Below are 54811 nucleotides of genomic sequence, written 5' to 3'. Positions count from 1 at the left end.
GCCTACCGGCACACCTCGAAGACGAGCATCAAGTACGGGATGCAGTCCGCGCAGCTCAAGGGCATCCGGGCTTTCGACCCGGAGCGTCAGGGCCGTTGGTCGTTCAGCTCGCAGCAGGCCACCTTGCGCCGGCTCGACAAGGCATTCCAGGCGTTCTTCCGGCGCATCAAGTCCGGCGACACCCCGGGCTACCCGCGCTTTCGCGGCGTGAACTGGTTCGACACCGTGGACTTCCCCAAGGACGGGGACGGCTGCCGGTGGGACAGTACGCCGCACGATCCGGTGACCCGCGTCCGCTTCCAGGGCGTCGGGCACGTCAAGGTCAACCGGCACCGTGCGGTGGTCGGCAAGGTCAAGACCGTCAGCGTCAAGCGTGAGGGCCGCAAGTGGTTCGTCGTGCTCACCACCGAGCAGGACCGGCCCGAGCCGCTTCCCGCGACGGGCAGTGTGGCCGGGATCGACCTGGGCATCGCCTCGTTCCTCACCACGTCCAACGGCGAGCACATCCCAAACCCGCGCCACGCCCGCAAGGCCGCCAAGAGGCTCGAAGCGGCACAGCAGGCGCTCAGCCGGTTCCCCCGCCGCAAGGCCAAGGATCGCACCCGTAATCATCAGCGCGCTGTGGAGAAGGTCGCGGCCCTGCACGGCAAGGTCCGCCGCCAGCGGCTCGACCACGCGCACAAGACCGCCCTTGACCTCGTGCGCGACCACGACTTCATCGCGCACGAAGACCTCAAGATCCGCAACATGGGCCAGGCCCCCAGGCCGAAGCCCGACCCCGACACACCGGGCGGCTTCCTGCCCAACGGGGCCTCGTCCAAGGCCGGGCTGAACCGCTCGATCGCTGATGCCGGTTGGGGGGTGTTCCTCGCGATCCTGAACGCAAAGGCTGAGAGCGCCGGGCGGGAAGTGATGGCCGTGGACCCCCGCAACACCTCCCGGCGGTGCCCCGAATGCGGGCACACCGCCAAGGAGAACCGGCCCACACAGGAGAAGTTCCACTGCGTCTCGTGCGGCCACATCGCGCACGCCGACACGGTGGGCGCTCTGAACGTTCTACGGGCCGGGCTGGTCCGTCGCGACGCCAACCAGGCATAGCGAGAAGCCCCCTCGTTCACGAGGGGGAGGAGTCACGAGTTCGGGTAGTCGATGAACACCGTGAGCGCCCCGCAACGCGGGCACTGCGCGCTCTCCGGCTCCATGTCGCCCTGACCGCCCGCATGGTGGTGCCGGCCCGTGATGACCGCGAGCGGGCCCGGTTCCCAGTCTGTGTGCTGCACCGCCCGCTCCCACCGGGCGGCCGGTACGGAGGCACGCGATGACCGAGACGACCGCCCGTCAGCAGGAGCGCAGGCACAGCTACCCGGAAGCTGTCCGGAGTGACCTGGCCCGGGTCGCACTGCACCAGGCCCGGGAGGTCGCCAAGGCCTGCGGCGAGGGCGGCACGCAGAAGGCCCATCGGCGTACCCGCATCGTGGCCGGGCCCGCGACGGCCGGGTTCGTCGCCGGGGCCTGATAGCAGAAGGCCGTCGCCGACTGCTTCCTGGACCATTTTCGACCGGCCCGACGCCCGGTCCGCACGTGCGACGGCCCCGACCGGACACTTCTGGTCGGGGCCGTCGCACGTCCGGGCTCAGTTTCCGGCGAGCAGGTGTTCCTGCCGGGCCTGGACACGCGCCATGCGGAGCGGACCTCGTCGTGGATGGGCGCAGCGTCGTCTTGCTCTTCAAGGGCCGTACCCCGGGGGGCCTCCGGGCAGTCGACGGCGTGGACGACGTCTCGGCCGGGCCCGCGGCTGCCGCCTCATTCGCAAGAACGGCATGAGGAGTGAGGCGACAGCAGGGATCGCCGGCAGGGAAGGGCACACCGTGGCCAACATCGTCTGGCACGCAAAGCTCAAGATGCTTCTTGATCTCAAGCAGGAAAACCTTGGGCAGGACACGATCGCTGACCTGTGGGACTTCCTCTACAAGACGGATCGGGTCCTGGCCCAGCGCAACGTCCCCGTCTCCGAGCGGGAACAGCTGTGCGGGGGAGCCTGCAGGGACGCCGGCGTGGTCGCGTGGATGTACTTGCGACAGCAGGCCAACGGCCGCCGCGAAGCCGTCCATGAGCGCAAGGAAGACGAGGAGCGCCACAAGGCGCCGATGAGCGACGAGCACAAGGCCTATCAGGAACGGATCCTGCGTGCGGCCCGCCGTGATCGCGCAGGGCCTGGGTGTGGGCGGCGTAGTACGCGGTCGCGGTCGCGGACATGGGCATGGGCGGGTCTCCTTCGGCATGCCGTGGACCCGGCTGCCTGACCGGCATCGGCGCCTTCGCCCCGTGAACGGGCCGGTGGGTTCTGAGTGGCGGGGACGGGATCGCCCTGCGGGATGCGCTGCTCGCCGGAGGTGTGCAGGCGGCGGGCCGGCGATTGGGGAGCCTCGGCTTCCGGATGCCCCTGAGCCTGCTGGACGCCCCACCACCTATTTTCCCTCCAGGAAAGAAGGTGGTACTTTCCTCATGAGAAAGTACTCGGAAGTTCGATGACCAGGGACGCCACCCATGACTCCTTACGACGCCCAGACCGCCCTCAACGCCATACACCACCGTCAGGAGCAGACGCTCAGCGAGTACATGCGCTACTCCCGTCCCTACGTGATCATTTCGGCGCTGGGCCTGTTCGCCGTGTGCTCGTCCTTTGATCTGCCGAGTCCTTGGAACACCGCCGCGGTCCTGACGGGGAACTGCCTGACCCTGGGCGGGCTGTTCGTGCAGCAGCGCCGGGCCCCGGTCCGCCGGAAGGTCGTCGGCTCGGAGGCGCTGTTCTATGCGGCCATCGGGGTCTTGCTTCTCGCGCTCTTCTGGACGGTGGCGATCGCTGCCTACTTCCTCAGCCTGCCGGCGCGGCACACGCTCGCCGCAGCCGTCACCGCCCTGGCGGCCGTGGTCGCCTCGTACGCGCTGCGCCCGGTCGTCGAGACCATCATCCGCAGGAACGGCCACGGCTGATGGATCCCGACTTCGACGAGTTCCTGCACGTTCCGGCGCGACTCGCGGTCGTCGCGCTCCTGGCCCCGGCCGACTGGGTGGAGTTCGGCTTCGTCCGGGACACGGTGGACACCAGCGACTCGGCCTTGTCCAAGCAGGTCTCCGCGTTGGCGGACGCCGGGTATGTCGAGGTCCGAAAAACACGGAACCGTACAGGACGCCACACCCACCTCCGCCTCACCCCGCACGGGCGTCAGGCATTCCAGCGGCACGCATCGGCGCTGGAGAGGATCGTGGCGGCGGCGCGTACACCTCTGGAATAGGCGGAAGACCCGCACCTTGCCAGCCGTGCCGGCTCCAGGGACACGGGCGGTTCTCGATCGTCCTACAGCGCGGCATCGGCCGCCCGCTGGAGCTTGCGCAGGTCTCGGTCACCGATCCCGTCCGGGGTCGCGGCACCGACCGACGCGGCGACGTCGACCGCGCGGCCGTCGTCCAGGACAACTGGCGTGCACATCATCCGGACCAGCTGCTCCAGGCGCCGCTCGCGACGGCCGGCGGGCAGCTTCAGGACGACGGCGAACTCGTCGCCCCGAGGCGGCCGACGGCGGCGCGCGGGCATGGGATGTCAGCGACCGGTATGTGACGCTCACTCTCGATTTCAATCCGCCTGCCCCAGCTGCCCCGGTGCCGACCTTGCTGAAGGTGTCGATCCTCCGGCAGCCCACCGCCGGCGCCCGCAGGACCGGTTCCTGTGCTTGCGAGGCCCCGAGCCTGCTCCTCGTGTTCCCTGACGGTGTCGAGGTGGTGGAGCCGTGTGAGGAGAACACCCTGGCGTCGGTATTTCTGACGGCCCGCTGCCAGGACTGCGACGGCCTCTACGAAGGCCCGTGGCGCAGGATCGCGGCCGCGGTGTAGCTACCCACTCTCGTTGATCGACGCACTCGACCTCCAGAACGGCAGCAGCAACGCGCTGGGGTCGAGATCATCCGCCCACTGCGGCCAGGTGACGACGTGGGCGCGCGCCTACAGGAGCGGTCCGGTCGATCTTGGATTGTGGGAGGATGCCGTACATGACTTGCATCCGAAGGGGCCGTGCCGCGTAGGAAGCCGGCTTCACTTCGACCGCGGGAACGCGCTTGGAGGAGGCCATGGGTTCGGTATCGCGATGTCCCAGGTCTGTCGGGGGCGGCGAATGCCGCCGTCCGCGTGCTCGAACGGGAGCGGTTGTCTCCAGGCGTCGTGTCAGTGGCGCTGAGCGTATGGTCCGTACGCGTCCACGGCACCAGGCGCCGGTGGAGGCAGTGGGAGGCCGAATTCACCTGCTCGTGCTGCGGCGAGGGCTGGGCCCGGGACAGGCTGCAAGAGGCTCTGTTGTTGCTGCCGCCGAAGGCCGCCACCGAACTTCGAGTGCAGGTCGAGCGTCTGGACGTGGTCCTGCTCAGGCGAACACACCATGAGCCTCTGGCAGATCCGGATTCGGAGTGGTGGCATCGTAGATGCTGACCGTGTCCATGCCGCCTACTGATTCCGGCCGCCCGGGCCGAGGGCAAGGACTACCCGGCAGGCGACGACGGAGCAGTGAGCGGGCAGAATCACGCTTGTATGAATTCACCGTCACTCCCGCCACCCGCAGAGCCCGGCGCTGTCTCCGGGGGCAAGGGACGCAAGCAGCCGCTCCGGTCGCGGGTCAGGCACGGCAGCCCCACCTGCGCCGACTACGGCTGCACGCGGCCCGAATGCAGGGCCGCAGCACGCCGGGACCGCGCCCGGCGCACCAACGAGCTCAAGGCCGGCCGTCCCGCCCGGATTCCGTCGGCCGAAGCCGCCGCGAGGGCCCGCCGGCTGCAGGAGACCGGACTGTCGGCAAGCGACATCGCCGAGATATCCGGAGTAGCCGTCACACTCGTCCGGCGCCTGCTCCGCCCCGCCGACGTACGGCCGGACAGCATCCACCGCACTACCGCGGAAGCGATCCTCGGCATTCCCCTCGCCAGCATCTTCAGACGGGACCGGCTGCTCCCGGGCCTGGTCGGGGTGGACAAGGCCGCCACCTGCCTGCAGGACCTCGCCGAACGCGGCTGGCCCACGAGCTTCCTGGCCGCCCAGCTGCAAACCAGTACGCACACCCTCGCCGCGATCCGCGGCCGGGAACGCCGGCGCCTCGCCCTCACCCTGGACCGCAAGATCCAACGCCTCGCCGCGCTCCTGCTCACCAGTGACCCGGCTGACCACGGCATCGCCGTGTACAGGAGTCGCCGGGCCCAGGCCGCGGCCCGGCAACGAGCCCTGCCGGCAACGTCTGCGATCACGGTCCCCGAACCCAGGCGGATGCCCTGATCGCTCAGCCCGCGGCCGCCCGGATGTCCTGCTGCAGAGCCTGGACGGTCTTGTGGACGCCCCGCCGTATCTGTTTGTTCGTCAGCTCGGCGAACCATCGCTCCACAAGGTTCAGCCAGGAGGGCCTGCGGCTGACTACTGGTCGGCTGCATCCCTCGGCTTCGCCATGATCGCGTTGCCGCGTACCTTCACGATGCAGCCGTGATCCTGAGCGATGACGACGATGCCAGTGGCGGGCGATACGACGATCACGTCGGCCCACATGAAGTAGTCACGGACGCGGGTGTCGAAAGCCTTGACGAAATCGACGAGGTGTGAGGCTTCGACGAAGTACGGACCCTGATCCGGGTAGAAGCTGGTGCTGTTCACCACGATGAGAGGGCCTTCGAGGTCCTCGCAGTACGACAGGAAATCGTCCTCGATGACATCGGCGTCCCGTTTTTCGAGGTCGAAGGGCTGCCAGTCTTCCAGGGGGATGCCGGTCATCTTGTCGGGGTTGTACGCCGTCGACCCGGGGAGTACCGCGTCCAGTACCCTTTCCGCGAACTCCCAGTTGACGTGCCTCTGTGCTGTGGTCACCTGTATGCCCCCCTTCGCGGCGCGCTCCGCCGCCTCGTCGAGTATCGCCGCCATGGCGGCTCCCCTTGCTGTGGGGGTTCTTCTCAGCGCCAACGGCTGTACCGATGTTCCCCGAGGCCGGTCATGACGCAGGAACTCGCCAGCGATGCTTTCGACGAGGAGTCCGTGTACCGGCGGCTGAGCGAGAGGGCCATTGCGGGCGGCAACCTGATGGCCGGCGCGCTCCTGACCCTGGTCGCCGAGGAGACGTCCACCGGCGAGGTCGTCGGCATGGTGAACGCCGGCCCTCCCGGCAAGTGGTCGCACCACGCCATCACCCAGCTGCCCGCGCCAATGGTTCACCAGCTGCACGAGAGGGTGGTGGAGGTCTCCGACATCGCCGCCCTACCCGCCTCGCGCCGCCAGGGGATCGGGGCAGGGCTGCTGAACGCCGCACTCAACAGCGACAGCGAGACCGCCCAGGCCTGGCGGCTGGCCCTCTGTTTCTTCCACCAGGGGATGGGCATGGGCGCCTTCCACCGCGCAATGGCATCGGAGTGGCCCACCGGACAGCCGATCGCCTTCCTCGACTCCGCCCGGAACGTCGCCCTGTTCCGGACGCTGACCGGGGACCTGCGCGCCTGTGGGGAAGAACCCCACGGATCGGCACGGTGATCCGCCGGGGTGGCAGAAGGGCCAGGGGTACAACCGAGCCCACCTCCTTGGCGCACAGCTCGGCGGATCCAACTGGGATCCAGCGAATTTCGTCACCATGCACGCCTACGCCAATTCTCCCGTCATGCGGCACATTGAGAACCGGGTCAGGGCCGCAGTGGAAGGCGGTGAGACAATCCAGTACAGCGTCACCCCCGATACAGCCGGACTGATAAAATCTCCACCGGGGTATACGTTGAGGGTTATGGATCGAACGGCTTCAAGTTCACTCAGCACCGTAGCGCCGGAATAACTGAATCAGGCAACACCGCATTCATTCCCCATCAGCCGAAGGGGTGATGAGAGCAGTCGAGTAGGTGCGACTCACCTTTACCTGCCCGCCTGCTGTCATCCCGTCCGTCCGGACTCACCAAACCTTAGGAACAGGACCCCCGCCGTGACCAATGCCCTTGCACGTCTTCTCGAAATCGCCCCGGTGCCGAGCCAGCCTCGCGACAAGGATTGGGGCGAGGTCGAACGTACCCTCGCGGCCGAACTCCCCGACGACTACAAGGAACTCATCGGCGTTTACGGAGGTAGCTACTGGGACAACTACCTTTACGTCCTGGAGCCCGACTGCCCCAACAAGCACTACGACCTCCTCAACTGGGCCAAGTACCAGTTCGAAGACCTGGAAGACCTGTGGACGGTCGAGAAGAAGCCGGCGGAACTGGAGGCCGAGGGGTCCGTGGTCATCCCGTGGGCGACCACGGACAACGGAGAATGCATGTACTGGCTCGTTCTTCCGGGCGTTGAGCCGAACGAATGGACTGTCATGGTGAACGAGGCGAGGGGCCCCCGATGGGAACATTACTCCGTATCGTGCACGCAATTCCTCGCGTCCGCCCTTACCGGAGAGTTGCAGTCGAACATCCTCTCCTCATTGTTCCCCCTGGCCACCCATGAATTCCGCCGCCTCGGTCCGGTGTGACGATGTGGCGCGCTCTGCCGACACGGGCACCCTCGGCCCGGCGGGGTGCTGGGCGGTCCAGCCCAGCAACCGCTGACACGCCTGACGGCGCGACGGCCAGCGCGCGGAACGGCCTGCCTCGCACCGCCCTGCTGCACAGGGTGGACCAGTAACGGCCTGCTGATCAGCGCCGCGTCATGTGCTCTCCGCGCGAGCGGAGGTGTCCCGGAGCACTCCGTGGTCTCGGCGACGGTTGAACTCGGACCCTCTGGCGGCGATGCCGATCCGGGCGATCGCCCGGCATCTGGGGATCTCGCGGAACACGGTCAAGCGGGCTCTGGCCACGGACCGGCCGCCGAAATACGAGCGTGCAGCGAAGGGCTCGGCCGTCGACGCGGTCGAGGTCCAGATCCGCGGGCTTCTGCGGGAGACCCCGACGATGCCGGCGACGGTGATCGCGGAGCGGATCGGCTGGGACCGCGGGATGACGATCCTGAAAGACCGGGTGCGTGAGCTCCGGCCGGCCCGGCCGGCACTTCTCGGGCCCTGACGACTTCAACACCCAGCTGGCCGCCTGGCTGAAGGCCGCCAACCGCAGAGTCCACCGCACTCTGGGCGCCCGTCCGGCCGACCGGTGGGAAGCCGACCGGGCCCAGATGCTGACCGTTCCGGCCGTCGACCCGACGACCTGGTGGCGCTTCCAGAACGAGCCTCCGTCATCGTCACCAGCAACAAACCCTTCGGGCGCTGGGGAGAGGTCTTCGGCGATGAGACCGCCGCCGCCACCGACGCCGACGACAGGCACCACCACGTCCCGGAACAAGAAGTCGACCACTCCGCGACCCGCCGCACAGGTTGAAGATCAAGTCAGTTTCTGAACAGGAATTCATGGATGTGGTTGTCCGTGCCGCGGTAGACCACGTGCTGACTCTTGTCGACATCCCAGGTATAGCCATACGGATTGCTGGCGGCCAGAGGGGCTGTACCCCCGCTGGCAGCGGACAGGTCCGTGTCGCTGCGCCATCGCGGTACACGATGTGCTGCGTGAACGGTGGGACGATGGCTTGGGCGTGGCCCCGGGGAATGCTGCCTTGCAGGAACTTGCTCCCCGGGGCACTGTGGTGCCACTTGGTCCCCCGCTCTTTGCTGTCAGGTCGGTGTGCTGCCAAGACATCTCGGGCTCCTTTGTCGAAGGCCTTCCGATTCCTGTCCCTTCAAGTGCAGCAGCCTGCTGTCGGCATGTGCTCACGGAGCTCTGACCCCGTCGACGCACAGCGCCTACCGGACCTCGCGCTGTGAGGGCATACCCCCAGGTCAGGACCGGATCGCCGGGGCTCCCCCGGCCGGAGCAACCGGAGTAAGCGCTAGGCCGATCGGGTGACGCTTTCGTTGGACTCGGCGCGGACGTGGCGATGAGGCTGCGACCCACCCCCGCGGCCCTGCCGAACCGACCGGAGGCCGGCCGGGACCAGAAGCAGGCGACCGACGTTGCCCCGATGGAGGAGACCGGCGCAGGCTTCCTTTTCCGCGCCCGTGACGGTGACTCCAAGCCCTCGGCCAGGAACAGCGGGCCGGGGAAGTCGGGCCTGACCGCTGTGTCATTGCCGGTGACCTGCACATCCCTGGTCGGCTTCACCGCCTTTCTGGGCCTGGCAGCAGCTCTCCGCTGCGTCAAGCGACTCGTCCGCCTCACCACCTGGGACGCGGTCTCCATCGCAGGGCTCGGCGCCTCGGGCCGCCGCGGCGGTCACTTCTTCAGGGTCGGGGCGGCCAGGACGAGCCGCCCCATCCCGCACGTGCGACCGGGGTCCTCGTAGGAGATCGCGAGGCGCTTGCCATTCGTGACGTCGAGCGACAGCCTCTTCGGTGATCCGATCCGGATTTCGCCGGTCCACACGGACGCGCCGTCCACCTCCACGTTGATCCGGGCCGTGGGTTTCCGCGAGGAGTCGTCGACGCCCGCGACCATGGTCAGGGTCTTCCAGGCGCCGCCCAGGTCGTACTGCGCCGCGCCGTCGCAGATCTCGTAGGGGCCGGCCGGCACCAGGGCGGTGTCGTAGCGCTGGGCGCTCAGCGTCCCGTTGCCCACGTCGAACCACGCGTACTCGCTCTTGGCGACCGGGGCCAGGGTGGTGAGCGAGACCCCGGCAGGGTCGGCCGGGACGGAACCCGAAGCCGAAGGCCGCGACGCCGGCCGGTCACCGCCCGCCCGGTCCGGGCCGGCCGCGTCCTTGTCGCCGAGCAGCGGTACGCCCACCACCGCGGCCGCCGCCAAGACCAGCACCCCTGCCACCGCGCTCAGCACCGGGCCGGTCCGCCGCCTGCGCGGGGGCGGGGCGGGCGGCAGTGGCGGAGCCGGCGGCATCGCCGGTATCGGCGGCGTGTCCTGGACGTCCCGCTCCGCGGAGTCCACCGCCTGGCGGACGTCCCGTACCCACGCGGCCAGGCTGAGCGGCCGCTGCCCCGGGTCGGCCGAGCAGAGCGCGGTGATCCGTGCCCGCCGTTCGGCGTCCAGGGCCGCGACCTGCGGCAGAGCGGCCATCGCGTCGGCGAGCAGCCCCGGGGTGGCGGGCGGCGACTGCCCGCTCAGGAGGAAGTAGGCGATAGCCCCGAAGGCGTACCGGTCGGTGCCGGGCGTGCGCCTGCCGTCGAAGACCTCGGGGGCCGCGTAGCCGGGCGTGAACCAGATCTCGGCCGTCTGGTGGTCGGCGGTCAGTTTGCTGAGGCCGAAGTCCACCAGGGTGGCCTGTCCGTGCGCGTCGACCATCACGTTGCCGGGGGAGAGGTCGCCGTGGATCACTTGGCGCCCCGACGGGGTGGCCTTCCCCGAGTGCAGCCAGTCCAGTACGTCCGCCAGCTGTTCCAGGGTCCGTACGATCTCGCGCCGCTCGGCGGGCAGGGAGAGGTCCCGCTCGGCCCGCCAGTCGCGCAGGTCGAGCCCGTCGACATGGTTCATGACGAGGACCAGGGCGCGTCCGGCCCGGTCCGAGGCCTCCCCGGGCCGGTGAACGGGCGGTCCCTCGAAGTGCTCCCGCACGCCGACGACCCCCGGCCGGTGGACGAACCGCAGCAGTTCCGCCTGCTCGTTCCACCGCGCGCTGATCCGCTCGAACTCCTCGGACGTGAGCGTCGCCCTGGAGTCCAGCACCTTGACGACGACGGGCTCGGATCCGCCGGCGAGCTCGATCTCGGCGAGATGGATCACGGCCTCCCCGCCGCGCCCGATGGACCGCAACAACCGGTACGGTCAGGTGCCGTGTCAGGTCCGATGTGCAGGCTCTCGCCGCTCAACCTGCCCCCGAAAATCGGCCATTTGATTGGGGATCAGCTTCGTCGGCGCCAGCGCGCGGGGTCAAGGAGAAACCGCGCTTCCAGCCTTCCGGATGCCTGTGAGAATCGCGACTCCAACGGGTGGCGTCGCCGATGAACGTGGCCCAGGCAGCGGGGGCGCTGCGGCCGGGGCCTGGTGAAGAGCCGCTTGCACACTGTGTGTCGACGTCGCCGATGTCGACCACGTGCCGCCGCCAACCACCTGGTGGCGGTCGTGCAGGACCACATCGCGACCGGGAGGCGGCTCTGCTCGTCAGCGCTCGCTCGTGGTCGTGGGTCGGTGTGCTGCTCCGCCTCATCCCCTCGCGGGAGGGACGTACGCGGGCGGGGCGATCCGCCGCTCGGGCGTCACACCGAACGCCTCTGGGTGCCTGTACTTGCCGCTCTCCTCTCCGTCCTTGGAACTCTCCACGACGAGGGGGTTGGCGCGCGCGTAGGGGTCCTGGCGGACGCCGGTCACTTGCCAGCAGACGCGTGTGCCGGGCTCGCCGCCGGCGATGGTGAACCGGTTGTCCGCCAGGTCCTGCGCCACGTGCAGGTTCGGGGCGGCCTGGCCGACAGCGGTGAGCTGGTAGCGGAAGCGCTCGTTGAGCGCCTGGAACCAGTCCGGCAGGACGATCTCGGCGCTGCCGGCCCCGTCCAGGACGGCCTCCCCGTCGTAGACGTTCTTCATCTCGTCGCTCTCGACCGCTCCATGGCTGAGGTACTTGCCCTCGGGGTCCAGCGGATGGTCGATGACGAACTCGAGGGCGCTCTTGGTCAGCTTTCCGTCCACCATGACGTCGCCGCGGAACCACGCGGCCTTGAAACCGCCGCTCGCGACCACGCCGTACGTGGTTGCGCTGGTCGCGTCGACTCCGACGCCCGTTTTCGAGAACGCGTTCACGGCGTGGCTGCTGTTCCCCCCGCCTTCCGTGCTGTTGCTCACCTCCAGCTGGGCGGCGAACGGTACCCAAGTGGGGTCGAACCTGCCGATGGTCACTTTGTTGCGCAGCACTGCGATGCCATCGACATCCAGTTCGGGGTCGTCGGACACGGTTCCACTCCTCACCCGAGGTGTCCCGGAGAACTTCCATGTATACGCGTACGGCCACGGGCATCGTTCCAGCGTCTGCCCTGTGTGGCCGGGCGGCGCGCGGGTGCCCCCTCGATTGGCCGGGACCCGGGTTGTACGGCCCCTGCCCCGGCCGGGGGAAGCAGATCGGTCCAGAGGCCGACTACAGCCGCGCGACTCCAGTGGTACCGGACGGTCTGCATCAGCGTGTGCACCGCACCGAGGCCAGGGGCATCGGTCATCTCGATCCGGTCCCGGCGCCTCCCGGATCGCCGCCGGAAAACGCTGTACCGGCCGGGAGACGGCTCGCCCCTCACCGGTAGGGACACCTGGCAGCGACCACGGGGCCGCGCGACACCGTCAGCGCACGCATCCGACTCGTCACAACCCATACCCCCCGGCCGGCCGCCGTCACGCCGCCCGGACGCACGCGATCCGACCGTACCGGGTCGGGACAATTCCGGGACGGCCGCCCCGTGATCGTGGGACGGGTTACCGGTCATTCTGGCGGGGTTCGCCCGCCCGGGCGACGGAAAGGAGTGAACGATGCCGCAGCTGGAAATCGAGTTCCCGGCGGTCGCCGAGAACTGGCTGGCGGTGGAGAGCGTCCCGCAGATCGGGCGTGATTCCGCCGAGGAGCGTGCTTGGGTTCCCGCGTACTGGGCCACGCCTGCCGCTTCCTGATACGCAGTCGGCCGGGGGCGGCTTCGGTACGATGCCGCCCCCGGCCACCCTTTTTCGTACCTCCCGCACGAACGGTGGCCCGATGTCTGTCGCTGCAATCAAGAACAACTCCGGGGAAGCTCTGGATCCGCCGGAATTCCAGGCCTTCCCGGGAGTCGCGGAAGCAATCCGCCTGGCGGACCGAATGCTGGTGGAGGACAGCAGGTTCGGGGATACCCGCGCCATTGAGGAGCGGAACGTCGCCCGGTTCTCCATCGGCGCGGAACTCCTTGCGGAGCAGGATCCGCGGCACGAGGCTGTACTGCGCCGCGTCTCCCGGGCCGCCCGGGACCAGCTGCTGCCGCTCCTCGGCGACCCCGTCCTGCGCAACGCGTTCGAGGACGACTTGGTGAAACTGGAGAACGGGGTGAGGACCGGCTTCGGTTTCGGAGCGCTGGCATCACGGATCCCCGCCGAGCCGGCGGGGCTCGGCCCGTGCGAGCGCATGGCGACCCCGCATGTACGGCCGTGGCCCCACCACGGCTCCGCCTGGGTCTGGACCGAGATGAGCCCGGCCGACCGCGTGCCGGGGGAGATGGCCACCCGGCTGCGGCAGCTGTACGACGGGAGCATCGAGGGCGGCCCGTCCTCGGACCCGGTCGTGCCCGGCCCGGAGATGTGCCAAGCGCTGGGCCGAGGAGCGGAGCTGCTGACGGCACTGCTGCCGCAGGTCGGCCCCAGTGTGCTCCGCCACGTGTCTGTGGTCGGCTTCACCCGGGGGGAGTCGGCGGACGGCCCGTTGCAGTCCCTGTCCGGTGGCGACCCGCTGCCCTCGGCGATCCTGATGGCCCCCGAGCGGCTGGCGGATCCCTGGACGGTCGCGGAAACGCTGCTGCACGAGAGCGTGCACCTCAAGCTGTTCGATGCGCTGCGGGCGGGCGCCCTGCTGACGGAGCCTGAGCACGCCGTGCCTATTCCGTGGCGGCAGACACCGTGGCGCCTCATCCGCGTCCTGGTGGCCCTCCACTTCTACGTGCACCTGCTGGTCTTCCAGGAGGCCGTCCGCAACGCCGGTCCGGAGCTGCGGGCGGAGTTCGGCCGGCCCCCGGCGGGCGAGGTCGTCGACGAGGTGACCCCTGGCACCCAGGCCGCCCGGGAGGGCACCTTCGGCTCCGGCCTGGAGCGGGTCCGGTACCTCGCCGGGTACGTACGCGGGCTGCCCCCGGGCACGCTCACACCCGCGGGCAGGCAGTTCATGCGCTGGCTGACCGATGTCACTGCAGTGATCGACCCGGAGCCGGACACCGCCACCGCCCCGTCCGGCGGGCCTGCCGGATCCGGGACCGCCGCGGCACGGGCAGGAACGTCCGTGCCCGCAGCAACGGGTGAAGCCGTCGCGGGTGACGCCGTCGCGGAGGAATCCGTCGCGGAGGAGTCCGTCGCGGAGGAAGCCGTACCGCGCCGCACCGACGGGACCCTGGCCCGTCCGATCCCTGCCCACGGCGAGCTGCTCCTCGCCGACGCCGGGACGTGCACCCTGCACTGGCTCAACGCCCGCTCGTGGCTCGTCTACTCGCTGTGCGACGGACGTGACGTGGCGTCCGTACGGGCGGAATACGCCCGCCGGTCCGGTGCCGACGAGCCGACCGCCGCCGCCCAGGTCGCGGCCTGTCTCGCAGAGCTGCGGAATTCCGGATTGCTGTCCTGATGGAATCCGGGCCGGTGTCCGGGACATTTCAGGGACAGCGGTATCAGGAATCCGGGACATCGGCTGAGTGAATATTTCCTTGTCCGGATCGGACGCCATCAGAAGGAGAAAAGAAATGTCCATTTCCCTCATGGAGCCGGTTGTTCAGGATTCCGTCCTGGACGACTTCGACCTCGACGTCCGTATCACCGTCAGCGCGGACTTCGAGACCGCCGAGGCCGGGTTCAGCAACTGGTACTCCTGCAAGGGGACCTGTGTCAGGGAGTGCCTCGGCGTGTCCGTCAACCGTTGCAAGTGATCTCGCAGGATAACTGAATTCGGGCGGCCTGCCAGTTCCGGGCAGGCCGCCCGTTCGTCATCGGAAGGGGTGCACTGCCGTGTCGGCGGAGCGGGTGTTCGTCATATCTCCCAGGAAGTCCGGAACCCATCTGGTCCAGGAACTCCTCGTCCACCTCGGATACCGGATCTACGGGGAGCCCGTGCCGCCGCCCGAAGGCCGGCCGGACTTCAGCTTGCGTGAGCGGCTCGCCATGGCGGAGCGATACCTCGATCCTGAGGAGTTCCGGGCGCTCGACCCCCGCCGCGACCGGGAGGGCTTCATCCGCACCACCGACCAGGTCTGGCTCCAACTCGCCTGGGCCTGGCAGACGCGGATGGCCGTGGCACCACTGACCCATGTGGAGGCCGTGGCCCCCGACGCCCGGTTCGGCCCGAGGATGAGCCCGGACATCTGGACAGCGCCGTTCTCGCAGACCCCGCCCGGTATCGCCTGGATCTTCCACTCCGTCGACGTCTGGCGGATGGACCCAGCCTTCCTCGCCGAGTGGGTGAACACCGGCTCGCCCAAGGTGATCCTGAACTACCGGGACCCGCGCGACGTCCTGCTCTCCCTGGTCGACTTCTTCTCCCGGAACAACGGCCTGCGGTTCCGGCGGTTCCCGGAGTCGGCGGTCTTCGGCCCGGTCCTGGAATCGATCGCCGATGACGCGGCCAAGATCGACTACGCGCTGTCCGACCCCGCCATGCCCCTGCTCTCCGACTACGAGTCGGCCATGAGCTTCCTGCGCCACCCCAACGTGTGCGCGGTCTCGTTCGAAGAACTGGTCGGCCCCCAGGGCGGAGGCAGCCAGGAAGCCCAGCGCGATGCCGTTCGCCGGGTCGCCGCATGGCTGGACCAGGACGTCGACGTCGACGCGGTGGCCGAAGAGCTTTTCACCCCCCGCTCCTTCACCCTGAACAAGGGCCGGGCCGGCCGGTGGCGCGAGGCCTTCACCCCCGCACACACGGAACGGTTCGAAGCGCGGTTCGGCCATCTGCTGGACACCTTCGGCTACACCCGCGAGGTGTCCCAGTGATCTCCGGATCTCTCGCCGGGCAGGCGCGCTCGACCGCGGCCATGATCACCTCCAGGCTCGCGGACCCCGCCCACGTCGAGGCCGCGGTGGCCGCCTCCGTCCCCGACCCCAACTCCGTGGGGCCGCGCCCGCCGAGCTCCCTGCTCGCCGGTGACGCCGGGATCGCGCTGCTGCTCCGCCACGCCTCCGACGCGCCGCTCGAGGAGGCGGACCGGTGGCGCCGCGCTGGCCACGAGGCGCTGCTGCGGGCGGTCCGCAGTACTCAGGACGCCCCGCTCACCCAAGCCGGGATCGTCTCCGGATCGGCCGGACTGGCCTTCGCCATGGCCGAGTTCGCCGCGGCCGACCCCCGATACCGGCCCTCCCTCGCCGGCCTGCACAGCGGCCTGGCCGACCAGATACGCCACCGGTTCGCCGACCGGGGACCCGACCACGGCGCCCGGTTCGAGGACTACGACGTGCTCGGCGGTGCCTCCGGCGTACTCGGCCACCTGCTGACCCAGCCCCCCGACCACGCGAGCGTCCACGCCCTGATCGACGCCCTGGTCCGGTTCTGCACGGCGGACGGCGAAGGACAGGAGCCCCGCTGGGTCGTCCCCCTGGAGCACTACCCCAACCCGCCCCACACGACCGAGGAGACGCACGGCTTCATCAACCTGGGTCTTGCCCACGGCATCCCGGGCCCCCTCGCCGCGCTCGCCCTGGCATGGAAGGCCGGCTACCGCCGTCCTCGTATGGGCGAGGCCATCGCCAACGGCGTCGCGGCGCTTTCCGCGGCCGCCACGCGGGACGACTTCGGGGTCACCTGGCCCAACGAGATTCCGGTGGGACCCGAGGGCCGGCACACCGAGGGGCCCCGTCCCGCCCGCTCGGCCTGGTGCTACGGCGTCCCCGGCATAGCCGCGGCCCTGCTCACCGCCGCCGACGCGCTCGCCGACCAACGGCTCCGGAACTTCACCGTCGAGGTGATGGAGACAGAGCTGCGGCGGGCCGAGGCGGCCCTGGACCACCTCTCGCCCTCGATCTGCCACGGCCTCGCCGGGCTCCTCGCCATCGTCGAGGTGTTCGCCCGTACCACCGGCAGCGCGAAGACCCGGGCCTTCCTCCCCGTCCTCACCGAACGCCTCCTCGCCCATTGCTCCGCGGACCTGCCGTTCGGCGTGCAGAACCAGGAACCGCCGGACCTGCGCATCGACAACCCGGACTTCCTGTGCGGTGCCGCCGGGGTGGCCGCCGCTCTGTGGACCGTGTCCATCCCGGTCTCCCGGAGCTGGCAGCGCGCCCTGCTGATCGCCTGAACCCCGGCCCGAACTCCCTCCGGCCCGAACCCCGCCCCCGCCCCGAACTCCCTCCGGCCGGACTCCCCCCGGTCCGGCTTCCCCCGGTCCGACTCCCCCCGCCCCGAACCCGCCCGCCCCGAACTCCGCAGCCCGTCCGACCCCGCGTGGAGAACGAACGACCGATGAACCTGTACACCCCCGCGGGATTCTTCCTGCTGCGCACCCCCACCCTGCCCTTCACCCCGTACGCGCAGGCCCTCGACAGCACCGGGGCAGCCGGCCGCGACCGGATCAGGGAGCTGGCCGGCCGGCCGCTGGTCCGCCAGGCCCTCCGGGTCGCGAGCCGCAGCCTGGCGGAGCAGCTGACGAAGGACACCCCGGGCACGAAGGCCGACGCGGCCCTGCTGCGCTACGTGTCCCGGATGAGTTGCAGGCCCACGCCGTACGGGCTGTTCGCCCAGGTCGCCGCGGGGGAGTTCGGACCGCGGACGTCCCTGGCGCGCACCGGCGAGCAGCCGGCGGCCAGCCGGACCCGGGCGGACATGGGCTGGCTCCAGCGACTCGTCCAGCAGATCGAGGACGACCGGGAACTTCGGCCCGAACTGACCGTCACCGTCAACCCGCTGCTCCAGCGCAGCCGTGACCGCCTCACGCTGCCCGTGGCCCACGGCCTCCGGCCGTCCGACCAGCAGGTCAGCAGCGTCCGGGTCACCCGCGCCGTCGAAACCGTCCTGGCCCGTGCCGCCACCCGCCCCACCTGGGCCGAGCTGGCCGCCGCCGTCGCCCGGGACTTCCCGGCCACGCCCCCCGACCGGATCGACGCCCTGCTCACCCGGCTGTGGGACCTGCGCATGCTGACCAGCGACCTGCGGCCCCCGCTCACCCACCCCCGGCCCGAAGCAGCCGTGCTCGACCGGCTGGCCGGGCTGACCGGCGGCGGGCGGTACCGCACCGCCCTGAGCCGCACCCGCGACCTCGCCGCACGCGCGGACACCGCACCACCGGAATACGCCGAGCAGCTCCTCGCGGAACTCCAGACGCACCAGCACAGCGTCGTCCCCGACCACACGGAGAGCCCGCTCCAGCTCGACGCCCGCGCCGCGCTCACCGCCGACACCCTCGCCTCCGAGGTGGCGGACGCCGCCGCGGACGCCGCCGACACCCTGCTCCGCCTGGGCCGCCACCAAGACCGGGACGCGGCTCTCGCCGCCTACCACGAGGCCTTCCTCGACCGGTACGGGAGCGGCGCCGAGATCCCGGTCCTGGAACTGCTGAGCCCCGAGACGGGCCTCGGCGCTCCCGACGGCTACCACTTCCCGCCCCGTGAACTGCCACTGGAGCGGGTGCCGAGGGCCCGGCAGCCCGGCACCGGGGAGGCCGCGCTGACGGCCTTCGCCGCGGCCGCCCTGCACCAGGGCCGGACCGAGGTGGAGCTCACCGACAGGTTCCTCGACCGCTGGAAGCCGCGGGACGAGGGAGGCCGCGGACCGCACGCCCGCCCCTCCCTCGACATCCTCGGACAGGTGGTCGCCGACTCCCGGCAGGACCTGGACGCCGGACGGTGGAGGTTCGTCCTGACGCCCGGGGCGGTGCGGGACGGCGGCCGGATCGGCGCCCGGTTCTTCGACGTGCTGGGCGAGGACTTCGGCCGGCGGATGGCGGAGTACGCCGCCGCAGAGGAAGCCCGCTGTCCCGGGGTGCTCTTCGCCGAGCTCAACTACCGCCCGCTGAACTCCCGTGGCGGCAACGTCGCCATCCACCCGTCGGTGCGACACCACCAGATATGCGTCAACACCGAGCCCACCGAGGACGTCGCACAGATCGGCCTCGGCGACGTGCTGGTCGGCGCCACGGAGGACCGCCTCTACCTCCGCTCCACCCGCCACGACCGGGAGCTCAAGGTGACCCAGAGCCACCTGTTCAACTGGAGCACCGCACCGAACATCTGCCGGTTCCTGCTGGAGGTCTCCGAGGACGGCTGGGCGCCGCTCGCCGAGTTCGAGTGGGGCGCCGCGCTCCAGGACGCGGCCTTCCTTCCCCGGGTGACCAGGGGCCGCCTGGTCCTCAAGGAGGCCCGCTGGCGCTTCGGCCCCGGCACCCCCGGCTTCCCGGCCGACGCCCTCGCCGGAACACCGAACGCGGAACACTTCTTCGAGATGTTCCAGAACTGGCGCCGGGAGTGGCACGTACCCCGGTGGGTTTGCCTGGCCGTGGTGGACCACCGGCTGCTCCTCGACCTGGACAGTCCCCTGTGCGTGGCCGAGATCCGGCGGGAGCTGTGCTCCGCCGAACACCACAAGCAGGGAGCCCTCACCCTGGAGGAGGTCCTCTTCGACCCCTTGAGCCCCCAGTGGCTGCGCGACGAGGCCGGCCAGTCGTACACGGCCGAGATCGCGGTGCCCCTGCTCGCCCGGGAGACGGCCGTCGCCCCCGCGGTTCCCGTCCCGCCCACCACGGCCACCGCCGCCGCCCGCACCGCGGCAAGGACGCCCGCGCTCGCCAAGCACCAGCTTCCGGGCGGGGACTGGAGCCACCTGAAGCTCTACGCCGCGGCCGCCCGCCACGAGGACGTACTGACCACTGCGGTACCCCGGCTCGTACACGGACTCCGCGAGGAGGGGCTGATCGACCGCTGGTTCTTCATCCGCTACGCCGACCCGCACCCGCATCTGCGGATCCGGGTACGGCGCTCCCCGGGGTCCGCTCCTCACGAGGCCATGAACCGGCTGGTCGACTGGGCCGGCGAGCTCGTCGGGCAAGGACTGGCACGAGACGTCGCCCTGGTGCCGTACGACCGGGAGACCGAGCGCTACGGCGGACCCGTGGCCCTCGACGCACTGGAAGCCGTCTTCGAAGCCGGCAGCGACATGACCACGGCCCTGCTCGCACTCCTCCGCGACCGGCCCGTCACGGACCGCGACATCATCGGCGCGCTCGCCCTGCACCGGCTGTACGAGGCATGGGGAATCCGGGACGGCCGACCCGCCCCCGCAACCGCGCACCGGCCGGTCGAAGCCCGCGACCGGGAGGCGTTCCGTGCCGTACGCGCCACCCTGTGCGACCTCGTCGCCCCTTGGGACGCCCACCCCGATCCCCGCGCCCGGGAATGGGCCCCCGACCTCGACCGCATCCTCGCCGCCCAGACCCAGGCGGTACGCGAAGCCGGGGAACTGGTGCGCCGGCTCGCCCGGTCGGGGGAGCTGACCTGCACCGAGCAGGACGTCCTGGACAGCCTTGCCCACATGCAGAGCAACCGCCTCCTGGGCATCGACCGCGGCAGTGAACTGCGGTGCCACAGCTTCCGGTCCCTGGCCCTGCGCGCCGTGCGGGGCCGGCCGTGAACGGCCGGTCACGACAGGTCCTCGGCCTGCTGTGGTCCATCAGCCCCCGGCAGATCCTCGGAGTCACCGCGACCTCGCTCGCCACCGCCCTGCTTCCGGCCGCGCAGGTGCTCCTCACCGCCCTGACCGTGCAGTCCGTCGCCGACGCGCTGACCTCCGGCCCGGCCGCCGGCCGGGGGGCACTCCGGGCCGGCGCCTGCCTCGCCGCCCTCATGGTGGCCGGGCACCTGCTGGGCGTTCTGCACGGCCACCAGGAGGCGCTGCTGCGCAGCCGGCTCCCGGATGCGCTCACGCTCCGGATCATGGAGAAGGCCTCACGGCTCACGCTCGGCCAGTTCGAGGAACCGGACACCTACGACAACCTGCAGCGCGCCACACGCGAGGCGGCGTTCCGGCCCCTCCAGGTGTTCACCGGCATGCTCACGGTCGTCTCGGCCGCCCTCTCCTTCCTGGCCGTGGCCGCCGTACTGCTGCGCGAGAGCATCGCCATGGCCGCGGCCATCTGCCTAGCCCCGGTCCCCGCCGCACTGGCGGGCCTGTGGTTCAGCCGGCGCACCCACGCGGCCCATCACGCCCAGGCAGAAGGACGGCGCAGGCTGACCTACCTCGAACACCTCCTCACCAACGACCGCACGTACAAGGAGACCCGCCTCTTCGGCCTGGTACCGCTGCTGCTCGACCGGTCACGGCAGCTCACCGACGACTTCCACGACACGAACCGGCGGATCGAGAACGGCCAGGCGCGCTGGACCGCCCTGCTGGGACTGCTCAGCACCGGCACGACCGCAGCTGCCGTCGTGCTGGCCGTGCGGTCCGCGCTGCACACCGGGCAGGTCGGTGCCCTCGCCGGATACGTCGCGGGCGTCGCCGTCATCCAGGCCGCCGTGTCCGCCCTCTTCACCAGCGGTGTCCAGCTCTACGAGAACGGGCTCTTCCTCCGCCACCTGTTCGCCTTCCTGGAGATGCCGGAACCCGCCCTCCGGGAGGGAACGCTCACCCTGCCACCCGTGCTGTCGCAGGGCATCGAGTTCCGCGATGTCTCCTTCACCTACCCCGGGCAGCGCGAACCCGTCCTCGACGGGGTCTCCTTCACCGTGCCCGCCGGCGCCCGGGCAGCCCTCGTGGGCAGCAACGGCGCAGGGAAGTCAACCCTGATCAAGCTGCTGGCCCGGTTCTACGAACCCACCGGCGGCGTGATCCTGATCGACGGAAGACCCCTGGCGGACTACTCGCTCCAGGGGCTGAGGGAGGGCATCGGCGCCATCTTCCAGGACTACCAGGAGTACGAGGCCCCGGCCCGCGAGAACGTCGGCTTCGGCAAGCCCGCCCTGCTCGACGACGACCGGCGGATCCGGGAAGCCGCCGGCAGGGCGGGAGCCCTCGCCTTCCTCGACGCATTGCCCGACGGCATCGGCACCCAGCTCGGCCGCTGGTTCCCGGGCGGCCGGCAGCTCTCCGGCGGCCAGTGGCAGAAGGTGGCCCTGGCCCGGGCGCTCGTCGGAGACGCACCGGTCCTGATCCTCGACGAGCCGACGGCGGCCATCGACGCCGCCGCCGAGGCGGAGGTCTTCGACGTCCTGCGGAAAGTGCGCCCGGGGGCGACCTCGCTGCTGGTCGCCCACCGCTTCTCGGCCGTGCGGACGGCGGACCACATCGTGGTCCTCGACCAGGGCAGGGTCCTCGAACAGGGCCCGCACAACCAGCTCATGGGCTCCGGGGGCCGGTACGCGTCGCTGTTCGGCCTCCAGGCCGCCGGATACCGGTAAGCGGGCCGGTCACACCCGGCACCCGGCACCCGGCTGTGCGGCCCCCGGCTGTCCGGCTGCCGGGTGTGACCGGCTGCGACCGTCAGCCGGGGCAGCCGTCCGGGGGCGTCAGCGGGCTGATGTCCCCAAGCCGGCGTCCCGGGCGAGCACGATGGCCTGGCCCCGGCTCGACACGCCGATCTTGCCGAGGACGGCGGACACGTGGTTGCGTACGGTCTTGTCGGCCAGTGTCAGCGCCCGGGCGATGCGCCGGTTGTCGTAGCCCCGTGCCACCAGGTCGAGGATCTCCCGCTCCCGGCGGGTCAGCACGGGCAGCACATCCGGCTCCGGCGCCCGGGACCGTGCTGTCAGCAGTCCGCTCAGCACCTGATCCACCGGCGATCCGGCGACCATGAGCCCTCGCGCGACCATGTGGACGGCACCGACCACGTCCGGCCCGCCCGCGTCCTTGGCCAGATACCCCCGTACCCCGGCGAGCAGGGCGGACCGCACCAGGGCTTCGTCGATCTCCCGCCCGGTCATGCCCAGCACCGCCGTACGCCGCCCCGTACCCGCCACCAGCTCGCGACACGTGTGAAGGGCAGCGGAACCAGGCAGGTCCAGGTCGAGCAGGACCACATCGGGTGCCGCGGCGCCGACCAGCGCGCCGAGCCCCGGGACCGCCCCGGTGTCCATCACCACCTCGATCCCCCCGGCAGCGCTCAAAGCTGCCCGGATCCCGGCCCGCAGGAGCGGATGGCGCTCGACGACGGCGACGCGGAGAGGGCTGTGAGAAACGGATGCATACGTGGTCAAGGCTGCGACTCCGATGTGATTCGGACAGGTTGACGCAGCATGAGGAGAACCCGCTAGCGGATCACTAGGGAGCGGCCCCTTAGTCTCCGGACATGCATGCTGAGCGGGGCGCGATGTTTGAATACCGGATCCTGGGGCCGCTTGAGGTGCGGTGCGCGGGGGAAGCCGTGCCCGTCACCGCCCCCAAGGAGCGTGACCTGCTCGCGCTGCTCCTGCTGAAGTCCGACCAGACCGTCCCGGCGGAGGCCCTGATCGACGGACTCTGGGGCACCACGCCGCCGGCAACCGCCCGGACCACGCTGCAGAACTACGTCAAGCGGCTGCGCCGGATCCTCCGGCAGCCCTGCGCCGGACACCCCGAGGTGCTCGTCACACAGCCGGGAGGCTATCTCCTGCGCCTTGAGGACGCCTTCCTCGACCTCAAGGAGTTCGAACGGCTGGTCCAGGCCGCCGCCGAGGCCACTGCCCGCGGGGACGATGCCACGGCGTCCGCCCGCCTCGGCGCGGCGCTCTCCCACTGGCGCGGCGAGGCACTGGCCGGCAGCCGCTCGGAGTACCTCCGGCAGCTGGAGATACCCCGCCTTGAGGAGTCCCGGACGGTCGCCTTCGAACAGCAGATCGACACTGCCCTGAGGCTGGGGCGGCACGCGGCGGTCATCGCCGAACTCCAGGGCGAAGCGGCCAGGCATCCGCTGCGGGAGCGGCTCCAGGCGCAACTGGTGCTCGCCCTCTACCGTTCGGGACGCCGCGGCGACGCACTGGCTGCCGCCCGACAGGCCCGCGAAAACCTCGTCCAGGAGCTGGGCCTGGAGCCCGGCCCCCAACTCGCCGGACTGTACGATCGCATCCTGGCCGACGATCCGGCTCTGATGGACGCCCGCTCGACGGCCATTCCGGGCGATGCCGCGCCGGGCGGGTACCGCCCGTCCTGCCCGTCCGGTCCCTCGGGTTCGTCAGGACCGTCCGGTCCGGTCGGCCACGGCGCCGCCGCACCGACCCCGCTCGCTGTGCTGCCCGCCCAACTCCCACCCTCCACCATGGTGTTCACCGGCCGGGCCGAGGCGCTGCGGAGACTCGACGAACTGCTGCCCACCGCCGGACCGCAACCGCCCGGCGCGGCCCGCATCGTCCAGATCAGCGGCCAGGGCGGAGTCGGCAAGACAGCCCTTGCCGTGCACTGGGGACACAGCCGGCGCAATCGGTTCCCGGACGGACAGCTCTACGTCAACCTGCGCGGACACGGCGGTGACCGGCCACTGCGGCCGACCGACGCGCTCAGCGGCTTCCTTGAGGCGCTGGGCGTTCCGGCCCGCGACATCCCGGTGACGGAAGACCGCGGCGCAGCCCGGTTCCGCTCACTGTGCGCCGGCCGGCGGCTGCTGGTGATCCTCGACGACGCAGCATCGGAAGAGCAGGTCAGACCACTGCTGCCGGGCAGCGCGGACTGCATGGTGATCGTGACCGGCCGCCGGGCCCTGGCCGGTCTCGTGGCCCGCGACGGAGCCCTGCCCGTGCCCCTGCCGGTGCTCGAACCGGCAGAAGCGGAACGACTGCTCATCAACGTCCTCGGCTCCACCCGCGTCTCGCGGGAGCCGGGGGCGGCCGCCGCACTGACCGCCGCCTGCGCCCGGCTGCCCCTCGCCGTCGGCATCAGCGCGGCCGACCTCGCACTCCACCCCGAGCGGACCCTGGCCCGACAGGTCGAAAGGCTCGTCGGGGAGGACAACCTCTCCGTGCTGGAGGTACCCGGGGACAGCAGCAGCGCCGTGCGCACCGTCTTCGCGATGTCGTACGCCACCCTGGACACCGACGCGGCCCGGATGTTCCGCCTCCTCGGAATCCTGCCGGGCAGGGACACCACAGTTCGCGCCGCAGCCGCCCTCGCCGGAGTGCCACTCCACCGCTCCCGCACCCTCCTGGACGACCTGACCCGCTGCCACCTCCTGGAGGAGGGGGCCGTCGGCCGGTACGCCTTCCACGACCTCCTGCGCGCCTACGCCCGGGAACGCGCCCACGCAGAGGAGACGCAGGACGCACGCACCGCCGCCCTGGAGCGCCTCTACACCTGGTACTTGGCGAACGCCGACAAGGCGGCCAGGGCGATCCAGCCCGAAACGGTGCGGCTGCAGTCCTACGCGGACGGCGCCGACCTGACCTTCGCCACACTGGAAGACGCGGCCGGGTGGCTCGATTCGGAACGGGCCAACGTGGTGGCCATGGTCCAGCGGGCCGCGGAGCACGGACCCCGGGCGGCGGCGTGGGGTCTGGCCGACGCCTTCCGTCCGTACCTGATGCACTCCTCCCACACCGCCGACTGGCTGACGGTGGGCAAGGCCGGACTGGCAGCGGCCGAGGCGGACGGGCACACCCCCGGCCAGGCAGCCAGCCACCGCATCCTGTCGAGCGCCTACCTCATGCTGGGCAGGTACGACGAGAGCACCCGACACGACCTCGCAGCCGCAGAGCTGTACCGGAGCCAGGGGCACACGGCCGGTGAAGCGGCGGCCTGCAACAGCCTCTCACTCGCCGCGTGGTACGGAGGCAGGCTGAACGACGCGGTGGAATACGGCAGTCGCGGGCTGGCCATCGCACGGCACATGGAGGACAAGGTCCCCGAACTCATCATCAGTACCAACCTGGGTGCCATCCTGCACGAGGCCGGCATGCTGCGGGAGGCCGAGGAACACTACAGGGGCATGATCGGCAGCCGGGTCATGGACCAGGCCCCGACGACGGAAAGCCACACCCTCAGCAACTTCGCCGCTCTCCTGCACGACCGGGGCCGGCCGGAGCTGGCCGCAGACTTCCTCGCGAAGGCCGAGGCGATCAGACGCCGGGCAGGACAAGCCCCCAGCAGCCTGGCCTACACCCTGTACTGGAAAGCGATCATGGCGCTCCAGGCCGGAGACCGGGCGAGCGCCCTGGAGCAGGTGGAGGAGGGGTTCTCGAGCGCAGGAGGCGACATCAGGGCACAGGCGCACCTGCACGTCGCCCGAGGGATGCTCGCCGAGCGTACCGGGGGCCATGAGGCGGCCTTGCGAAGCTTCCGGCAGGCCAAGGACCTGGCCCAGCAGTGTGCCTCGCGCAAGCCCGAGCTCGAGGCCCTGACAGGAATGGCGCGCTGCAGTCTGCGGACGGGCCGGGCGGACACTGCGCGCGCGTTCGCCGAGGAACTGCTCCAGGACGCCACCACCAGCGGCTACCGGCTCTTCCACGGCTACGCGCTGACCCTCCTGGCCGAGATCGCGTGCGAGGAGAAGGACTACGCCGAGGCAGAGCTCCGGGCAAGGGAAGCGATCGCCGTCCAGGAAGAGAACGCCCATCCCAGAGGCCAGGCAGAGGCCCTCATCGCCCTGGCACACACGCTGCGAGCGACAGGCGACACCAAGGGTGCGCGGGCCTGTATACACGAGGCGGCGGAACTCTGGTCCGCCTTCGCTCCGCGACGCGCGGAGGAGATCACGAGACTGTCCTGCTGAGACCACGCGACGTGCGACGCCCGTGGTGCGGGGTTCATGTGGCAGGGCGGACGCCGTACGCCTCGGCAGGGCGGTGCCGGGGAATCACCACGGCACCGGGCCGTCCACGCTGAAACATGGTGCTCCAGCAGATCTGCCGAGGTGGCAGTGCGCCGGATGCACCTCCTGCCGTGCCCTGCCAGAAGGCACCAAGCCGCCCGCGTAGCGGGCCGGCCATCGGCCCGGCGGCCTGCGGCAGCCAGGGGAAGGCGGTCAGCAGCGCCCACAGCGAGTGCGCGTACAGGTCCACGTACCCCGCCGCGTCCAGCCACTGCACCAACCCCACGTCCGCACCCAGCGCAGGAAGCCGCCGACGAAGCTCCAGCAGCGCCCCGGCTCGTACGTTCGCCAGCGGCCGCCGCCCGGACTCCCACCCCTGCACCCTTCACCCCGCCGCCGTTCCTTTCCTCGCCTGTCCCCCGTCAGCGCGTGCACACGGCCATCCGCCATCACCAGCCGAACGCGCCACAGCGCCTGGAGATCACTCAGGGGATCCCCCTCGACCACCAGGAGGCCCGCGAGGAGACCGGGCACGTCGCCGAGGCAGCACGGGCTGCAGGCGCCGACGGGATCGTCGAGGCGCTGCCCCGCGGCTACGACACGACACTCGGCTGCATAGGGGGCTGTGGGCGGTTGGCCGATGTCATCGACGATGAGGGATCCGGTGTGCAGGAGTTCCATGGCTGCGATGAGCGGCCCGGCCTGCTCGCTGTCGGCGCCGAGCAGGCCGATGGCCTCGCAGACCGGGACGGGCCGCCATCGCCGGCGTGCGGCGTCGCCGTCCGGCGGCGATCCGGTGCCGGCCGGGTGTTCCTCGCGCGGGGTGGCGGTCATGGTCAGGCCGCGGGGCATGGGGGTGAGTTCCCGGTCACTCTCACCGATGCCACCGTTTGGGGTACCACCATGTCCATGCCCGGCCGCCTGATCACCGCCGTGTTCCTCACCTCCGTGCTTTCCGGCATGGCGGCGCCACTCGCGTCGACCGCGTACGCCGCAACCAGCCCGGGCGGCATCGGCTGGGACACCACCCCCACGTACGCCACGGTGGCCGCGGCGGGCACCGCGCACCACAACGGCATCGGCTGGGACTGACACCACATGGTGCCGGTCCATCTCACCCTGGTGCCAACAGGAGGAGAAGCGCCCACCGAGAGCCAAGCCCACTCCCTCGTCGACATTCTGTGGGCCCACGCCACGCCCGAATACGGCATGGAACACGTCCGGGCCCGTACGACTCAGACCGGCATCGGGATCGTCTTCTTCATCCGCGCCGCCAACGCAGACATCGCGCAGGCCAAGGCCGGATGCCTCATGACCGCCGCGCTCGCCTCCGGCGCCGCCGGCACGGCCGCGAACAGCCGCAGAGCACCCACCCTTCGCCGACACACCTCGGCCAGCCCTTCATACAGCCTTGCCCAAGGAGATTACGTTGTCCATCAAGTCCAACGCGGTCCGCGCCACCGGCACTCTCGTGGCCCTCTCGGTTCGCCACGGCTCTCTTCGCGGCCTCCCCCGCCGGCGCCGCCGGACTTCAGGCCGGACCCATCGGGGGCAACGCCTCACTCACGGCCACCGCCGACGTGGACCGTCCTCAGGGCAGGCCCGGCCCCCTCAAGACCGACGGCGCGAAGAACTCGTTCTCCGCCTCCGCAACCGCCATGGCCGCCGAGGAGGGCGGCCCGATCAGCCGCAGCGACGTCGTCGCCCGGGCCAAGACCTGGGTCGACGCCAAGGTCCCGTACAGCCAGAGCAGCTACCGCAGCGGCTACCGCACCGACTGCTCCGGCCGCGTATCCATGGCCTGGAACCTTGGTACCAACGCCTGGACCGGGAACCTCGACACCTATGCGAACCGGATAACGAAGAGCGAGCTGCGCAAGGGAGACATGCTGCTCTTCCACAACGCCGGCAACCCGGTGAACGGTTCGCACGTGGTCCTCTTCGAAGGCTGGACCGACTCCTCCAAGACGTCCTACATCGGCATCGAGCAGACCCCGCCGCACGCCGTGCGCCGCGTCATCCCCTACACGTACTTCAGCAACTCCAGCTCCTACATCCCGTACCGCTACAAGAACATCGTCGAGGACACGGCGGCCCCGTCGACGTACAGCGGTGACCTGCCGGTGTCGGGCCGTTGGAGCAGTGGTTCGGCGACGACCGTGGGTGTGTTCCGGGATGGTACGTGGGCGCTGCGCGATGCGAACGGCGCCACTGCATCGGTGGGCTTCGGGCGGGCCGGTGACGTTCCCATGACCGGTGACTTCGATGGTGTGGGCCATGACCAGCTGGGCATCTTCCGGCCGAGCACGAGTACGTTCGCGGTGCGTCACGACGACGGCAGCACCACCTCGCTGACGTTCGGGCAGGCCGGGGACATTCCGGTGCCGGGCATGTGGGACAACAACGGTCACGCCCAGATGGCTGTCTACCGCCCCGGCACCGGTACCTTCATCGTCCGCCACGACGACGGCAGCGTGACCACGGCTGCCCTGGGCCAGGCCGGCGACATCCCGGTCGTCGGCGACTGGGACGGTGTCGGCCACACCCAGATGGGCATCTTCCGCCCCGGGGCCAACGCGGGCGACGAGAACACTTTCGTCCTTCGCCACGACGACGGCAGCCTGTCCACCGTCACCTACGGGGTCAAGGGCGACCTTCCCGTCGTCGGTGACTGGAGCAACAAGGGCCGCACCACCTACGGCGTCTACCGGCCCGGCAACGGCACCTTCGCCCTCAGCAACGCCTACGCCGGCACCACCGACACCGTCTTCACCTACGGCAACGGCGGCACCTGGTCCTGAGTCGTCTATCGCGCGAAGTCCAATGCTCGAACCCAGGGGCGAGTGGAGTGCGGCGCTGTCCGTCCAGTGCCCGGTCTGCTGCGCCCCGGCTTGGCGGCCATCCCCGCGAACGGCTGCGGGTCAACCCTGAGCATGAAGATCCGTGGCGCGCCCGAGAACCGCGCCTCCCCGGAGAACCTGGTGGCAGTCGCCCGCGAGGTCCACGCCGTCCTCACCGGGGGCAACGCCTGACACGTGCAGCCCGAGCCCGTGCGGTGGCGGTGTCCGATGGCCACGGCCCAACCAAGCTGGTCGTACGCCATGGCGCACTCGGTGGTGTCACGGCCGTGCAGGACGTGCAGCATGTCACTCATGTCGCCCCCCGTGTCCGCTTCAGAACCTTAGGTGATGGTCGCGACGAGAGCGTCCCGCCGAAGCAGAAGCGCGACCCACAGGAATCCTGTAGGCCGCCCAACTCGCATATGCACCCAGATGTCAGGACACCAGTTCCATCCCCCGCACCAGGCCCGACAGGGCCGCAGCCTGCGACGGAACGCCCCGGCGCACCAGGTCTCCGACGAGCTCGCGCGCCATCGGGTGCGCGTGTACATAGTGGGGCGCCCGCTGTGCGGCCTTCCACAGAGTCACCACTGCCTCGCCCGAGCGGCCCAGCCGGTGCATCGCACGCGCTTCGTCGATCCGATAGTGCGTGATCCGCTCCCGGCTCGGCATCGCGGGCACATCCACCTCGTCCACGAACGACAGGCCGGTGTCCGGCCCATCAACCTCGACCCCGCCTCGGTCGTGTGCACCAGAACGTTGGCCCGGGAGAACACGGTCCGCCATCGCAGATCGTGATGCCCCGCCGGCAAGCGGTCTGATACCTCGAGCGCCCGGGCCGCCTGGCTCCACGCCCCATTCGCGTCTCCGGCGCGAGCACAGGCAATCACCTGCCGCAGCACCAGAGCTCCCTCCAGCACGAGGGCGTCCGTGTCTCCCGTCGCGGACAGGGGCGTCAGATCCTGCAGCGCCGCGTCCGCGACGGCGTGCGTTTCGCGCGCGGATCCCTGGTGCAACAACGCCCCGCACCGGTCCCATGCGACGGCCGCCTTCACGATCGGGTCGTCGAGCTGCGTCGCCGCTCCGGCCGCGACCTCCGCCGCCACCCACGCAAGGTCAGGCAGCCCGGTCTGGTTCTGCGTCTGCCGCGCATTCCTGGCCGCGTCCACCAGCAGCCGCAGCGCCGCGTCACGCTCCGCCGTACCCCGCTCGTGCAGCAGGATCGTGGTGTTCAAGTCCTCCAGTAGCGCAGGCAGCAGCCCGGCCACCGCAGGAAGGTTCGCGCCCTGCCTGTGCCGGTTCGTCGCCGCAGCCCGCTCTCGCACACGCTGGGCATCCGCTGCCGGGGCGGACGGGACAAGCCCCGGACGCCCGGACAAGATCAGCGAGGAGTTGATGCCGACGATCCGGCACGCCTGTTCGTTGCTGAAGCCCTGCTGCATGAGCTGGAAGTATGTCTCCCGCTCACGCAGCAGCTTCTTCGGCCCCTGAGCCGTCCGGATCTCCCGGATCTTGAAGTCCATCGCATCCCCTGAGCTGGGGTGTTGCGACGACCACTAGAACCTAAGGATCGCGGGATGCAGGGCCTTCGGGTGTTGGGGCGCCGGAGCCGTGGCGGTCACGCGCTCACCCCCGCGACGGCGACGGCCAGGAGTGCGGTGACGTCGGCGCCGTGCGGGTCGGTGTGGCTGTCGATGCTGTTGAAGTTGAACACGGCGCCCTTCGCGGTGACGGTGAAGCCGGGGATCACGGTGGCGGCGCGGCCCGTCGGCTGCGTGTTGAGGCGTTCGGCGTCGCGGGAGGCGAGCCAGGTCTGGGTGTAGGGGCCGAGGCGCAGCGGGGTGTAGCCGGTGGTGTCGGTGCGGCGGACTTCGACGTGGACGCCGTAGTGGGCGGGGGTCATGCCGATGTCGTCGGGGAGGGGGAGAGGGGCGGCGGCGTGGGTGAGCGTCGCGTAGGCCGGCTGCCAGGCTCCGAGGATCGTGGTCGTCTCGCAGCACAGCCAGCCGCGGCCGTAGCCGACCTGGCGGCCGTGGAGGTGGCGCGGCGTTCGGGGCATCGGGGTGGACCAGGGCGACGGCGACTACCTCGGTGCCGTGGTCGTCGCCGGGCCGGGTGTGTGCCCACTCGATGAACGGGCCGATGCGCACGGCGACGTCCCGGCCGCTGCCGGGCGTCCACGGCTCCGGGGTGCGTACGGCGGCGACCATCGCGCGGAACTTGTCGACGGCGGCCTGATCCTCGGGGGCAAGGGCGCCGGCAGCGTGGCCACAGCGGAGGAAGCGTCGGATCATCGTGCGGTCTCCTGCTCGGTGTAGGCAGTGGGCGCCTTGAGGACGCGTGGCAGATGGACGTGGAGGTGCTCGACTACGACCTCGCGGCCGCGGTCGCGGAGTGTTCGGGCCAGGAGTTCGGTAAGGCCGCTGGCTCGGTGCCGCCCCCGCAGCCGATGGCGATGTGGCGGGGGCCGGCGGGCAGGTCGGCGTAGTCGACGAGGTTGGCGAGCAGCTCGCGGGCGCCGGGGGTGTTGAGGACGACGTCCTGGACGCGGGGGTTGAGGCCGTCGAGGTTGAGGATGTCGCGGGCGGCGGCCGGGTCGCGGAGCCGGTCGCGGACGTCTTCGATCCGATCGGCGGCGGCGGGGCGGGGGAGCCGTCCTGGCCGGTGGGCAAGTGCAGGTAGCCGAACGAGGTCAGACGGATCGGGCGCATGGTGCCTCCAGGACGCTGGTGAGGAGGAGAACGGCGGAGCGCCGCCCCGGCCGGGAGGCTGGGGCGGCGCTCCGGGTGGTGGCTGGTCAGGAGTACGGGGCGCCTCCTACGCGGCCTGGCCGGTGAGGGCGCGGAGCAGCAGCTGCTGGTTGTGCTGCTGTGCCGTGGGGGTGAGCGGGGCGCGGCGCAAGCGGGTGGACCAGTTCGGATGCGGTGCCGGCTCGGGATAGGCCAGAGCGCGGTCGTTGCCGACAGCGTCCGGCTGGGCCGGATTGTGCCGTGTCTGCGAGGTGCCGCTCATGACCCGGCCTGCAAGCGCAGGTGGGGGAGCTGGTGGAGCACGCGGGCCACCAGGTCCGGCGACGGCCGCCACGGTCCGAGCTGCCCACGCTCGATCGGGATGGGCAGGGCGAGGGCCTGGACGTCGGCGAGGAGCAGGTGGTGAAGGCCGGGCTGGGCCCACTCGGAGCAGAGCCGCTCGTCGTTGGGGTCTTGGTGGGAGCCGGTGATGCGGGCGACGCCGACCAGGGCGCCGGTCACCAGGTCGCGGCCGCGGATCGTGCGGGCGACCAGCGGCAGGCGCAGGGCGGGCCGGTAAGTGGCGGCATGGAACCTGCGGGCGCGGGCGCGACGAGAGCTGCGAGCCGCGCTGGCCCCTGTCGACGCACGCGTCCTCAACCGGACGGTAAACGACCCTTTCGCCCCAGAGCATCTGCACTGGTGGCACCGCCGTATCGAAATCTGAGGAAGCCATGACGCGTCTGGCCCCGCCGAGCACTCTCTATCCGGCAGCCGTTCCACCACTCGTCCCCGGCCGGGAGGTCGGCCAGGGCCAGCGGGTGCGGGTGCGGCCCGTCGGCGGCGCGGCTCACGCGCGGGCCTTCTCCGCTTACTGCTGCTCCTGGCCGTCATGGTCGTCATCCTGGCCGTGGCCGGTGTTCGGGCCGTGAACGGTGTAGACGATGTCCTCGCTGTCGTCCAGGTCTCCGTTGAGTGCGCGGACGAGGCAGGTGGCGCTGTACGGGGGCGCCCAGGCCCGGCCGGTGCATTTGTCGCGGTGACCGCGTCGCGGAGTGCGACGCGCGGTTTTCCCGGTGGGCTTCCATCCTGGAAGGAGGGCTGTGTCGTCGACGGCCCGCGGAGCGCGGCTATCGGAAACCTGCTGGAGGCCAAGATGCCCCGAACTGTCGCGGCCCGGAAGGCCGAACGCCGCGAGCATGCCGACTACACCGGCGCCGTCTACGGATCGATGCTCGCGGCTTCCGTCATCATCGGTGCCGGCAGCCTGGGCGACTTTCCACACCTGGAACTCATCACCCTGCTTCTGCTCACCGGCGCGGTCTTCTGGATCGCGCACGTGCACGCGACAGTGTTCGGCGAACGGTTGGCGCAGCGGGCCCCAACCCGCAGGATGGTGCTACGTGCCTGCCGCGACGAGTGGCCGATCCTCAAAGCGGCGATTCCGCCCGCCGTGGCGGTGGCGGTCAGCCCACTCTTGGGCCTGGATATGCCCGGCACCCTCTGGCTGGCGCTCGGGGTCGCGATCTCCGGTCAGATTGGCTGGTCCATGGCCGCCGCCCGCCGGGCCGGAGCGTCATGGCGCCAAGTCGCCGTCACCGCCACGGTCAACCTGCTGATCGGCCTGCTGATCGTCGCCTTCAAGCTGCTGCTGAAGCACTGATACCGGCTAGTAGTACTTCGTTAGGTTGAGTCGGGTGGGTGGGTGGGGCCCTTGCTGGGCCGGGCTGGGTAAGCCTGCGCGACCGCCTGCCCGAACACGCCCACGCCGCCGGGTATTCGATGATGTACGCGGTCCAGGGCGCCGGATACAGCCTGACGGCCTCGCTGTCGGCGCTGGTACTGCGGGTGGCCGACGCGTCCACCGCCATCCTGGGCGGGGTGGTGGTCGCCGTGGTGATCACCGCGGTGAGCGCGCTGGCCGAGCGGGGGCCCGCCCGCGTGGGGCGGCCCCTCGGAGCAGGGCAGGACGCGCCCGTGTGAGACGCCGCCGCTCCGGCCCGGATCCGCGGCCCGCATCGTTCAGGCGGTGTCCAGCGGGAGCCGGGCCACCAGGCGGGCGCCGCCGAGCGGTGATTGTCCGGCGGTGAGGGAGCCGCCCAGGCGGGTGGCGATGTCGCGGGCTATGGCCAGACCCAGGCCGGAGCCTCCCCGGTCGCAGCTGCGGGCGCCGTCGAGACGGGTGAACCGCTCGAAGACCCGCTCCCGGTCGGCTGCCGGGATGCCCGGCCCGTCGTCACGTACTTCCAGGACGGCCGTGCCCCCGGCCTCGTCCTCCACGTGGAGGGTGAGGCAGACCTGCCGGTCGGCGTGGCGTCGGGCGTTGTCCAGCAGGTTGGTGACGAGCCGGGAGAGCCACAGGGAGCTGCCGCGGACCGTGGCCCCGCCGGCGATGTCCACATCGACCGGGACCCGGTCGCCCCGGCGGCCCCGCGCCGCTTCCCGCGCGAGGTCCGCCAGATCGACCGGGGCGTCTGGACACCCGCCACTGGGGCGAGGCCGGACAGCTCCCACCTGCGGAACTCGCCCGGCTCCTGGGCGTGTACGCGACCCGGGTCATGACGCCGCGCGGCTCCACCGCCGTCACCGGCCTGGAGCAGATGACCGCGCTGCACCCGCCGACCTACGCCGTGCGGGACGAGGAGACCGGCGCCCTGCGCCAGGCCGCCGAGAAGATCCCCGGCTCCCTGGGCAAGGACCCGGTGGCCTGCGCGCCGTGCGAGGCGCCGGACGGACACCCGCTGCTCAAGGACTTGGGGCGCTTCCACGTCCGCGGCCCCGGCGAGCGGCTCTTCGAGGAGGCGTACGACTGGGACCCGGCCCATGACCGACGCCGAGCGCGCCCTGCGCCACCTCGTCGGCCTCGACGTCAACATGGCCTTCGCCGCGGGCGCCAACGGGCTGCCCGTCGGCCTGGGCGCGCCCACGCACGTCACGAACCCCGTCTTCGACCCGAAGCTGCCCGGCTCGTGGCTGGTCGACCTGAGCCACGTCGACATGTCGAAGGTGAAGGTCGGCAAGGAGTGGGTGCAGCTGGACGGCTCGCTGCTGCCCTCCCCGTTCACTCCGCAGGGCGAGCGAGGCCCCGACGGGGCCGGCCTGGTACGCCACGCCGACGGTGGCGTACGCCGTGGAGCTCGGCTGCGACGTCGCGCCGACCGAGGCGTACGTGAGGTACGACAACGGCCGCTACCTGGACGGCTGGTACAACCGGCTGCGGGACGCCTACCTCGCCACCATGGCCGACCTCGGCGTCGACGCCGACCTGTCGCCGGAGGACTTCCTGGCGGCGATGGACGGCTACAAGCAGCGTGACCCGCAGATGGCGATCGTCGCCTCGGCCATCAAGGCGACCGTCAAGGGCGGCCTGGGCAAGCTCCGCGAGCGGCCCCGCGGCGAGGGGTGGCGACCGGGCGAGCCGTGGCGCGCGCTGGCCCGTCCGACGTGGCGGCCGGACATCCGCGCGGCGGTCATGTCCCGCACCCGGATCAACCTGCACCGCAAGATCGTCAAGCACACGGCGTTCACCGGTCAGTACCCGATCGCGATCCTGTCCGACTGCGTCGTCTACGCCGCAAGCGGCGAGACCCCGCTGGACTTCCTGTCCTACCGGGAGGGCAAGCCGCTCCCGGGCGGCTTCAAGCTCGGGGTGAACCCCGGCCTGGTCAAGTGGGAGGGCACCCAGAGCGTGCTGTGGGGCGAGGAGGTCCGCGAGCGGTTCAACGCCCCGGAGCTCAGCCTCGCCCGGTACATCAAGGACGGCAACGTCACCGACGACGACAACGGCGAGTAGAGGAGCAGGCAGGCGATGAGCACGGAGTTCGGGGACGGCCTGGACGCCGCGGTGCAGAAGGCGTTCACGCGCCCGGCACCCAAGGGCGCGGGCACGCAGATGCGGTACCTGGTCAAGCAGCTCAAGGCCACCGAGACGGTCGCCGACCTGCTCGGGATTTCCCAGCGGCAGGTGGAGCGGTACGTGGCGGGCCAGGCCAAGAGGCCGCGGGCCGACCTCGCCGCGCGACTGGAGCGCGAGGTGAAGAAGCGGAGGCAGCCGCAGATCCGGGCCAAGGCCCGGGAGAAGGCGGCGACGACCGGCGGCATCGTCATCGACGCCCACGCCCGTCTCGAGTACGCCGGAGCGCCGATGGACACGACGGACGAGGACTGCATCCGGCACCTCACCGTCGCCCTGCCCCCGCAGCACGCCGCCCGGCTCTTCGACGCCCAGCAGCAGGGAGCCGGTGAGAACACGCTGCGCAAGCTCACGGCCGAAGCCCTCAAGGAGGTCTACTTCCAGGACGGCGGCCGCCGCGCCGGCTCCCTCGAAGAAGTCGAGATCAACGACGTGCTGGACCTCGAGTTCGACCTCTAGCCAGGCCGCACCCCGAACAGCCCGTGAGCCCCTGTGGCTGAGCGCTTCAGTTGGCGAGTGAGCGCGATGCTTGGCGATCTGAGTGTTGGGTGTCGGGGCTGGCATGATCGCCGGGTGACAGATCTTTGCTTTCTCGCATGCCGGGGATCGGTGCGGCTGTGCTGCTGGGGTGGTTGCTGATGGTTTGGTGGTTCCGTCGGCGGTCGAAGCCGGACGAGGAGCTGGCCAAGCTGCTGGTTGAGGCGGAGCTGGGCGACGACGTGGCGATGGGGAACCTGGCGACGGCCCTGCATCTGAAGGGCGACCGGGCTGGCGCGCTGCGTTGGTGGGGCCGGGCATGGGCGGCCGGGAACGTGGTTGCCGGCTTCAACCTGGGCATGCTGCACGCGGTGGCTGGTGACGCGAACCACGCGCAGGTGATCTGGGAGAAGGTCGCAGCGCTCGGTGATCCGGACGCCATGCTGGGTCTCGTCAAGCAGGCGCTCGATCGTGGCGATGCGGCTGGTGTCGAGCGCTGGGCGCCGGTGATCCTCGCGCAGGACGAGGCGTTCCCGATCACCGCGCTGGGCGTGGCTTTCTGGGACCACGGCGATCTGGCGCGGGCCGGGCAGGCGTTCCTGCGCGCCGAGGATCTGGGCGACGGGTACGCGATGGAGTACCGGGCCCGGATCCTGGCCGCCCAAGGGCAGGACGAGGAGGCTGACGCGCTGCGAGCACGGGCGGCGACGGCTGAGCGGATGCTGTAGGAGCGCGGCAAGCCAGCTCCAGTTTCCATCCGCGTGAACCGGCCCAGCAGACGCTCAACTCGCCAACTGGAGCGCACCTGGCTGCGGCAGTGGGTCGCCTCGCCCGCAGGACGCCGCATGGGCCTGGAGGCGATCCCTGACGAACCGGTGAACCCCCGCCGCCTGCGGCGGACGCTGTCTGTCGAGATGGCTGCCCGCCCCGGTGGACTGCTGGCCACCAAGGTCTACTTCAAGCACCTCCAAGTGGCCACCAGCGAGGGATACGCCGGCTGGCCGGGCGGCGCCCAGGCCGTCTTCCACCACGACTGGAAGAAGGATGGCTTCGTAGGTGAGAACGGGGTTCTGGCACAGATCTTGGGGAGCCAGCGCGGAGAGTCATCACGGTGTTCGAAGATGCGGGAGGGCCTGAGCCTCGGATCTGCATCCGCTGACTGTCTCACAACCTCCAACAGTGATCAGCCGATGGTCACGTCTCGTGCATGGACTCGTGCTGGGTCGAGGTGGAGTTCGTACGCGGTGTAGCACTCGCTGATCTCTGTTCCCACTGCGGTGCCGCACGGGCACAGTCGATTCAGCCCGCCCTGGCCGTGCAGCCCGCAGCAGCCTCCGTGGTCCCCTTCAAGGTCGGGCAGCAGGTCCGGCGCGTCGTCGGGATGGAGAACGATCGTATTCCGGGGGCCTGCGGAGGTGAGGAACCCGTCTCCGTCGGGATCGGCAACAGCCGGGCCTCCGGGAAATACTGCGACGCATTCGTTCGTGGGAAGGAACGGGGCGCCCCATGGCTCGGGCTCCAGAGCGTAGAACCCCTGGTTCATGGTGGCCTGGGCCCGGCGGTACCCGTCAGGTCCGATCCGTCCGTCGAACTCGGGCCTGACCAGGATCTCGGACAGCTGCACAGCCCTGGTCAGAGGGCGAGCGCAGGCGGCACACACAAAAGTGATCACATGAAGTTCTAGCCCGCCGAACCCACATCAGCAAGAGTCTGCTTCCGGGCTACTGCAGCAGGATCATCTTCCGGAGCAGATGGAAGCCGGCTCGGCCGTAGAGCTGTCTCTTGATCTTCTTGATGCGGTTTACAGCTCCCTCGATGCTGCCCGAGTTCCAGTCCAGGGTGAGGCCGGCGGTCACAGCGTCGAGATCTCGCAGCAGGTGGAGCGCGAAGCCGGTGAGCCCGGGCAGCCGGCTGGCGTCGACTACGTCGATCCAGGCAGGAAGCGTGGCGCCGAGGCGGCCGGCGAGCATCTCGCCGAAATCGCGGACGTGTCCGGCGGCCGTGTCCAGTTCGGGGCAGCGGGTCAGGACGCCCTTGAGGCCGACGCGGTCTTCCTCGGTCAGGGCGGCGGGGTGGCGGGTGAGCCAGCCGGTCACCTGCCGTACCGTCGGCGGCAGTGGCGGTGCGGCGGACGAAGTCCCGCGCAAGGTGGCGATGTGGGCTCGGACCATGCCGTAGGTGACGGGAGCCTGCTCGGCGACCAGTTCGCCGTGGAGTTGGGTGACGCTGGTGCATCCCTCGGTGAATCGTCGTTCGAGGTAGGGCTTGTAGGGATCGAGCCTGCTGGGCCGGGGCCGGGTCTCGCGGATGGTGTTCTGCCAGCCTGCGGCGTTCGCGTACCGGAGCACGGTGTTGAGGCCCCAGCCCAGGTGCCGGGCGATCGCCCGGCGTGAGTGGCCCTGGGCGAGCATCTCGTGGACCAGGGCGTGTGCGGCCTTCTTTCGCGCGGCCCGCCGGCCGACGGGCTCTGCGTCGTCTTGCGATCGCCCTGAAGTCGGTCGGGTGGCCTCCGGCAACGTGCCGCTGGGCGCCGGGGTGCGCAGGCAGTCGCGGTGGGCGGCGACGCAGGTCTCCACGGCCCGGCCGAGGCCCTGCCACAGATGGAACCGGTCGGCGACCTGCAAAGCGTCGGGTGCACCACGCCGGGCGCCCTCCGCGTAGGCACCCGCCCGGTCCCGGCAGATGATCTCCACGCCGGGATGGCGGTCCAGCCAAGCTGCCAGCGGCCCAGCTTCACGGGTCGGGAGCACGTCGACCACGCGATGGTCTTCGACGCTGGCCAAGACGGTGGAGTAGGTCTGGCCGCGACGGATCGCGAAGTCGTCCACACCCAGCACGCGTGGAGTACTGAATCGCGGATCGGGCAGTGCCATGACCCTGCGCAGCAAGGTCATCCGTCCCGCACCGAAGCCGAGCTGGGCCGCCAGTCGAGCGCCGGCTCGTCCCGCCAAGGCGAGTCCCACCCGTTCCAGGGCGCGGTTCAGCCGCATGGTGAACCGCGCGTACGGCACGGCCAGCCGGGAGAACGGCTCGGCGAACGTCCGGCGTGGACAGACCGCCGACCCGCAGACGAAACGCCGGACCATCAGCCGGATCACCAGGCCCTGCTCAGCGAGCGGAAGGTCCCTCAGCCTGCGCCGGTAACGATCGTGGACCCGGTCCGAAAAGCGGCCGCAGTCCGGACATGCAGCGCCGGCCGCTCGGCCTCTCGCCACCATCTCGACCGTACCGAACACGGCCGTAACCGCCTCGACCTCCACCTCGTCGATCCCGTCGAACACCAGCGAATCCCAGAACGGTGCATCGGTCTGCATGACCAGCACCATCACTGTTCACAGCCAGCCAGAGCAGCGAACAGAATGCACCTGAGGGAGCGTCACTTCCGGCCGTCAGACGCCAAGGCGTACGCCGTCTCGCACGAGCCAGTCACTCGCAATCGAACACCGAGGTCACGCTCCGCAACGACTCCCCAAGATCTGTGCCAGAACCCGCAACTCACCAACAAAGCCAAGTAGGAGGAGGCGAAAGAGAAACTCAAGCGGACCGTCGAGGCACACCGGCAGTTCGAACAGGGCCAGATGCCCGCCGGCCCCGGAGCCGACGCGCTGCCGGCTTCCTTCCGGGCCGTTGAGAAGGAGCTGGCCGACCACGAACCGGGCCCCGCGAAGGTGGTCACCGACCGGCAGATCGAGCTGCTGCTGAAGAAGAGGGCGTCGGTCCTGCACTTGTCCGCAGCGAACTACTGCTGGTTCGAGGATCCGGCGAAGGCGCTATGTCTCAAGCTCGCCGGCACGAGGTCCGCACCAGCTCCGCTGACCGGACTGTGTGACAGCTCCCGCTGCCCGCAGGCCACCCACCACATGGTCCACCGTTCCGTCTGGCAGACCACAGCCGACAACGGCGCCGTCCTGCTGGCCAGCCCTCGAATCCCGCCCGCAGAGAAGGACCGACATCGAGCCGAGCACGAGCGGTCCACACAGGTCCTCGAAGAGATCGACACGGCAGCCGGAAAGGCAGGATGACATGGCCCTCAGCCAGCAGCAGCGCGATCAGATCGAGCGGCGCATCCGCGCGGCCATCGACCGGCTGCTTGCCGGACAGATCCCACCCGGCGGCGCCTGCGACGTCCAGACGCTCGCCCGCGAGGCCGACATCTCCCGCGCCTCCCTCTACCGGACCTGGAGCCACCTCAAGGACGAGTTCGAGAAGCGGAGGGCAGCCCTCTGGGCAGCTGGCCAGCAGCCCGCCCCCTGCGAAGCCCGCATCGCCCGACTACGGGACCTCAACCAGCGGCTCACCGGCAAACTCGCCCGTACCCACACCGCGCTCACCCAGGTCAAGGAGCGTCATCGGCTCCTCCTGTTTGTCCAGGCCGCCAAGGACGACGAGCTCCAGCGGCTCCGCCGCGAGCTGAGCACGTTCGACAACACTCTGGGGTCAGTCTCGGATGTGGACCAGGGTGACGACCCTGCTGGTGTCGTCACCCTGCCACGCCGCTGATGTCACACCACGATGACCGGCAAGGTCGAGCCCCACAGACGACGCGGTGGCCTCATGGGGTCTGCGGCGCCCTCGTATCTTTGCGCCATGACGAGCGAGAGAGAGCCACAGCTCTACGTGAACCGCTGGGGTGACACGTCGGATCCGGCCCCGGAGCGACGCGGGATTCGCCAGGATGCTTGCGCGTGTTTCGACCAGTCCAGGCCGCATCCGCGAGCCCGGGTCGGATTTCACACCGAGCGCCAGGACACGTCCGCCCCGGGCTGGCTGCGTCTGCTGGAGCTGATTGACGAAGCCGCGGCCGACGGGCGCGAGGAATTCCGCCCTCTCGTGGAGCTCAGCCCGGAGGAACGGCGGCAGATCGTCACCCTGCCTCCGAGCATCGCGCGGCTGACCATGGTCAAGCACCTTGTGCTCTACGGCAGCAACCTGGTCCGGATACCGCCCGAGATCGGTGCCATGACGAGCCTTGAAGAGTTCACGCCCTACACCTCTTACCGGTTGCACTGGTTTCCTTACGAACTCACCCGGTGCCAGAAGCTGTCCCGCAGCACGGTGAGCACACGCGCAGTGTTCGGCAACTACAAGCTGCGACCGCCCTTTCCCCGCCTGCAGCCTGACCTGGACTCCGTCACGGAGCTCGCCCTGGAAGACCTCGATCCCAGACGCTGGGGCACCACAGCCATCCACAGATGCAGCGTCTGCGACCGCCCGATCGAACAGGCTGGGCTCCAGCAGATGTGGATTTCACTGCGCGTGGCCACAGACGTATTGCCCCTGCTGGTGAACGCCTGCTCCTCGGCTTGCGTCGCCGCGCTGCCCAGCGGTGCGCGGGACTACATCCACACGCCGCACAAGGGGGGCCGAGTCGACCAGCCGCCGTCCGATTGGGACTGACCAAGCGGGCGCCGGACGTCATGCAACGATCACCCCGAGAGCTGCACTCCGGGCCGAAGCGTTGACGCTGGACTACCGAGACACCAATTCCACCGCACTGTCCCAGCTCCGGAGAGGGCTGGGGCGGCACTGAGAAGGCTTCCGCTTTCCGAACGTAGTCGCTGAGTTTCCGCTGGTCAGGCAATGGTTCCGGCTGTTTGGTGGGAGAGTCGGCGCATCGTGTCGTCCGGGACTGTAAATCGTTTGGTGTAACTCCCGATCATGGAGGATGCACCGATGACCAGTGAGAACGTGACCGAGGCCGAGATCAGCAAGGCAGCCGAGCCGCAGCCAGCGAGGGCGGTGGATGACCGGCTGATCGACGAGTTGGTTTCCCGGGCTCAGGCTGAGGGCCTGCAGCTGACGGGCGAGGGCGGGCTGCTGCAGCAGCTGACAAAGCGGCTGCTGGAGTCCGCCCTGGAGGGCGGGATCACCGATCACCTCGGCTATGACAAGCATGACCCGGCCGGGAAGAACGGCGGCAACTCCCGCAACGGCACCCGCGCGAAGACCGTGCTGACGGACGTCGGACCGGTGGAGATATCCGTGCCCCGCGACCGTGACGGATCCTTCGAGCCGAAGATCGTCAAGAAGCGGCAGAAGCGCCTGTCCGGCGTCGACGAGATGGTCATCTCCCTGTCCGCGAAGGGGCTGACGACCGGCGAGGTCCAGGCCCACCTCGCGGAGGTCTATGGCGCCGAGGTCTCCCGGCAGACGATCTCCACGATCACCGACAAGGTCCTCGACGGCATGGCCGAGTGGCAGAACCGGCCGCTCGACCCGGTCTATCCGGTGGTCTTCATCGACGCGATCCACGTGAAGATCCGCGACGGCGCCGTCGCCAACCGGCCCATCTACGTGGCCCTGGCCGTCACCAGCGAAGGCCGACGCGAGATCCTCGGGCTGTGGGCCGGCGACGGCGGCGAGGGCGCCAAACACTGGATGCACATCCTCACCGAGATCAAGAACCGCGGCGTGAACGACGTCCTCATGCTCGTCTGCGACGGCCTGAAGGGCCTGCCCGACGCAGTCGAGACGGTCTGGCCGAAGACGATCGTGCAGACCTGCGTCGTCCACCTGCTGCGGAACTCTTTCCGCTATGCCGCCCGCCAGGACTGGGACAAGATCGCCAGGCTCCTCAAGCCCGTCTACACCGCGGCGACCGAGGAAGCTGCACTCGAGCGGCTCGCCGAGTTCGCCGATGCCTGGGGCCGGAAGTATCCGGCGATCGTGAGGCTCTGGGAGAACGCCTGGGAGGAGTTCACCCCGTTCTTGCGCTTCGACACCGAGATCCGTCGCATCGTCTGCACCACCAACGCGATCGAATCCGTCAACGCTCGCATCCGGCGGGCGGTCAAGGCCCGCGGGCACTTCCCGAACGAGACCGCAGCCCTGAAGTGCGTCTACATGGCGATCATGTCCCTGGATCCCACGGGCAAGGGCCAGGCCCGCTGGACCATGCGCTGGAAAACCGCCCTGAACGCCTTCGACATCACCTTCGACGGCCGGCTCTCGGCAGCACGTCAGTAACCCCGAACCCCCTCGTTACACCGCTCGATTGACAGACCCCTCCGTCGCGGCTACGGCTTTCAGGCGCGGACCGGGGCGGACTCGCCGTCCCGGGCAGCCCGGCACCACACGCGCCGGGCTGCCCCGGCCTACGAGACGGCGCGCACCGAGTTCGCGGTGGGGAACCGCGGCGGCCGGGGGATTTGGGCTTCCACCGGCCCGCGGTTTCCCTTCTGGCTGGAGAGGGGGAGTTCGCCGTCGTTGACCTTCCGCAGGACGTCGCCGGTGTTCTTGAGGGCTTGGGAGACACGGGTCTGCAGTCGCGGGTGGAAGGGCAGGGTGAGGGGCACAAGGGCGGCGAGCGCGGCGGGGTTGGGGAACGATGTGCTCTGCAGCTGACGGATCACCTGGTCGAAGGCGATGCCGAGCTTGAGAGGCAGTTGTACCGAGGAGCGCTCCAGGGAGCCCAGCAGGATGGCTATTGAGCCGAAACGGTTGGGGTTCTGGGTCGTTGTAGTGGTGTGAGCGATCTGGTGGGGGACGCGCGGCACCTGTCGCCGACGGCGCAGGAAGTGTTGCGGCGCGGCGCCGGGAACCGCGGCGGGCGCGTGTGTCTCCTGACCGGCAGGAGCGCGAACGTGACGCCGTTTCCGTAGTTGTCCGTGATGGTGGCGTGGTCTCATCACGCGGTGTCCGGTCCTGGTGGGGGAGTGGGCTGTCGCGGTGAGTCGGCTACTGCATTGGGTGCCCTTCCCCATGTTGTTCACTGGTCCGCTCTCAGTCTGCTGCCAATGATGTTGGTCGCAATCTTCAGGACCCGCGTGCGTGCGGCAGCGAGCGATCGCGGCTGTTTGTGCCCTGGTCGTTCGTCTGCGCATTCGACAGCATGAGGGAGCATCATGCGGGCTGCACGCCTTACGAGGTTCCTACTGGGGGCGGCTTTGCCCTTGGCAGCGAGCTTGGCCTTCGTACCGTCCGACGCGCATGCCCGGACAACGGATACCGAAGCACGGCTGGCACCCATTGCGGGTTCACCGATGGCGGGAGCAGGCGAGAGGGCGGCGACGTCCAGGCGTGTCTGCAATTCTGCACCAGGGACAGACAGGGCAACCTGTCTGTCCCTGCTCCGCACTGACCTCCCTGCGGTGGCGTCCCTGGCACCCGGCAGCCTGCCGCAGGGGCTCGGCCCTGCCGACATTCGCAGCGCCTACCAACTACCCCGCTTCGCCGGTCAGGGGCAAACAGTAGCCCTCGTCAATGCATTCGACGACCCCAACGCGGAGAGCGACCTGGCGGTCTACCGCAGCACGTTCGGCCTGCCCCCCTGCACCACGGCAAACGGCTGCTTCCGCAAGATCAACCAGAACGGTGGCACGACACCGCTCCCCCCGCCCGACCCCGACACCAGCTGGGCACTGGAGACCGCCCTGGACATCGACATGGTCAGCGCTGCCTGTCCCGCCTGCAAGATCCTGCTCGTCGAGGCCAACGACGACACGTTCGGCAGTCTGCTCACGGCAGTGGCCCAGGCCCGCGCCCAAGGCGCGAAGTTCATTTCCATGAGCTGGGTCGACCCGAACGGTGAGAACAACATCCAGCCCGTCCTCGACCAGATCTACTTCAATGTCCCCGGTATCGCCTTCGTGGCCGCCTCCGGCGACGTCGGTGGCGTCGTTCACTGGCCGGCCGCCTCCCAGTACGTCACCTCCGCCGGGGGCACCTCGCTCAGGCGGAACCTCCTCCCCGTACCGGGCCCGCAGCTCCTGCGCTTCGGGTGGTACGAATCGGCGTGGACCGGCGCTGGCTCCGGCTGCTCCCAGGTCCAGCCCAAGCCATCCGTCCAGACGGACCCCCTCTGCCCCCGCCGCACCTCTGCCGATGTCTCTGCGGTCGCCGACCCGTCGACCGGCGTGGCCGTCTACGACACCTTCGGGCCTGGTGACCCCGGCTGGAAGATCGTCGGAGGCACCAGCGCGTCCTCGCCGCTGATCGCCTCCATGTACGCCCTGGCCGGCACCCCGGGCCCGAACGACCGCCCCAACTCCTACCCCTACGCCCACCGCCTGAACTTCTGGGACATCGACCGCGGCATTGCCGGCCCGTGCCCGAGCAACACCTACCTGTGCAGAGCGGTCCGCGGCTACGACGGCCCCACCGGCGTCGGCAGCCCCCGAGGAGTCCGCGGCCTACGCCGCTGACCGCAGGACAGACACGGAGTAAAGCGGCGGTGGCCAGGACGCGACCTGGCCACCGCCGAACCATGCATCTCAAGACTTCGCTCCCCATGCATCCGCCTCGTCTGCAGAGTGCACGGATACGGCCGATACTGACTTCGGCTCGTCAAGGTGGCGCCGGGGTGTCGAGGACCAGGTTGGTGCCGGCTATGCAGCGTCGGGGGTGTCGGGCCTGCACTGAAGGCGTTTGAGCCGGTTGCGTACGAGGGCTTCGAGTCGGTCGAGGGTGACATGGCGAGGTTGGCCGGGCTGCGCTTGCGCGCACCGGGTGCACGCGAGAGTGCCGGGCATCGTCGGAATGGCGCGTGCCCCGTGCGGTGCGGGACATCGTGGTGCGCGAGAGTGCGCCTCCGCCAACTTGAAGTTGCTGGTCAAAGGGCTGGTGTGACTGGTGCTCGGAGTGCTCGTGCTGATGGTGGGCGGAAGCCCACGTAGAAGATCATCCGTCACCGGTTGACTTCGAGGTTCGTCAGGACGAGCAAGGCTCGAAGGAGTTGGGTGGCGCGGGCGGGGTCGGTGCGGAGTTTGGTGAGGATTCGCCAGTTCTTGAGGTGGGCGAAGCCGTGTTCGACCGGTGCGCGTCCGACGGCGAGGACGCGGTTGGCCTCCTTCTCGCCCGGGGTGAGTTTGTGGGTTCGGCTGGCGGCGTAGCCGGTGACGATTACGGGGTCGAGGATGTCGTTGTCCAGGCCGAGGAAGCCGAGGTCGGCCAAGGCCCCGAGGCCGACGGGGCGGGGGCTGCCCGCGACGGATTGCCCTGCCCCGGGACGGATTCCTTCGTTCTGCGTTTCCTGGGCGCCCGCCGCTGGCCAGGCTGCTCTCCCGGCGCAAGAACCACGCACTGGCTGTCGCTCCACTGGTGCCGGTCGTTAGTCTTTCGGTATGTCCGAGCGTGTTGTCCCGGGCCGGGCAGATGGTCTGGTCACTCTGGCCGCCGCCGACGGTGTGTGGGCCAGCCTGACGGCCGGTAGCGCGGTACCGGCGATTTCCGCGGTATTCACCGGCTTTCCTTCTGATGTCCGGCCGGGGCGGTACGTCTTGCTCGGTGCCTGTGTGGTGGAGCTGGTGAGGACGGGCGGCGGCCGGTGGAGTGTTCCGGAGGCGGAGGTGCGCCGGGCGGCGGCGGCATGGAACGCGGTGGAGATGGAGGCCCTGGACCTAGTCCGTATCGGCCCGTTCCGGGGTGTGCCGGAGCAGGAGCGCGCGGGTGGAACGCTGCGTGGCTGGCGCCGGCGCATTAGTTGGGAACTGCAAGAGGCAGATCGTCCCGGACGCCAAGCCGGCCATGAGCCCGGACCGTGGTCTCATCTGGCGGGGGTCGACTGGCGGCGGCTGCTGGTGCAGCGGTCCCGCGGCAGGGTGGAGCGGTCGTGGTGGCTTCCGCGTGCCGTGGTCAGGCTGCTGGACGCGGCCGAGCACACCGAAACCGAGTGGCTGCACACCACGCGGGCATGCCAGGCGGACACGGCTTTCACAGAACAGCACCGCCCCCGGGCCACTGATAGCCAGTCCACGACGGGCGTGAACGGTCCCCCCGTCCCGCGGCGCCCGTATACGGGGGAGCTGCGAGGTCAGTTGTACTCGGTGCTGAGCCGCAAGCCGGGTATGTCCCGCCAGGTGGCCGGGTGGGTGTGTGCCGTCTGCGGTACGGCGCCGGCTGCTGTGCTGGATCACTGCCATGAACACGGCTATGTCCGTGCCCCGGTCTGCCCGTCCTGCAACACGCTGGAGCGCCCCGACCACCTGTACGACAACGACATCCGCGTCGCCGCCCGTTACCGGCGCCTCTTCGACACCGACGCGGTCGGCTGGCTGCGCCACTGGCACCGCTGTCCGGGCTGCCGCACCCGCACTACCCTGCCTCTGCCTCACCTCGCCGCATGGACCGCCCACACAGCCACCCGCACCCTGCGCCCCTCCCACCCTGGGTCTCGCGGGCGGAAGCCCTGCGGGGTGCTGCGTGTCTCGTGGACGGGAAGCCAGAACACACCTCGCTCCTGCCTGCTCACCGTCTCCGTCGACTTCTGCCCCTCCGGTGAGCACCGCGTCCTGGCACGGGTGCCCTACCGGGAGGCTGTCGAGCGGTTCGGTACCTGGCTGGCCGAGACCGCCCCTGCTGTGGCGGCCGCCGCCGGACCCGACCGCCTGGACGGTCTCCCTGTCGCACCTCGGCCCGTCATCGCCGACACCAGTGGCGAAGGCCTGGCACTCTTCTGACCGAACACCAGCAAAGTGGCTCCAGAGTGCCGGACGGCCTCGTCGCCTTCGACGCGAATCTCTACTCGGTGCCAGCCCGCAAGGTCCGCCCCCGCCAGCTGGTCGAGGGGTGTGTTCGGGCGGATCGAAGCCGAGTTCGCAGAACTGCCGGTGGGGTGTGGGGCCTTGGCGGTGGGCCCACGTGCACTTCCGCAACCCGTCCGGCCACACCGGGCAGGCCCGCACCGCGAGCCTGCCTGCAGGCGCGTTGGCCGAGTGCTTCGGCGCCGAGGGTGCCCCTCGACTGAGATGTCTGGCGCTTTCCCCGACCCGAATCGGGAACAGCGCCAGACACCGGTGGAGCCGTGCTCGGCGTGTCCATCGGCGCTGGGGATCAGCCGTGACTGCGGCGCCGGCCAGATGGTCGAGCTGGTCGCTGCGGTGTCAAGGCCCGCCACGGCTGTTGGGTGGTGTTGTGCGGTTTTCCGGGCGCGTCATGCCGGGGTGTGGCATGCCGGGGGTGCGGCCCCGGCAGGCGAGGCCGGGCCGGGAGGCAAAGGAATGGGTGGGACCGTGCGCGTGGGGCAGGCGAGGGAACTGATCGGTCAGGCGGTGACGGACGCGGTGCGCTCCGCGTTCACGGCCTGGTTCAACGACATGGACTACGCGTCCGGCCCCGCCCCTGGCCTTCCAGGCCGGGCGCGAGCGCGCGGGCCACGAAGCCTCCCGCATTGATGACGCTCTTTGAATTTCCCCACCCGTGCTCAGGTGTGTCCCCAAACCTGCTCAGTTGATCTCACCTACCCCGCCCGGCCAGCTGACCGGCAGCCCCCGACCACCCACGACCAGAGGAACTTGGAGAACCCGACCACCGCGCCGGCCCCTCGCCATGCCCACCAACCAGCAGCACCGCCCCAAACGACCCCGCTCGGCTACCCAGCAGCCGCAACTGAAACGGCGAGGTTAACGCCCACTGAACCCGCAAGAGGGCATCTGGTCGCTGGTCAAACGCGACATCGGCAACCTCGCCGCGGCCGACCTCGGCCAGATCACCCGCGCCGTCAAGCGCAGACTCAAGCAGATCCAGTACCGCCCGGACCTGGTCGACGGCTGCCTGGCCGGCACCGGCCTGATCACGGACGACTGACCGACATCACGAATTCAAGTTCAGTAGCAGCGACCAGGCGGCCGGGCCGCGTAGCCCAGCCCCCGGGTCGGCGTAGCGGGCGCCGTAGTGGTGGAGGGCCCAGCCCACGGCGCTCAGCGCGATGCCGGGCTTGCGGCTGCTCGGGCTACTCCGGAGGGTCCGCCGGGGGGCCTCCGGCGCCGGCTCGTAAGGGTTCGGCGGAGCCTTCTCCGGAATGTCCAGCGGCTCATCAGGCTCCGCCGGACGGGGGCAGGACCTGGTCATAGCCGTGCGGCCGTGCGGATCAGGCCGGCCAGGGCGAGGGAGCGGCTGTGGGCGGGCCAGGCGATGTGGGTCACGACGGGATGCGCGTCGGTCAAAGGGACGGCCGTGTGCTCGGCCCACAGCCAGGAGCGGGCTGAGTCGGGGACGACCGCCACGGTGCGTCCGAGGGCGATCAACTGGGCCAGTTGCGTCTGGTTGTGGATCTCGGGGCCCGGGCCGGGTGCGTAGGTACCGTGGGTGGGCCAGCGGGCGAGCGGCAGATCGGGGACGTCCCTGACATCGGCCAGGGACAAGGTCTCGCGGGCGGCGAGCGGGTGCCCGGCAGGCAGGACGGCGACCTGTCCCTCGGTCGTCAGTGCCTCGCTGTCGAACCCCGCGAGGGAGTTCCACGGCGCGTGCATGAGCGCGACATCAGCACGTCCGTCGCGCAGCAGCTCTTCCTGCTCGCAGATGCCGCACGGCAGCACCTCGATCTCGGCGCTGTCGGGCTCGGCCGCGTAGGCGTCGAGAAGCTTCCGCAGCAGTTCGTGCGACGCGGCGGCCTTCACCGCGAGGACCAGCCGACCGCTGGGGCCGCCAGGGCTGTCGGCACCGCCGGCGCGCCGGGTGCGGCGAGCGGCGGCAGCGGTCGCGTCGAGGGCCGCCCGGCCCTCGTGCAACAGCACCTCTCCGGCATCGGTCAGGCGGACACCACGGCGGTTGCGCTGCAGCAGGCAGACCCCGAGGCGCCGTTCGAGCTGCTGGATCGCCCGCGACAGCGGCGGCTGGGCCATGCCGAGGCGCTCGGCGGCGCGCCCGAAGTGCAGTTCCTCGGCGACGGCCACGAAGTACCTCAACTCGCGGGTCTCCAGGGTGTCCACGGCCGCAGCATACGCGGTGATACCTGGCAGGTATGACAGGGCACCGTATCGGTGTTGGCCGCGCCACTCGTCCGCGAGCCAACATCATCAGCATGAGCGAAACGATGATCGCGCTGGTGACCGGCGCGAACAAGGGCATCGGGTACGAGATCGCGGCCGGGCTGGGCAGCCTCGGGTACCGCGTCGGTGTGGGAGCCCGCGACGCCGCCCGACGCGAAACCGCCGTCGGAAAACTGCGCGCCGTCGGCGTGGACGCGTTCGGGGTACCACTGGACGTGACCGACGACCGGAGCGTCACTGATGCCGCGGAACTGGTCGAACGGCTGGCCGGGCGCCTGGACGCCCTGGTCAACAACGCCGGCATCTCGGGCGAGATGGGCCCGGGGTGGGAGCAAGACCCGACCGTACTCGACCTGGAGGTGCTCCGCACGGTCGTGGATACCAACGTCATGGGTGTCGTCCGGGTGACCAACGCGATGCTGCCACTGCTGCGGCGCTCGGCCTCGCCACGCATCGTCAACGTCTCCAGCAGCGTCGGCTCCCTGACCCGGCAATCAGACCCCGACACCGAGATCGGCCCGATCATGGCGGCCTACGCGCCGTCGAAGTCATTCCTCAACGCCCTCACCGTCCAGTACACCCGGCAGTTCACCGGGACGAACATCCTGATCAACGCCGCCTGCCCGGGCCTGGTCGCCACCGACTTCACAGGCTTCCACGGACCCCGCACCCCCGAACAGGGCGCGGCCACAGCGATCCGGCTCGCCACACTGCCCGACGGCGGCCCGACCGGTTCGTTCTTCGAGGACGACGGGGTCGTCCCCTGGTGATCACAAACCCGCCATGGTTCCGCAGAAACCAGAGGCAACCCCGCAGCTCAACACAAGATCCACAGACAAGCCCAACGCAACAGGACATCCGCGCAACGCTCCAGGGCACCGGCGCGTACCTCCACCGGGCCGGTGACAACTGGGCTGCGGAATCGGCGCTGGTGACAACGGGCTCGCGCATCTGGTCACAAGTGCCCCTGCGAGTCCGGCGCGGGCCGCAGGTCGGCCGGCGACACCGATGACATCTAACGCTGCAATGCACACCTTCGGGTCCGACGCCTCGCCACTCCACGAAGTCGGGGTCGGTGAGGTCTACGTCTTCGGCGTTCTCCAACCCGGCGGCCGCGAGGAAGACCCTGATGTCCGCTGGGTGGTGCGCGACCCCGATGGCGACGCCGTCGTAGCGCACCCGGCGCCGACCCTGCTCGTCGGGCGGGTAGACGATCAGCTTGGCGGACATGTGCCCAGCCTCTTCCCCGCCCTCCCCACCGGCACCCGGCCGCGCGCGAACGGGTGACGCACGCCCCGGTCAGCAGCTCGCGGACAGCCGCGCCAGCACTTCCGGCCGCTGGGTAGGAAGTACGGGGTACGGCCCTGGCCACCCGACAGCACGAGAGCGCCCTGCCGGGCGATGCTCGCGGCCGGAGCCAGGCTCCGAATCCCTCGTACAGGTGAAGCCGAGGCCGCCGGCGAACCGCCTCGGTTCCCCCGCCGTCGCATCGGTCATGAAGCTGATCGACGAGCAGCACATCGCGGAGCCGGCCTGGTGGTGCTGGACCTCACCGGCGAGAACGAGGACACCGTCCGGGCCGTCATGGCCACGCTGGAAGAGCGCTGGGCGACCTCGGGCATCGCCCCCGTACGCCGGGATCCCGGCGAGCCCGGTGTCCGGTCCCGGATCTACGCCGACATCCTGCGCCCGGGGCGGGAAGGCCCGTAACCCGGCCCTGGGCAAGCCGCCCTCGCGGGTGGCTTGCCCAGGGCCGCCTTGGGCTTGCCCGGCCGCCGGCGCCCACAAGGGGTGAGCACGCCCCGTGCTGTGGCAGTTGGAGCACGGTCCGCCGCCGGGCGTGCTGTGCGCGTCGATGGTGTTGACGGCGTCGCGCAGGAGCTGGGTGAGGCCGTCGACGTGGGCCGGGTGCAAGGCGAGGTGGTGACGCTTGCCCACGAGGACCTCCAGCGTCTCCCCTGGAAGGGCGTACCCCGGTTCCGTGCGGGCAGAGCCGCCCACCTGCGGATCTTCCAGTTCAGGTGGGCGGAGAGGTTGTCGAGGATGCCAGTCGGCCGGAGTCTGGGGCGTCGTCATGGGGGCAACGCTGGCTAGTCGAGCATCCTCCGGAAATCGAAGGTGTTCCACTGTTCGGGCCGCATGTGGATCGCGACGTTGCCGGCCGCGGACTCCTCCGTCGCGTTCACGTAGTCGGTGGCGGCGTCGCCCATGTAGCGCGCGGCCATGTCGAAGCGCTCTTGCTTCGAGGTCGGCCTGATCTCGGTCACGGGACCTTCCACCGACACGTACCGGTAGTCCTCGACATCGGCCACCTGCGCGCACAACGCGAACCGGCCCGCCTCCTCGATGAGCCGGGCCTTGCGCGCGCCGGGGGCTGTGATCACCATGACAGACCCGCCCGGCTGGTACTCGTACCAGATCGGGGTGGTCAGCGGGGCGCGTTCCGGCTCCGCCGTGACGCTCAGGATTCCGACATACGGTTCTGCGAGGAATGCCTCTCGTTCCTCTTGGGTCATCGGACGCATAACCGACACCTTAGCCACCGCCGGGCCGGCGCAGAGGGCCCTCAGGGTTAGGCAGTCCTCCGGCGCGCCCGGCCTCCGCCTCGGCCCAGCAGCGCTCCTGGGCCAGCACGACGCAGTGCAGGCCGCCGCCCACATGCCACACCATCACCGGATCCGCCTCGTCGCCGTGTTCAACGCACCAGGACACCGGGACCACGCCGCCGCACTCATGCCGCACGCAGCCGCAGGCCTGGCACGGGCCGGCATACGCCACCCCGTGCCGGACCACCCCACCCCCGGCCGCCAGCTCGGCCAGCGCGTCGGCATCCGCGCCGACGGCGAGGACGCGGTTGGCCTCCTTCGCCGGCTAGCTGTTCGCTCACCCGTTCAAGGACTCGCTCGGTGACGGCGAGTTCGTCCCGCTCGGTCCGCACCTCCGCCAGCGGCTTGGCCAACAATTCCTCGAGTGCGTCCAGTTCCGCGCGCGCCGCGCGGTGATCCGTTCCAGCAGCTCAGGATCCAACGTGCACCGGATCGTAGAAGACCGCCCAACCATCGCGGGCAAGAACCGGCGGTCAGCTTCCTGCCTCTGCTGTCGACTGCTTGACCAAGAACTGTTTCGCCGCCTCGACCGCTTCCCTGTTGAGTTCCTCAATGGAGACTCCCCAGCTCTCCTGGCAGTCGTCCCAGCTGAGTGCACAGGAGACGAGGGGTTCCAGATCTTCGGGATAGCCAAGGTCATAGGCGATGTCTGCCCAGATGATGTGGGTGCCGGTGGCAGGGGCCAGGGATCCGTCAACGATCTGACCAGCGACCCAGTGGGCCATCGCCCACTTCGCGGCGCGTGGATCAGCGGGGGGTTGGAAGACCAGTCCCAACTCCTCCAGCACCTGATCGAAGAGCGCTGGGGCTTCGGGCTCTTCGGTCCGGAGGAGGCCGGCCAGCATGGAGAGGGAGGGGCTCTCAACCCCGGCAATCAACGCGTCAAGCCCTGCCTGGATGAGCCGGTCGGACCCGACGTGACTGCAGAATGCCCGCTCGCGCGCGATGTGACTGAACTGCTTGAGGGCGTCGTCGGGGGTCATCAGCGTCTTCTCGGTCGGCGTCTGGGAGCAGAAGGCTTGCACATCCGCCGACGGTGTTGCATCGCGATTCTCTTCGACCCAGCCGTGCTGACAGACGATCTCCTCCGCAGACGCACGCCCACGACCAGCACGAGTACCTTGGGGACCGATCACACCAGCCTTTTGACCTGCAACTTCAAGTCGGCGGCAACTCAGTCGAGCTCCTCCCACTGCCCCACGTCACCGACGCCGACCCTGCCCACCACACCGACCACCTGGGCACGTACCACCAGCCGTACTCGGACGTGCGGGCGGAGCCCATCGTGGTCCGCGGCTGACACGAGCCCGCGGCCCGGCCCGCTACAGCTGGTACAGCACCACCCGCACCCCGCTGGCACCAACCTTCCGCCCTCTCCACCACCACGTCGCCTTCCATCTCCCTCCCCCTTCCTACCTACAAGTCCGACCAGTCACCAGCTGCATTCCGAGGGCTGACCAGGCAGGGTGCAGCACAACCGCAAGAACCGCTTCCCCCGTTGATTCCCCCCTTGCCTCCCCCCACGTTTCCCTCCATGTGTACCCCCGTGGTGCACGCCTGCCGGGCCCACGTCAGGCACTCCGAGCGCTGCCCGCCGCCCTCCCACAAGGAGGTCAATCCACCGACCCATGCGCGGCCGGTGCTGCATACCGTTGGGCATCAGGTGCGCACAACCCTCTGCACGGACGCTTCCGACGTACTGGCCGCCCTCGTCATGTCAGCGGCCGGGACGGCGGCGACAGACTCCAGCTGCGACGCTGCCGCTCGTCCAAATGCGGGAACAACACCGCGAACTTCACAGTGAGTCGGTCACGAGTCTCGTCCGGGATGCGCATACCACACCAACGAGCCTCAGAACGGGAAGCAACACCTTGATTCCCTGCAAGCCCTTAGGAGCGTGTCCAGTAATCAACGCCGGGCCTGCCATCGGGCGATTGCTCCACTCATCCGAAAATATGATGTCGTATTTCCGCCAGCGTTGGTGTGTCGCCCACGAGAGAGTCGGCGACGGTTCGTGTTCCTGATCGCGGACCTGTCTGTCTGGCACTCCGCGAAAGGCACAGCGCATGCATGTCGTCCCCGGGCTCAAGGTCCTGTACTTCGGAACTCCGGTGGTGCTGATCAGCTCACTCAACGAAGACGGGGCCTCCCCCTGAGTGGTGGACACGCTGATACTGGATCTGCTTGATCCGGAGGAAGCGAGAAGACCGCCGATGGCGATGAGGGACTACTCGG

At 70.0% G+C, this 54811-nt stretch carries 55 protein-coding genes and 3 pseudogenes; 40 read left to right on the top strand and 18 right to left on the bottom strand.

What is annotated here, in order from left to right:
* The coding region (locus ACIQUT_RS37200; protein WP_403569770.1) for an RNA-guided endonuclease InsQ/TnpB family protein at positions 1–1098 on the top strand (1098 nt) is incomplete at its 5' end.
* A gap of 32 nt (positions 1099–1130) precedes the next feature.
* Here the strand turns inward: ACIQUT_RS37200 and ACIQUT_RS37195 are convergent.
* Positions 1131–1280: a hypothetical protein gene (locus ACIQUT_RS37195; protein ID WP_403569768.1), complete on the bottom strand. Its 150-nt coding sequence runs from the start codon at positions 1278–1280 to the stop codon at positions 1131–1133.
* 38 nt (positions 1281–1318) lie between these two features.
* On the opposite strand from ACIQUT_RS37195, the gene ACIQUT_RS37190 reads away from it, so the two are divergent.
* From ACIQUT_RS37190 to ACIQUT_RS37175, 4 genes are all read left to right on the top strand, one after another.
* The gene (locus tag ACIQUT_RS37190) at positions 1319–1516 is read left to right on the top strand and encodes a hypothetical protein (protein ID WP_403569766.1); all 198 of its coding nucleotides are present in this window, start codon (positions 1319–1321) and stop codon (positions 1514–1516) included.
* Between the two features lie 352 nt (positions 1517–1868).
* Entirely contained in the window at positions 1869–2303 is a 435-nt protein-coding gene (locus ACIQUT_RS37185) for a hypothetical protein (protein WP_403569764.1), read from the top strand.
* A gap of 244 nt (positions 2304–2547) precedes the next feature.
* Positions 2548–2994 (top strand): hypothetical protein, encoded by a 447-nt coding sequence (locus ACIQUT_RS37180; protein ID WP_403569762.1) that lies wholly within the window; start codon positions 2548–2550, stop codon positions 2992–2994.
* A complete protein-coding gene (locus tag ACIQUT_RS37175; RefSeq protein WP_403569760.1) occupies positions 2994–3296 on the top strand; it encodes a winged helix-turn-helix domain-containing protein in 303 nt (100 codons plus the stop codon). The genes ACIQUT_RS37180 and ACIQUT_RS37175 overlap by 1 nt, the downstream gene beginning before the upstream one ends.
* Positions 3297–3358: 62 nt before the next feature.
* Here ACIQUT_RS37175 and ACIQUT_RS37170 read toward each other — a convergent pair whose 3' ends face one another.
* The gene (locus ACIQUT_RS37170) at positions 3359–3595 is read right to left on the bottom strand and encodes a hypothetical protein (RefSeq protein ID WP_403569758.1); all 237 of its coding nucleotides are present in this window, start codon (positions 3593–3595) and stop codon (positions 3359–3361) included.
* A 161-nt stretch (positions 3596–3756) separates the two neighbouring features.
* Between ACIQUT_RS37170 and ACIQUT_RS37165 the strand changes: the two genes are divergently transcribed.
* Positions 3757–3891 carry a hypothetical protein gene (locus tag ACIQUT_RS37165; protein WP_403569756.1) on the top strand — a complete coding sequence of 45 codons (135 nt, stop codon included), beginning with the start codon at positions 3757–3759 and terminating at the stop codon, positions 3889–3891.
* A 687-nt stretch (positions 3892–4578) separates the two neighbouring features.
* A complete protein-coding gene (locus ACIQUT_RS37160; protein WP_403569754.1) occupies positions 4579–5313 on the top strand; it encodes a hypothetical protein in 735 nt (244 codons plus the stop codon).
* A 135-nt stretch (positions 5314–5448) separates the two neighbouring features.
* Here the strand turns inward: ACIQUT_RS37160 and ACIQUT_RS37155 are convergent, their stop codons facing one another.
* Complete coding sequence (locus ACIQUT_RS37155; protein WP_403569753.1) at positions 5449–5946, bottom strand: hypothetical protein; 498 nt, start codon at positions 5944–5946, stop codon at positions 5449–5451.
* 69 nt (positions 5947–6015) lie between these two features.
* On the opposite strand from ACIQUT_RS37155, the gene ACIQUT_RS37150 reads away from it, so the two are divergent.
* The 5 genes and pseudogenes from ACIQUT_RS37150 to ACIQUT_RS37130 all read left to right on the top strand — a co-directional run bounded on the left by ACIQUT_RS37150 (position 6016) and on the right by ACIQUT_RS37130 (position 8354).
* Complete coding sequence (locus tag ACIQUT_RS37150; RefSeq protein ID WP_403569751.1) at positions 6016–6546, top strand: GNAT family N-acetyltransferase; 531 nt, start codon at positions 6016–6018, stop codon at positions 6544–6546.
* A complete protein-coding gene (locus ACIQUT_RS37145; protein WP_403569749.1) occupies positions 6515–6838 on the top strand; it encodes a DNA/RNA non-specific endonuclease in 324 nt (107 codons plus the stop codon). The genes ACIQUT_RS37150 and ACIQUT_RS37145 overlap by 32 nt, the downstream gene beginning before the upstream one ends.
* 144 nt (positions 6839–6982) lie before the next feature.
* Positions 6983–7516 (top strand): SMI1/KNR4 family protein, encoded by a 534-nt coding sequence (locus ACIQUT_RS37140; RefSeq protein WP_403569747.1) that lies wholly within the window; start codon positions 6983–6985, stop codon positions 7514–7516.
* A gap of 256 nt (positions 7517–7772) precedes the next feature.
* Positions 7773–8018 (top strand): annotated as a pseudogene (locus ACIQUT_RS37135) (IS21 family transposase); the annotation flags it as partial.
* A 168-nt stretch (positions 8019–8186) separates the two neighbouring features.
* Positions 8187–8354, top strand: coding sequence for an ATP-binding protein (locus tag ACIQUT_RS37130; protein ID WP_403569745.1), 168 nt, complete (start codon positions 8187–8189; stop codon positions 8352–8354).
* 888 nt (positions 8355–9242) lie between these two features.
* Here ACIQUT_RS37130 and ACIQUT_RS37125 read toward each other — a convergent pair.
* A complete protein-coding gene (locus tag ACIQUT_RS37125) occupies positions 9243–10700 on the bottom strand; it encodes a protein kinase (RefSeq protein WP_403569743.1) in 1458 nt (485 codons plus the stop codon).
* 420 nt (positions 10701–11120) lie between these two features.
* The gene (locus ACIQUT_RS37120) at positions 11121–11861 is read right to left on the bottom strand and encodes a hypothetical protein (RefSeq protein ID WP_403569741.1); all 741 of its coding nucleotides are present in this window, start codon (positions 11859–11861) and stop codon (positions 11121–11123) included.
* Positions 11862–12425: 564 nt separating this feature from the next.
* Here ACIQUT_RS37120 and ACIQUT_RS37115 point away from each other — a divergent pair.
* From ACIQUT_RS37115 to ACIQUT_RS37085, 7 genes are all read left to right on the top strand, one after another.
* A complete protein-coding gene (locus tag ACIQUT_RS37115) occupies positions 12426–12563 on the top strand; it encodes a hypothetical protein (RefSeq protein WP_403569740.1) in 138 nt (45 codons plus the stop codon).
* 82 nt (positions 12564–12645) lie between these two features.
* Positions 12646–14250 (top strand): PqqD family peptide modification chaperone, encoded by a 1605-nt coding sequence (locus ACIQUT_RS37110; RefSeq protein ID WP_403569738.1) that lies wholly within the window; start codon positions 12646–12648, stop codon positions 14248–14250.
* Between the two features lie 115 nt (positions 14251–14365).
* Positions 14366–14548: an FDLD family class I lanthipeptide gene (locus ACIQUT_RS37105; RefSeq protein ID WP_403569736.1), complete on the top strand. Its 183-nt coding sequence runs from the start codon at positions 14366–14368 to the stop codon at positions 14546–14548.
* 79 nt (positions 14549–14627) lie between these two features.
* Complete coding sequence (locus ACIQUT_RS37100) at positions 14628–15605, top strand: hypothetical protein (protein WP_403569734.1); 978 nt, start codon at positions 14628–14630, stop codon at positions 15603–15605.
* Positions 15602–16903 (top strand): lanthionine synthetase C family protein, encoded by a 1302-nt coding sequence (locus ACIQUT_RS37095; RefSeq protein ID WP_403569733.1) that lies wholly within the window; start codon positions 15602–15604, stop codon positions 16901–16903. The genes ACIQUT_RS37100 and ACIQUT_RS37095 overlap by 4 nt, the downstream gene beginning before the upstream one ends.
* Before the next feature lie 164 nt (positions 16904–17067).
* Positions 17068–20226, top strand: a complete 3159-nt coding sequence (locus ACIQUT_RS37090) for a lantibiotic dehydratase (RefSeq protein ID WP_403569731.1) — start codon at positions 17068–17070, stop codon at positions 20224–20226.
* On the top strand, positions 20223–21992 hold the full coding sequence (locus tag ACIQUT_RS37085; protein ID WP_403569729.1) for an ABC transporter ATP-binding protein: 1770 nt from the start codon (positions 20223–20225) through the stop codon (positions 21990–21992). The genes ACIQUT_RS37090 and ACIQUT_RS37085 overlap by 4 nt, the downstream gene beginning before the upstream one ends.
* Before the next feature lie 108 nt (positions 21993–22100).
* Here the strand turns inward: ACIQUT_RS37085 and ACIQUT_RS37080 are convergent, their stop codons facing one another.
* Positions 22101–22787: a LuxR C-terminal-related transcriptional regulator gene (locus tag ACIQUT_RS37080; RefSeq protein WP_403569727.1), complete on the bottom strand. Its 687-nt coding sequence runs from the start codon at positions 22785–22787 to the stop codon at positions 22101–22103.
* A gap of 92 nt (positions 22788–22879) precedes the next feature.
* Here ACIQUT_RS37080 and ACIQUT_RS37075 point away from each other — a divergent pair, with 92 nt between their 5' ends.
* The 3 genes from ACIQUT_RS37075 (at position 22880) to ACIQUT_RS37065 (ending at position 29106) form a co-directional block, all read left to right on the top strand.
* Entirely contained in the window at positions 22880–26266 is a 3387-nt protein-coding gene (locus ACIQUT_RS37075; RefSeq protein WP_403569726.1) for an AfsR/SARP family transcriptional regulator, read from the top strand.
* Positions 26267–26734: 468 nt separating this feature from the next.
* Positions 26735–27397 carry a hypothetical protein gene (locus ACIQUT_RS37070; RefSeq protein WP_403569724.1) on the top strand — a complete coding sequence of 221 codons (663 nt, stop codon included), beginning with the start codon at positions 26735–26737 and terminating at the stop codon, positions 27395–27397.
* A gap of 488 nt (positions 27398–27885) precedes the next feature.
* A complete protein-coding gene (locus tag ACIQUT_RS37065) occupies positions 27886–29106 on the top strand; it encodes a hypothetical protein (RefSeq protein ID WP_403569722.1) in 1221 nt (406 codons plus the stop codon).
* A gap of 474 nt (positions 29107–29580) precedes the next feature.
* On the opposite strand, the gene ACIQUT_RS37060 is transcribed toward ACIQUT_RS37065, so the two are convergent.
* The 3 genes from ACIQUT_RS37060 to ACIQUT_RS37050 all read right to left on the bottom strand — a co-directional run bounded on the left by ACIQUT_RS37060 (position 29581) and on the right by ACIQUT_RS37050 (position 31204).
* Positions 29581–29733: a hypothetical protein gene (locus ACIQUT_RS37060; RefSeq protein ID WP_403569720.1), complete on the bottom strand. Its 153-nt coding sequence runs from the start codon at positions 29731–29733 to the stop codon at positions 29581–29583.
* A complete protein-coding gene (locus ACIQUT_RS37055; RefSeq protein ID WP_403569718.1) occupies positions 29730–30668 on the bottom strand; it encodes a hypothetical protein in 939 nt (312 codons plus the stop codon). Before ACIQUT_RS37055 ends, ACIQUT_RS37060 begins: the two co-directional genes overlap by 4 nt.
* Before the next feature lie 95 nt (positions 30669–30763).
* Complete coding sequence (locus tag ACIQUT_RS37050) at positions 30764–31204, bottom strand: hypothetical protein (protein ID WP_403569717.1); 441 nt, start codon at positions 31202–31204, stop codon at positions 30764–30766.
* A gap of 4 nt (positions 31205–31208) precedes the next feature.
* Between ACIQUT_RS37050 and ACIQUT_RS37045 the strand changes: the two genes are divergently transcribed.
* Together ACIQUT_RS37045 and ACIQUT_RS37040 are read left to right on the top strand one after the other, a co-directional pair.
* Positions 31209–31463, top strand: coding sequence for a hypothetical protein (locus ACIQUT_RS37045; protein ID WP_403569715.1), 255 nt, complete (start codon positions 31209–31211; stop codon positions 31461–31463).
* A gap of 29 nt (positions 31464–31492) precedes the next feature.
* Positions 31493–31633 (top strand): hypothetical protein, encoded by a 141-nt coding sequence (locus tag ACIQUT_RS37040; protein ID WP_403569714.1) that lies wholly within the window; start codon positions 31493–31495, stop codon positions 31631–31633.
* A gap of 329 nt (positions 31634–31962) precedes the next feature.
* On the opposite strand, the gene ACIQUT_RS37035 is transcribed toward ACIQUT_RS37040, so the two are convergent.
* Together ACIQUT_RS37035 and ACIQUT_RS37030 are read right to left on the bottom strand one after the other, a co-directional pair.
* Positions 31963–32157, bottom strand: a complete 195-nt coding sequence (locus tag ACIQUT_RS37035) for a hypothetical protein (protein ID WP_403569712.1) — start codon at positions 32155–32157, stop codon at positions 31963–31965.
* Positions 32154–32534, bottom strand: a complete 381-nt coding sequence (locus tag ACIQUT_RS37030; protein ID WP_403569710.1) for a hypothetical protein — start codon at positions 32532–32534, stop codon at positions 32154–32156. The genes ACIQUT_RS37035 and ACIQUT_RS37030 overlap by 4 nt, the downstream gene beginning before the upstream one ends.
* A gap of 496 nt (positions 32535–33030) precedes the next feature.
* On the opposite strand from ACIQUT_RS37030, the gene ACIQUT_RS37025 reads away from it, so the two are divergent.
* Together ACIQUT_RS37025 and ACIQUT_RS37020 are read left to right on the top strand one after the other, a co-directional pair.
* Positions 33031–33537, top strand: coding sequence for a hypothetical protein (locus ACIQUT_RS37025; protein ID WP_403569772.1), 507 nt, complete (start codon positions 33031–33033; stop codon positions 33535–33537).
* Positions 33538–33575: 38 nt separating this feature from the next.
* The gene (locus tag ACIQUT_RS37020; RefSeq protein ID WP_403569708.1) at positions 33576–33857 is read left to right on the top strand and encodes a hypothetical protein; all 282 of its coding nucleotides are present in this window, start codon (positions 33576–33578) and stop codon (positions 33855–33857) included.
* Positions 33858–33896: 39 nt separating this feature from the next.
* Here ACIQUT_RS37020 and ACIQUT_RS37015 read toward each other — a convergent pair whose 3' ends face one another.
* On the bottom strand, positions 33897–34274 hold the full coding sequence (locus ACIQUT_RS37015) for an ATP-binding protein (protein WP_403569706.1): 378 nt from the start codon (positions 34272–34274) through the stop codon (positions 33897–33899).
* 74 nt (positions 34275–34348) lie between these two features.
* Between ACIQUT_RS37015 and tap the strand changes: the two are divergent.
* From tap to ACIQUT_RS36995, 4 genes and pseudogenes are all read left to right on the top strand, one after another.
* Positions 34349–35667, top strand: a pseudogene (gene tap, locus ACIQUT_RS37010) (telomere-associated protein Tap); the annotation flags it as partial.
* A gap of 15 nt (positions 35668–35682) precedes the next feature.
* The gene (tpg, locus tag ACIQUT_RS37005; RefSeq protein WP_403569705.1) at positions 35683–36246 is read left to right on the top strand and encodes a telomere-protecting terminal protein Tpg; all 564 of its coding nucleotides are present in this window, start codon (positions 35683–35685) and stop codon (positions 36244–36246) included.
* 137 nt (positions 36247–36383) lie between these two features.
* Entirely contained in the window at positions 36384–36992 is a 609-nt protein-coding gene (locus ACIQUT_RS37000; RefSeq protein WP_403569704.1) for a hypothetical protein, read from the top strand.
* Between the two features lie 117 nt (positions 36993–37109).
* On the top strand, positions 37110–37514 hold the full coding sequence (locus ACIQUT_RS36995) for a hypothetical protein (RefSeq protein ID WP_403569702.1): 405 nt from the start codon (positions 37110–37112) through the stop codon (positions 37512–37514).
* 471 nt (positions 37515–37985) lie between these two features.
* Here the strand turns inward: ACIQUT_RS36995 and ACIQUT_RS36990 are convergent, their stop codons facing one another.
* Positions 37986–39578, bottom strand: a complete 1593-nt coding sequence (locus tag ACIQUT_RS36990) for an ISL3 family transposase (protein ID WP_403569701.1) — start codon at positions 39576–39578, stop codon at positions 37986–37988.
* A 264-nt stretch (positions 39579–39842) separates the two neighbouring features.
* On the opposite strand from ACIQUT_RS36990, the gene ACIQUT_RS36985 reads away from it, so the two are divergent.
* The 4 genes from ACIQUT_RS36985 (at position 39843) to ACIQUT_RS36970 (ending at position 43230) form a co-directional block, all read left to right on the top strand.
* Positions 39843–40286 carry a hypothetical protein gene (locus ACIQUT_RS36985; protein WP_403569699.1) on the top strand — a complete coding sequence of 148 codons (444 nt, stop codon included), beginning with the start codon at positions 39843–39845 and terminating at the stop codon, positions 40284–40286.
* Between the two features lies 1 nt (position 40287).
* Positions 40288–40764, top strand: a complete 477-nt coding sequence (locus ACIQUT_RS36980; protein ID WP_403569697.1) for a hypothetical protein — start codon at positions 40288–40290, stop codon at positions 40762–40764.
* 87 nt (positions 40765–40851) lie between these two features.
* Positions 40852–41661 (top strand): leucine-rich repeat domain-containing protein, encoded by an 810-nt coding sequence (locus tag ACIQUT_RS36975; protein WP_403569696.1) that lies wholly within the window; start codon positions 40852–40854, stop codon positions 41659–41661.
* Between the two features lie 261 nt (positions 41662–41922).
* Entirely contained in the window at positions 41923–43230 is a 1308-nt protein-coding gene (locus tag ACIQUT_RS36970) for an IS256 family transposase (RefSeq protein ID WP_403569694.1), read from the top strand.
* Between the two features lie 128 nt (positions 43231–43358).
* On the opposite strand, the gene ACIQUT_RS36965 is transcribed toward ACIQUT_RS36970, so the two are convergent.
* Positions 43359–43616 (bottom strand): hypothetical protein, encoded by a 258-nt coding sequence (locus ACIQUT_RS36965; RefSeq protein ID WP_403569693.1) that lies wholly within the window; start codon positions 43614–43616, stop codon positions 43359–43361.
* Positions 43617–44354: 738 nt separating this feature from the next.
* On the opposite strand from ACIQUT_RS36965, the gene ACIQUT_RS36960 reads away from it, so the two are divergent.
* Complete coding sequence (locus ACIQUT_RS36960; protein WP_403569691.1) at positions 44355–45407, top strand: S8 family serine peptidase; 1053 nt, start codon at positions 44355–44357, stop codon at positions 45405–45407.
* 482 nt (positions 45408–45889) lie between these two features.
* On the opposite strand, the gene ACIQUT_RS36955 is transcribed toward ACIQUT_RS36960, so the two are convergent.
* Positions 45890–46156, bottom strand: coding sequence for a transposase family protein (locus tag ACIQUT_RS36955; protein WP_403569689.1), 267 nt, complete (start codon positions 46154–46156; stop codon positions 45890–45892).
* 169 nt (positions 46157–46325) lie between these two features.
* Between ACIQUT_RS36955 and ACIQUT_RS36950 the strand changes: the two genes are divergently transcribed.
* Together ACIQUT_RS36950 and ACIQUT_RS36945 are read left to right on the top strand one after the other, a co-directional pair.
* Positions 46326–47660: an endonuclease domain-containing protein gene (locus ACIQUT_RS36950; RefSeq protein ID WP_403569687.1), complete on the top strand. Its 1335-nt coding sequence runs from the start codon at positions 46326–46328 to the stop codon at positions 47658–47660.
* A 32-nt stretch (positions 47661–47692) separates the two neighbouring features.
* Positions 47693–47797, top strand: a pseudogene (locus ACIQUT_RS36945) (integrase core domain protein); the annotation flags it as partial.
* Between the two features lie 1249 nt (positions 47798–49046).
* On the opposite strand, the gene ACIQUT_RS36940 reads toward ACIQUT_RS36945, so the two are convergent.
* Entirely contained in the window at positions 49047–49910 is an 864-nt protein-coding gene (locus ACIQUT_RS36940) for a LysR family transcriptional regulator (protein ID WP_403569685.1), read from the bottom strand.
* A gap of 92 nt (positions 49911–50002) precedes the next feature.
* Here ACIQUT_RS36940 and ACIQUT_RS36935 point away from each other — a divergent pair, with 92 nt between their 5' ends.
* From ACIQUT_RS36935 to ACIQUT_RS36925, 3 genes are all read left to right on the top strand, one after another.
* Positions 50003–50740 carry an SDR family oxidoreductase gene (locus ACIQUT_RS36935; RefSeq protein WP_403569683.1) on the top strand — a complete coding sequence of 246 codons (738 nt, stop codon included), beginning with the start codon at positions 50003–50005 and terminating at the stop codon, positions 50738–50740.
* A gap of 256 nt (positions 50741–50996) precedes the next feature.
* Entirely contained in the window at positions 50997–51257 is a 261-nt protein-coding gene (locus ACIQUT_RS36930; protein WP_403569681.1) for a hypothetical protein, read from the top strand.
* Positions 51258–51506: 249 nt separating this feature from the next.
* A complete protein-coding gene (locus tag ACIQUT_RS36925; protein WP_403569679.1) occupies positions 51507–51680 on the top strand; it encodes a DUF6207 family protein in 174 nt (57 codons plus the stop codon).
* 380 nt (positions 51681–52060) lie between these two features.
* Here ACIQUT_RS36925 and ACIQUT_RS36920 read toward each other — a convergent pair whose 3' ends face one another.
* Both ACIQUT_RS36920 and ACIQUT_RS36915 read right to left on the bottom strand, forming a co-directional pair.
* A complete protein-coding gene (locus tag ACIQUT_RS36920) occupies positions 52061–52495 on the bottom strand; it encodes a pyridoxamine 5'-phosphate oxidase family protein (RefSeq protein ID WP_403569677.1) in 435 nt (144 codons plus the stop codon).
* A 554-nt stretch (positions 52496–53049) separates the two neighbouring features.
* Positions 53050–53559, bottom strand: coding sequence for a hypothetical protein (locus ACIQUT_RS36915; RefSeq protein ID WP_403569676.1), 510 nt, complete (start codon positions 53557–53559; stop codon positions 53050–53052).
* Positions 53560–54811 lie beyond the last annotated feature (1252 nt).

The sequence above is a fragment of the Streptomyces sp. NPDC090445 genome, assembly GCF_044769385.1.
GTDB lineage: Bacteria > Actinomycetota > Actinomycetes > Streptomycetales > Streptomycetaceae > Streptomyces.
The sequence above is the reverse complement of the archived record's forward strand: the minus strand, read 5'-3'. Positions and strand labels throughout refer to the sequence as shown.

Coding starts and splice junctions, on each gene's coding strand:
- ACIQUT_RS37190 (WP_403569766.1), top strand. CDS start 1,319: ATGACCGAGACGACCGCCCGTCAGCAGGAGCGCAGGCACAGCTACCCG.
- ACIQUT_RS37180 (WP_403569762.1), top strand. CDS start 2,548: ATGACTCCTTACGACGCCCAGACCGCCCTCAACGCCATACACCACCGT.
- ACIQUT_RS37175 (WP_403569760.1), top strand. CDS start 2,994: ATGGATCCCGACTTCGACGAGTTCCTGCACGTTCCGGCGCGACTCGCG.
- ACIQUT_RS37170 (WP_403569758.1), bottom strand. CDS start 3,595: ATGCCCGCGCGCCGCCGTCGGCCGCCTCGGGGCGACGAGTTCGCCGTC.
- ACIQUT_RS37160 (WP_403569754.1), top strand. CDS start 4,579: ATGAATTCACCGTCACTCCCGCCACCCGCAGAGCCCGGCGCTGTCTCC.
- ACIQUT_RS37155 (WP_403569753.1), bottom strand. CDS start 5,946: ATGGCGGCGATACTCGACGAGGCGGCGGAGCGCGCCGCGAAGGGGGGC.
- ACIQUT_RS37150 (WP_403569751.1), top strand. CDS start 6,016: ATGACGCAGGAACTCGCCAGCGATGCTTTCGACGAGGAGTCCGTGTAC.
- ACIQUT_RS37115 (WP_403569740.1), top strand. CDS start 12,426: ATGCCGCAGCTGGAAATCGAGTTCCCGGCGGTCGCCGAGAACTGGCTG.
- ACIQUT_RS37110 (WP_403569738.1), top strand. CDS start 12,646: ATGTCTGTCGCTGCAATCAAGAACAACTCCGGGGAAGCTCTGGATCCG.
- ACIQUT_RS37105 (WP_403569736.1), top strand. CDS start 14,366: ATGTCCATTTCCCTCATGGAGCCGGTTGTTCAGGATTCCGTCCTGGAC.
- ACIQUT_RS37090 (WP_403569731.1), top strand. CDS start 17,068: ATGAACCTGTACACCCCCGCGGGATTCTTCCTGCTGCGCACCCCCACC.
- ACIQUT_RS37075 (WP_403569726.1), top strand. CDS start 22,880: ATGCATGCTGAGCGGGGCGCGATGTTTGAATACCGGATCCTGGGGCCG.
- ACIQUT_RS37055 (WP_403569718.1), bottom strand. CDS start 30,668: ATGGACTTCAAGATCCGGGAGATCCGGACGGCTCAGGGGCCGAAGAAG.
- ACIQUT_RS37050 (WP_403569717.1), bottom strand. CDS start 31,204: ATGCCCCGAACGCCGCGCCACCTCCACGGCCGCCAGGTCGGCTACGGC.
- ACIQUT_RS37040 (WP_403569714.1), top strand. CDS start 31,493: ATGGACGTGGAGGTGCTCGACTACGACCTCGCGGCCGCGGTCGCGGAG.
- ACIQUT_RS37035 (WP_403569712.1), bottom strand. CDS start 32,157: ATGAGCGGCACCTCGCAGACACGGCACAATCCGGCCCAGCCGGACGCT.
- ACIQUT_RS37025 (WP_403569772.1), top strand. CDS start 33,031: ATGCCCCGAACTGTCGCGGCCCGGAAGGCCGAACGCCGCGAGCATGCC.
- tpg (WP_403569705.1), top strand. CDS start 35,683: ATGAGCACGGAGTTCGGGGACGGCCTGGACGCCGCGGTGCAGAAGGCG.
- ACIQUT_RS37000 (WP_403569704.1), top strand. CDS start 36,384: ATGCCGGGGATCGGTGCGGCTGTGCTGCTGGGGTGGTTGCTGATGGTT.
- ACIQUT_RS36995 (WP_403569702.1), top strand. CDS start 37,110: ATGGGCCTGGAGGCGATCCCTGACGAACCGGTGAACCCCCGCCGCCTG.
- ACIQUT_RS36990 (WP_403569701.1), bottom strand. CDS start 39,578: ATGCAGACCGATGCACCGTTCTGGGATTCGCTGGTGTTCGACGGGATC.
- ACIQUT_RS36985 (WP_403569699.1), top strand. CDS start 39,843: ATGCCCGCCGGCCCCGGAGCCGACGCGCTGCCGGCTTCCTTCCGGGCC.
- ACIQUT_RS36980 (WP_403569697.1), top strand. CDS start 40,288: ATGGCCCTCAGCCAGCAGCAGCGCGATCAGATCGAGCGGCGCATCCGC.
- ACIQUT_RS36975 (WP_403569696.1), top strand. CDS start 40,852: ATGACGAGCGAGAGAGAGCCACAGCTCTACGTGAACCGCTGGGGTGAC.
- ACIQUT_RS36970 (WP_403569694.1), top strand. CDS start 41,923: ATGGAGGATGCACCGATGACCAGTGAGAACGTGACCGAGGCCGAGATC.
- ACIQUT_RS36950 (WP_403569687.1), top strand. CDS start 46,326: ATGTCCGAGCGTGTTGTCCCGGGCCGGGCAGATGGTCTGGTCACTCTG.
- ACIQUT_RS36935 (WP_403569683.1), top strand. CDS start 50,003: ATGAGCGAAACGATGATCGCGCTGGTGACCGGCGCGAACAAGGGCATC.
- ACIQUT_RS36930 (WP_403569681.1), top strand. CDS start 50,997: ATGCACACCTTCGGGTCCGACGCCTCGCCACTCCACGAAGTCGGGGTC.
- ACIQUT_RS36920 (WP_403569677.1), bottom strand. CDS start 52,495: ATGCGTCCGATGACCCAAGAGGAACGAGAGGCATTCCTCGCAGAACCG.
- ACIQUT_RS36915 (WP_403569676.1), bottom strand. CDS start 53,559: ATGACCCCCGACGACGCCCTCAAGCAGTTCAGTCACATCGCGCGCGAG.